This is a genomic window from Halomonas sp. ISL-56 (genome assembly GCF_018612805.1).
Lineage (GTDB): Bacteria > Pseudomonadota > Gammaproteobacteria > Pseudomonadales > Halomonadaceae > Vreelandella.
On the sequence record NZ_JAGGRO010000034.1, the window covers coordinates 1 to 43,674 of the forward strand.

At 48.8% G+C, this 43,674-nt stretch carries 33 protein-coding genes, 1 tRNA gene and 1 other RNA gene; 23 read left to right on the plus strand and 12 right to left on the minus strand.

The genetic code is table 11. From position 1 onward, the window contains the following. Window positions 1-217: 217 nt before the first annotated feature. From J7J49_RS22110 to betI, 11 genes are all read right to left on the minus strand, one after another. The gene (locus J7J49_RS22110; RefSeq protein ID WP_215095731.1) at window positions 218-1,858 is read right to left on the minus strand and encodes a glycerol-3-phosphate dehydrogenase/oxidase; all 1,641 of its coding nucleotides are present in this window, start codon (window positions 1,856-1,858) and stop codon (window positions 218-220) included. Window positions 1,859-1,985: 127 nt separating this feature from the next. Next, the gene (locus J7J49_RS22115) at window positions 1,986-3,764 is read right to left on the minus strand and encodes an ABC transporter substrate-binding protein (RefSeq protein ID WP_215095733.1); all 1,779 of its coding nucleotides are present in this window, start codon (window positions 3,762-3,764) and stop codon (window positions 1,986-1,988) included. A 134-nt stretch (window positions 3,765-3,898) separates the two neighbouring features. Further along, the gene (locus tag J7J49_RS22120; RefSeq protein WP_064233049.1) at window positions 3,899-4,171 is read right to left on the minus strand and encodes a DUF2160 domain-containing protein; all 273 of its coding nucleotides are present in this window, start codon (window positions 4,169-4,171) and stop codon (window positions 3,899-3,901) included. Window positions 4,172-4,183: 12 nt separating this feature from the next. After that, on the minus strand, window positions 4,184-5,080 hold the full coding sequence (locus J7J49_RS22125) for a carbohydrate ABC transporter permease (protein WP_215095735.1): 897 nt from the start codon (window positions 5,078-5,080) through the stop codon (window positions 4,184-4,186). Between the two features lies 1 nt (window position 5,081). Continuing rightward, complete coding sequence (locus tag J7J49_RS22130; protein WP_064233048.1) at window positions 5,082-5,969, minus strand: carbohydrate ABC transporter permease; 888 nt, start codon at window positions 5,967-5,969, stop codon at window positions 5,082-5,084. Then, window positions 5,962-7,062 (minus strand): ABC transporter ATP-binding protein, encoded by a 1,101-nt coding sequence (locus tag J7J49_RS22135; protein ID WP_215095737.1) that lies wholly within the window; start codon window positions 7,060-7,062, stop codon window positions 5,962-5,964. The genes J7J49_RS22130 and J7J49_RS22135 overlap by 8 nt, the downstream gene beginning before the upstream one ends. Continuing rightward, window positions 7,055-8,152: an ABC transporter ATP-binding protein gene (locus J7J49_RS22140; protein WP_215095739.1), complete on the minus strand. Its 1,098-nt coding sequence runs from the start codon at window positions 8,150-8,152 to the stop codon at window positions 7,055-7,057. Before J7J49_RS22140 ends, J7J49_RS22135 begins: the two co-directional genes overlap by 8 nt. A 222-nt stretch (window positions 8,153-8,374) precedes the next feature. Continuing rightward, window positions 8,375-10,855 carry an acyl-CoA dehydrogenase gene (locus J7J49_RS22145; RefSeq protein WP_215095741.1) on the minus strand — a complete coding sequence of 827 codons (2,481 nt, stop codon included), beginning with the start codon at window positions 10,853-10,855 and terminating at the stop codon, window positions 8,375-8,377. A 228-nt stretch (window positions 10,856-11,083) separates the two neighbouring features. Continuing rightward, window positions 11,084-12,757, minus strand: coding sequence for a choline dehydrogenase (betA, locus tag J7J49_RS22150; RefSeq protein ID WP_215095743.1), 1,674 nt, complete (start codon window positions 12,755-12,757; stop codon window positions 11,084-11,086). A 9-nt stretch (window positions 12,758-12,766) separates the two neighbouring features. Then, on the minus strand, window positions 12,767-14,236 hold the full coding sequence (betB, locus tag J7J49_RS22155) for a betaine-aldehyde dehydrogenase (RefSeq protein ID WP_215095745.1): 1,470 nt from the start codon (window positions 14,234-14,236) through the stop codon (window positions 12,767-12,769). A 51-nt stretch (window positions 14,237-14,287) separates the two neighbouring features. Then, window positions 14,288-14,884 carry a transcriptional regulator BetI gene (gene betI / locus J7J49_RS22160; protein WP_205634132.1) on the minus strand — a complete coding sequence of 199 codons (597 nt, stop codon included), beginning with the start codon at window positions 14,882-14,884 and terminating at the stop codon, window positions 14,288-14,290. A gap of 177 nt (window positions 14,885-15,061) precedes the next feature. Here betI and J7J49_RS22165 point away from each other — a divergent pair, with 177 nt between their 5' ends. The 23 genes from J7J49_RS22165 to J7J49_RS22270 all read left to right on the plus strand — a co-directional run bounded on the left by J7J49_RS22165 (window position 15,062) and on the right by J7J49_RS22270 (window position 43,452). Next, window positions 15,062-16,000: a choline ABC transporter substrate-binding protein gene (locus J7J49_RS22165; RefSeq protein WP_215095747.1), complete on the plus strand. Its 939-nt coding sequence runs from the start codon at window positions 15,062-15,064 to the stop codon at window positions 15,998-16,000. Between the two features lie 100 nt (window positions 16,001-16,100). Continuing rightward, window positions 16,101-16,177 (plus strand) — tRNA-Met (locus J7J49_RS22170). A gap of 73 nt (window positions 16,178-16,250) precedes the next feature. Then, window positions 16,251-16,347, plus strand: an RNA gene (ffs, locus tag J7J49_RS22175) — signal recognition particle sRNA small type. A gap of 621 nt (window positions 16,348-16,968) precedes the next feature. Next, window positions 16,969-17,529 carry a sugar transferase gene (locus tag J7J49_RS22180; RefSeq protein ID WP_064233184.1) on the plus strand — a complete coding sequence of 187 codons (561 nt, stop codon included), beginning with the start codon at window positions 16,969-16,971 and terminating at the stop codon, window positions 17,527-17,529. Window positions 17,530-17,628: 99 nt separating this feature from the next. Further along, window positions 17,629-18,963 (plus strand): O-antigen ligase family protein, encoded by a 1,335-nt coding sequence (locus tag J7J49_RS22635; RefSeq protein WP_251048455.1) that lies wholly within the window; start codon window positions 17,629-17,631, stop codon window positions 18,961-18,963. After that, window positions 18,908-19,546 carry an ElyC/SanA/YdcF family protein gene (locus J7J49_RS22185; protein WP_251048456.1) on the plus strand — a complete coding sequence of 213 codons (639 nt, stop codon included), beginning with the start codon at window positions 18,908-18,910 and terminating at the stop codon, window positions 19,544-19,546. The genes J7J49_RS22635 and J7J49_RS22185 overlap by 56 nt, the downstream gene beginning before the upstream one ends. A 53-nt stretch (window positions 19,547-19,599) precedes the next feature. After that, window positions 19,600-20,037, plus strand: coding sequence for a low molecular weight protein-tyrosine-phosphatase (locus J7J49_RS22190; RefSeq protein ID WP_215095750.1), 438 nt, complete (start codon window positions 19,600-19,602; stop codon window positions 20,035-20,037). A 360-nt stretch (window positions 20,038-20,397) separates the two neighbouring features. Then, the gene (locus J7J49_RS22195) at window positions 20,398-21,390 is read left to right on the plus strand and encodes a phosphoribosyltransferase (RefSeq protein ID WP_215095753.1); all 993 of its coding nucleotides are present in this window, start codon (window positions 20,398-20,400) and stop codon (window positions 21,388-21,390) included. Window positions 21,391-21,873: 483 nt separating this feature from the next. After that, window positions 21,874-23,028 carry a polysaccharide export protein gene (locus tag J7J49_RS22200; RefSeq protein ID WP_064233038.1) on the plus strand — a complete coding sequence of 385 codons (1,155 nt, stop codon included), beginning with the start codon at window positions 21,874-21,876 and terminating at the stop codon, window positions 23,026-23,028. 43 nt (window positions 23,029-23,071) lie between these two features. Continuing rightward, window positions 23,072-25,327 carry a polysaccharide biosynthesis tyrosine autokinase gene (locus tag J7J49_RS22205; protein WP_064233037.1) on the plus strand — a complete coding sequence of 752 codons (2,256 nt, stop codon included), beginning with the start codon at window positions 23,072-23,074 and terminating at the stop codon, window positions 25,325-25,327. Window positions 25,328-25,420: 93 nt separating this feature from the next. After that, window positions 25,421-27,148, plus strand: coding sequence for an ABC transporter ATP-binding protein (locus tag J7J49_RS22210; RefSeq protein WP_251048457.1), 1,728 nt, complete (start codon window positions 25,421-25,423; stop codon window positions 27,146-27,148). 24 nt (window positions 27,149-27,172) lie between these two features. Then, a complete protein-coding gene (locus J7J49_RS22215) occupies window positions 27,173-28,324 on the plus strand; it encodes an O-antigen ligase family protein (protein ID WP_215095757.1) in 1,152 nt (383 codons plus the stop codon). 48 nt (window positions 28,325-28,372) lie between these two features. Beyond that, complete coding sequence (locus J7J49_RS22220) at window positions 28,373-30,373, plus strand: polysaccharide biosynthesis protein (protein WP_215095759.1); 2,001 nt, start codon at window positions 28,373-28,375, stop codon at window positions 30,371-30,373. A 302-nt stretch (window positions 30,374-30,675) separates the two neighbouring features. Further along, a complete protein-coding gene (locus tag J7J49_RS22225; protein ID WP_064233033.1) occupies window positions 30,676-31,872 on the plus strand; it encodes a hypothetical protein in 1,197 nt (398 codons plus the stop codon). A gap of 66 nt (window positions 31,873-31,938) precedes the next feature. After that, a complete protein-coding gene (locus J7J49_RS22230; protein ID WP_215095761.1) occupies window positions 31,939-33,006 on the plus strand; it encodes an NAD-dependent epimerase in 1,068 nt (355 codons plus the stop codon). Between the two features lie 49 nt (window positions 33,007-33,055). Beyond that, window positions 33,056-34,426 (plus strand): UDP-glucose dehydrogenase family protein, encoded by a 1,371-nt coding sequence (locus J7J49_RS22235; protein WP_215095763.1) that lies wholly within the window; start codon window positions 33,056-33,058, stop codon window positions 34,424-34,426. Between the two features lie 96 nt (window positions 34,427-34,522). Beyond that, window positions 34,523-35,731 (plus strand): glycosyltransferase family 4 protein, encoded by a 1,209-nt coding sequence (locus tag J7J49_RS22240; RefSeq protein WP_215095765.1) that lies wholly within the window; start codon window positions 34,523-34,525, stop codon window positions 35,729-35,731. A 204-nt stretch (window positions 35,732-35,935) separates the two neighbouring features. Next, window positions 35,936-36,835, plus strand: coding sequence for a phosphoribosyltransferase family protein (locus tag J7J49_RS22245; protein WP_064233029.1), 900 nt, complete (start codon window positions 35,936-35,938; stop codon window positions 36,833-36,835). 139 nt (window positions 36,836-36,974) lie between these two features. Next, on the plus strand, window positions 36,975-37,787 hold the full coding sequence (locus tag J7J49_RS22250) for a glycosyltransferase family 2 protein (protein ID WP_215095766.1): 813 nt from the start codon (window positions 36,975-36,977) through the stop codon (window positions 37,785-37,787). A gap of 264 nt (window positions 37,788-38,051) precedes the next feature. Beyond that, window positions 38,052-39,011, plus strand: coding sequence for a glycosyltransferase family 2 protein (locus tag J7J49_RS22255; RefSeq protein ID WP_064233027.1), 960 nt, complete (start codon window positions 38,052-38,054; stop codon window positions 39,009-39,011). Window positions 39,012-39,054: 43 nt separating this feature from the next. Continuing rightward, on the plus strand, window positions 39,055-39,981 hold the full coding sequence (locus J7J49_RS22260; RefSeq protein WP_215095768.1) for a glycosyltransferase family A protein: 927 nt from the start codon (window positions 39,055-39,057) through the stop codon (window positions 39,979-39,981). Window positions 39,982-40,455: 474 nt separating this feature from the next. After that, window positions 40,456-42,504, plus strand: a complete 2,049-nt coding sequence (locus tag J7J49_RS22265; protein ID WP_215095771.1) for an acyltransferase family protein — start codon at window positions 40,456-40,458, stop codon at window positions 42,502-42,504. Next, window positions 42,505-43,452 carry a glycosyltransferase family 2 protein gene (locus J7J49_RS22270; protein WP_215095773.1) on the plus strand — a complete coding sequence of 316 codons (948 nt, stop codon included), beginning with the start codon at window positions 42,505-42,507 and terminating at the stop codon, window positions 43,450-43,452. Between the two features lie 14 nt (window positions 43,453-43,466). On the opposite strand, the gene J7J49_RS22275 is transcribed toward J7J49_RS22270, so the two are convergent. Then, the coding region (locus J7J49_RS22275; protein ID WP_215095775.1) for a hypothetical protein at window positions 43,467-43,674 on the minus strand (208 nt) is incomplete at its 5' end.

Genomic DNA, 43,674 nt, shown 5'->3' on the forward strand with positions numbered 1-43,674 from the left:
ACCGTACTGATTGGCCAGACTCCTATAACCCAGCTGTCCTTCTGTGTAACGCTGTACGACTAACAGTTTGAACTCTTCATTATGTTTCGTCATGAAAAACACCCCAATCGTTGGAGGAGTGTCCAACTTTTGGGGTGCAGTTCATGGTATGAGGGGGCTTTTTAAGTTTATTCACTGAATATGTTTAATCATTGAATATATTTAATCAATAAAGAGGTTAAACCACTGAAGAACTAGGCGGTAACGCAGTATCGCGATTTTGTTTAAAATATTGGTTAAAACGCTCGTCAGCGTCGTCGCCAAATAGTACGCGGCATGCCTCTTTTAAGCCTGTGGATTGGCGTAAGTGCTCGTGAGGTACCACCAGTGAGACTTTTGCGCGACGGCGCAGGAAGTCCTCAAGCTGGGTGATCATTTCGTGGTCGCGGGCATGCTCAATTTCGCAGCGGATGTACTCAGTGCCTTCGATTAAAATTTCTCCCTGAGCGGGATCCTGACGAATTTTTTCAAGCATCTGTATGGCTTGATCGGCGTAGCGGCGCCAAAGCCGAGTGGAGAGCAACTCTGACGAGGTAGAGGCCGTCATGGCATCCAGGTTCATGCGCTTGGCTTGATCCATAAATTGCTGCTTCACTGGCTTGGGGGGTTCTCCGTACCACATGAAATTGGGGTCTGACAGTGAAACGCCCAAGTGGCTAATTTCTTCGGCAATCTCATCGCCAACGTTCAAACAGTCGGTCAGCTTGCCGCCAAAGATGCTGATGTGGGCGCTTTCGGTGTTGGTATCGACCACATGCTTGCGGGAGAGTTGAAGAAAGTCGCGATCACTACCCTGGTCATCTTTGATGGCTAACGGTCGAACGCCGCAGCGGGTTGAGATAATGTCGTTCTGGGTAAGTGGTTTAGCTAAGGTTAGGCGCTTATTGATATTTTCCAGCACAAAGGCGATATCGTCAGCGGTAACGTCCACTTCTGGATGCTCCATATGGGTGTCGGTAGTGCCGATACAGGTGCGGTTACCCATGGGAATAACAAAAAATAGCCTGCCATCGTCGGCGAAAAATGCCAGCACTCGCTGAGAATCAGTTAGCTGCGGAACGATGAGGTGGATGCCCTTGGAGTAGAGGTGATGGTGGGTGGTCTTTTGGCCGGTGAGCTCGTTATGCTGATCGACCCAGGGGCCGGCGGCGTTGATCAACACCTTGGCACGTATATCGAAAGTGCTGCCATCCATTACGTTGCGGGCTTTAGTCACCCATAGGTCGCCCTCGCGCTCGGCGCCGAGTGATTCGACATAATTAGCAGCGATGGCGCCATAGTTAAGTGCATGGCGCACAAAGTTAAATACAAAACGGGCGTCATTGTCGTGGAGGTAAGCATCGGAGTACTCGAAGCCGCCAATGGAGTCCTCGATATCAATAATCGGCTCTTGCTGCTTAATTTTGCTCGGCGAGAGCAGGCGCGGCAGTTTCGTGAAGCCATTGCCCATTAACCAATACAGCCAGGTGCCCGCCCACAGGTAGCGAGGTGAGTGGCGGAAACCTTTGGAAATAGTGGTCAGGAAACGAATTTCCTGCACCGTGGAAGGGTAGCTCTTAATCAAGTGATTGCGGCTTTTGCACAGCTTGCGAACCAGCGCGAAATCCTTGCTTTCCATATATTTAATGCCTCCCCACACTAGGTTGGAGGAGTGCATGCTGGTACTGCCCGCGAAGTCGCCGCGGTCAATCAGCGCGACTTTTGCGCCTTTGCCAGCCAGCGCCGCCGCTGTGGCTGCGCCGTTAATACCGCCCCCGATAATCAGGGCATCAAAGGTCTCGTGAGGTAATTTTTCAATGTTTCTATTTCGCAGTTTCATAGCGGATCCAATTAACCAATAAATAGCCCTGTTGCTGTGGGTGTTTTCTGTTGTGCTATGGCCTGCCGCCAATGAAACCCTTGACAGGGCGGGCGGTTGCCCGCCCTGCAAGCGTTACGCGTGGTGATTATTGGCGCGTACCGGCTTCCATCCAGGCTTTCATCATTTCATCGTAAGGAACGGTGGTGCCCTGCGGCATTTCATTATCCAGCTTGGGTTTGGGCGAGCCCTCTTGATCCAGCCAATACTGTGGATCCTGTTCCTCGTTGAGCAATGGCGCGTAGCTGTCGAAGACATTGGCGCGGGCCAGGCGATTCATGGTGCTGTCCATATCCGCTGCCAGCTTATCTAGACCTTCCTGAGGCGTAACTTCACCACTCATGACCGGCGCCAGGTTTTGCCACCACAGCGGCGCCATGCGTGGATAGTCAGGTACGTTGGTACCGGTAGGTGTCCAGTTCGACTCGTTGGGGCTGCGGTAGAATTCCACCAGACCGCCCAGTTTGGGCGCCATTTTGGTCATCTGCTCGGAGAAGATGTCCGATTCACGAATCGGCGTTAAACCGTGCATGAGTTTTTCCAGCGACACCGTTTTAGACACGGTGAACTGGCCGAACAGCCATGCCGCGGTGCGACGGTCTTCCGGCGTTGAGTCGAAGAATGTCCAGGCGCCTACATCCTGATAGCCGACTTTCATGCCCTCTTCCCAGTAAGGCCCAGTAGGGGAAGGTGCCATGCGCCATAGCGGATTGCCCTCATCATCGGTCACAGCGACCGCAGGGTCGGTCATGTCCGCAGTAAAGGCGGTGTACCAGAAGATTTGTTGGGCGATATGGCCTTGAGCAGGCACGGGGCCGGCTTCACCAAAGGTCATACCTTGTGCCTCAGGCGGGGCAAAGTCACGCAGCCAATCGACCGCTTTTTGCATCGCAAATACTGAAGCAGGTGAGTTGGTAGCACCACCACGGCTGACGCTTGCGCCTACCGGCTGGCTGTCTTCGTTAACCCGGATACCCCAGTCATCCACCGGGTTACCGGAAGGGACGCCGGGGCTGCCCATACCTGCCATAGAGAGCCAGGAGTCGTGGAAGCGCCAGCCCAGCGACGGATCGCGGCGGCCGTAATCCATATGGCCATACACCTTGGTGCCGTCTATTTCACCCACATGTTCGGAAAAGAACTCTGCTATGTCCTCATAGGCTGTCCAGTTGGTAGGCACCCCTAAATCGTAGCCGTAAATCTCCCGGAACTGCTCCTGCAGGTCTTCGCGCTGGAACCAGTCATAGCGGAACCAGTAAAGGTTGGCGAACTGCTGAGTGGGCAATTGAAAGAGGCTGCCATCCGGCCCTGTGCCGTACTGCAGGCCAATAAAGTCATCTAAATCCAGCGTTGGCAGGGTGTAGTCGGCCCACTCGTTCTCCATCGCTTCCGACAGGTTGATGGTGGTGCCATAACGAATATGCGTGCCGATGGCGTCGGTGTCATTGACGAAGCCGTCGTAGATGCTGTTGCCCGACTGCATCTGGTTCTGCATGGTGTCCACCACATCACCTTCACCGATGATATTGTGGGTCAGATTGATGCCGGTGAGTTCGCTGAATACTTCTGCAAGCACCTCGCTCTCATAAACGTGAGTCGTGAGACCCTCTGCCACTGTTTGGATATCCATGCCGCGGAAAGGCTCGGCGGCGTTGGCAAACCACATCAGCTCTTCGATCTGCTCTTCGCGGCTCAGGGTTGAGTTTTGGAAGTGCTCGTCGACCAAGCGTTCAGCGATGGCTCGAGTATCCTGCTCCTGCGCTGACAGCGTACCCGATGCCAGCAGCAAGCTGGCAGCGAGGGTTGTCAGTTTGAACTTAGTCAGTGTGGATTTAGTCAGTTTGGATTTATTGTAGAGCTTTTGCATGTTGACCTCGTTTTGTTGTGTTCTTCCTTGATGGCTTGGCCGTCCTTGATACCGATTGAACGCTGGTGGCTGATCTCAAGGGCTATTCCCAAGGGCTGATCCCAAGGGCTATTCCCAAGAGCTGACCCCAAGGGCTAGCCCCAGCGCATTAAAACCAGCAGCCATATGGCTGATACTGCTAGTGCTATCCAAATGGACAGTGAGGTGAAGCCAATCACGCCCAGATGGATAAATGCGGCAGAGAGCAGGCCGATAAACAGCCTATCTCCGCGAGTGGTGGCAATGGGTAAGAAACCTTTGCGCTCGATAGTGGGCGACAAAATCTCCCATACCGTCATACCTGCCAGCATGGCCGCAATTGATGAAAAGAATATGGCGGTGGGCACTGTCCATACCATCCAAGACATAGTGGGATCTCCTCAGGTACGGCCCAGGGCGAAGCCCTTGGCGATATGGTTGCGAACGAAGTAGACCACCAGTATGCCGGGAATAATGGTGAGTACCCCCGCAGCGGCCAGGGTGCCCCAGTCAATCCCCGAGGCTGTGGACGTACGTGTCATGATCATGCCGATGGGTTGCGCATCAGTGGCGGTCAACGTTCGTGCCAGCAGTAGTTCCACCCAGGAGAACATAAACAGGAAGAACAACGTGACGCCGATACCGGAACGGATCATGGGGATAAAAATCTTGACGAAAAAACGCGGAAAGCTGTAGCCGTCGATATAGGCGGTTTCATCGATTTCTTTAGGTACGCTGCTCATAAAGCCTTCCAGAATCCAGATAGCCAGGGGGATATTGAATAGGCAGTGAGCCAACGCGACGGCAATGTGGGTATCAAACAAGCCCACCGAATAGTAGAGCTGGAAGTAGGGCAGCAAGAATACCGCCGGTGGCGCCATTAGGTTGGTCAGCAGCCAGAAAAACAGATGCTTATCGCCAATAAAGGTGTAGCGGCTAAAGGCATAGGCCGCCGGTAACGCGACGCAAATGGTGATGAGCATATTCATCGCCACGTAGATCATCGAGTTAACGTAGCCCATGTACCAGCTTGAGTTGGTGAAGATGCCGATATAGTTATCAAAGGTCAGGTTCTGGGGCCACAGGGTCATGGAGCCAAGAATTTCGCTATTGGTCTGTAGCGACATATTGATTAGCCAGTAAATGGGCAGAATCATCAGCGCCAGATACAGGCCAAGCAAGATGCGCGAGCGCCAGTGGGCACGGGCGGTGCGGTTACGCCGCTTGGCCGGTGACACCTTACTAAAAATCGTGTTGTACTTTTCACCGCGCTGGGTGTTTTCGAGTTGATAGCTCATGTTAAGCACCTCCATGCGGCGGTTTGTCTTTCTGCATATTCATAATGGTGGTGTAGAACACCCAGCTCACCAGCAGTATGACCAGGAAGTAGATCAGCGAGAACGCTGCAGAAGGGCCTAAATCCTGCTGGCCGACCGCCATGGTGGTCAGGGATTGGCTTAAGAAGGTGGTGGCGCTACCCGGCCCGCCACCCGTTAGTACAAAGGGCTCGGCATAGATCATAAAGGAGTGCATAAAGCGCAACAGTACGGCGATCACCAGTACGTTGGTCAGCTTAGGCAGCTGGATATAGCGGAACACCGCCCATTTCGAGGCCCGGTCGATACGCGCTGCCTGGTAGTAAGCTTCGGGAATTGAACGCAGGCCGCTGTAGCACAGCATGGCCACCAGCGGGGTCCAGTGCCATACGTCCATTAAAATGATCGTTACCCAGGCATCGCCCGCATTACGGGTAATATTGTATTCGACACCTAGCTGGCGCAGGCCCCAGCCCATTAAGCCGATATCGCCGCGGGTAAAGATTTGCCAAATACTGCCCACCACGTTCCAAGGGATTAGCAGCGGCAGGGTAATCAGGATCAGCACCGCCGAGGCCTGCCAACCGCGTTTGGGCATAATCAACGCGATGCCGATTCCTAGCGGAATCTGAATAGCGAGAATAATCAGAGAAAACGATATTTGGCGCAGAAATGCCGCCTGCAACGCATCGTCATTGAGCATGCTTTGAAACCACTCGGTGCCGGTAAAGAAGCGTGCGTTGGGGCCGAGCACGTCCTGCACCGAGTAGTTGACTACGGTCATTAGCGGAATGATGGCGGAGAATGCCACCAATACCAGCATGGGCAGCACCAGTAGCCAGGCTCTGTTATTGGGTACTTTGTTATTCATGGCCAGCCTCCACCAGGTATTCATCGATATACAGCGCCACATGGGCAGCGTCGAAGTGCGCAAACGCCGTTTCTCCTACCGGCGGATGGCCTTCGGGCAGACGGGCTTTAAAGGTTTGCTCGTTGAGCTTGAAGGTCAGCAGGGAGTAAGTGCCGAGATCCTGAACGCTGGTCACTAGAATGGGCACGTTATCAGCCGTCTGGCTTGAAGAAATCGCCGTAAACTCGGGACGGATACCCAACTTGATATTGGCCGAGCGAGCATTGGCGACTGCGTGCTTCATCTGTCCACTAACCGGCAGTGGCTGCGAGCCGAACATGACTTGATCGTCCCTAAATTCGACGGCCATAAAGTTCATCCCGGGGCTACCAATAAAGTAACCCACAAAGGTATGCGCCGGGCGCTCGAACAGCTCTCGGGGCGTGCCGAATTGCACCACCTGACCTTCATACATCACGGCAATTTTATCGGCGAAGGTGGAAGCTTCTAGCTGATCGTGGGTCACGTAGATCATGGTGATGTTAAAGCGCTCGTGAATCTCTTTGAGCTTGCGGCGTAGCTTCCACTTAAGCTGTGGGTCGATAACGGTGAGCGGTTCATCAAACAAAATGGCCGTGACGTCATCGCGAACCAAACCGCGGCCCATAGAGACTTTCTGCTTCTCATCGGCGGTCAGGTTTTTGGCTTTGCGATCCAATAGCGGGGTTAGCTCAAGAATATCGGCGACTTCGAGCACCTTGGGTTTCACCCGGTACTCGGGGGTATTCATATTGCGCAGGGGAAAGGCGAGATTGTCGAATACCGTCATGGTGTCGTAGATCACCGGGAACTGAAACACCTGGGCAATATTGCGCTCTTCAGGGGGCAGCTCATTGACTCGCTGACCATCAAACAGCACGTCACCTTCTGAGGGCTCAAGCAGCCCAGAAATAATGTTCAGCAGGGTCGATTTACCGCATCCAGAAGGGCCCAACAGGGCATAGGCGCCCCCTTGATGCCATACGTGATCCATCTGTCTGATGGCGTAATCCGCCGCACCCTTGGGCGTTTTTTCGTAGGAGTGGGCCAGGCCCTTTAGAGTAATCTCAGCCATGGGCAGCTCCTCCCTGACGTGCGGGAATATGTACCGTATGGCCCTGCTTGTCGAAGGCGTAAAGTTGGTGCGTAGGGAAGTACACTTTCAGGGGTTGATTAACACTAAACTGGTGAATGCCCGCTAAGTGCAGAACGAGAGGAAAGCGTTCGTGATGAACATGCAGGAAGGTTTCTGAACCACTGATTTCTGCCACATCTACATGCACATCCAGCGCCAGGTCATCGGTCTGCTGGGGCTGCAGCGTAAGGTGCGACGCCCGCACGCCAAAGTCGTAATCCCCGGGTTTAAGGCGCTTGAGGCCATCATCGCAGGGAAAATGCAGCGATTGGTCGAAGGTGATTTCGTTTTCGGTAAGCTGGCCGGGAACAATATTGATCGGCGGCTCGGAGAACATTTCAGCGCTAAAGCGGCCATTAGGTTCGCGATAGACCTGCTCGGTAGGGCCGTATTGAAGCAGTTTCCCTTCATGCAGTACCGCGGTGTTACCCCCCAGCGCTAGTGCTTCATTGGGCTCGGTGGTGGCGTATACGGCGATGCAGTTACGCGCTTTAAACAGCTCGCGCAGTTCATCGCGTAGCTCTTCACGCAGTTTATAATCCAGGTTGACCAGCGGCTCATCAAACAGAATCAAGTCGGCGTCTTTGACCAGCGCTCGGCCCATGGCAGTGCGCTGCTGCTGGCCGCCGGAAAGCTCCTGGGGGTAACGATTGAGCAGCTGCTCGATATGCAGCATTTCAGCGATTTCGCCAACCCGCTTATCAATTTCGCTTTTAGGCTGTTTGGCTAGTTTGAGTGGCGAAGCAATGTTGTCGTAAACGGTAAGACTGGGGTAGTTGATAAACTGTTGGTACACCATGGAGACATTGCGTTTACGTACTGAGACGTTCGTGACGTCCTTGCCATCCATCATCACTTTGCCGCGGGTGGGTGGCTCAAGCCCCACCATTAAGCGCATCAACGTGGTTTTTCCGGCCAGCGTTCGACCCAACAGTACGTTGAAAGAGCCTGGCTCAAGGGCCAAGTCTATTCCGCTGATATGCGGCACACCGTTAACGATGTGATCGATATTTTGCAAATGTAAGGACATGCCGATCTCGCTAGCGTCGTTGTTATTGGATTATCGAAGAGTCTAGATTGTTTTCGTTTACGAAAGGCTAGTTGATCGTTTGCGAACTTGCAACGCGTTTTTGGCCCATTGGACTACGCATTTAGGCGTAGAAAGTGAAAATTTAGATTGTGAACACAAAAAAGCCGACTCCTGGGCAAAAGAGTCGGCTTTCTTTACAGATAACGCCTTGAAAAATAAGTATTACTTAACGTTTTCTTGTTCCTGCTTAGGCGCTGGCGTCGCGTTGTGATTGATCAGTGTGGATTTGTTCTTGGCAAAGGCATCGTAGGCGAAATCGTCCACGGTGAGCATTTCTAGCACTTCAGCCTCGAAGGTGCGCATAAACTCGGCTTCCTCAGCACTGATCAAGCCTTTTTCCAAGCCAGCCTCAACGCGTGCTTCAGGGTGTAGCGCCGTCTGCGGTAGCTCGCCTTTGGCATAGGCCTTGTTGACGGTGCGATAGATTTTCTCGGCGCGGTCATAATCCACCAGCAGGGCGTTGTAGCGCGCCAGCGGGTTGCGCTGTTCACCGTCGTCCTTGTCCCAGGTGTTTTCCAACAGCTTGGTGCGTAGGGCGCTGTGCGTAGAAACACGCTGGGCGATATCGCGGGCCAGGTCGTCGTGGGGTTTGTTCCAGCGGCGGCCAGTAGGCATCACGACAGCGTTGAGCGTTTTGCCCAGCGCACGGTTGGGTAGATTATCGAAAATCTCCACAAACGCCTGCTCGGCACGCTGGAGCAGGAAACGACAACTGTAGTGCAGTAGCGCCTCTTCGCCTTCTACCTTGCTGCCTGCCTGCCACTGCTTGAGCACCATGGAAGTGAGGTAGAGGTTAGAGAGCACATCCCCCAGCCGCGCAGAGATCATTTCGCGTTTTTTCAGCGCTGAACCCAGGCTCGCCATTGCCGCATCGGCACACAGGCCAAAGCCGGCGGAGAGACGGGCAATATCTTGGGCATAGGCTGCTGCGGGGCCATCGAAGGGTACGCTGGCTTTGCCGATGCCAAACCCGAGGGTAAAGGCCCTCGCCGCGTTGCCAAAGATTAAGCCCGCGTGGCCGAAGAACGCTTTATCAAACGCCTGCATATCGTTAGCGTCTTTTGCCGCCAATTCGTCAAGCACGTAAGGGTGGCAGCGGATCGCGCCCTGGCCAAAGATCATCAGGTTGCGGGTCATGATATTGGCGCCTTCCACGGTAATCGCTACTGGGTTGGCGCTGTAGCCGATACCCAGGTAGTTACGCGGGCCGAGGGTCACCGCCTTGCCGCCGTGAACGTCCATGGCGTCGCTAAGGATGACGCGCTGAAACTCGGTCAACTGGCTTTTCAGAATCGCCGAAGGCACAGCGGGTTTTTCGCCGTGATCGATCATGTTGGCAGTTTGATACACGGTGGCCTGGGAGATATACGCAAGCGCCGCCATGCGAGCGAGGGGCTCTTGCACACCTTCCATTTCGGCCACCGGCACATTGAACTGACGACGAACGCGGGTGAAGCCGCCGCTCCAGCCTAGGGCATAGCGTGCGGTGCCGGTAGCGCCTGATGGCAGCGTGATGCAGCGGCCGATCGAGAGGCACTCCACCAGCATCCGCCAGCCTTGGCCGATCATGTCTGGGCCACCGATGATGGTATCCAGCGGTACAAAGACATCTTTACCAATGATCGGGCCGTTCATAAACGGGCTGCCGATGGGGTGGTGACGGCGGCCGATTTCCATGCCGTCGGTATCGCGGGGAATTAACGCCAGGGTAATACCGCGATCTTCTTCGTCACCGAGCAGTTTTTCCGGGTCAAACAGACGAAAGGCAAGGCCGACCACGGTGGCAATGGGCGCCAGAGTGATCCAGCGTTTTTCGAAGTTAAGGCGCAGGCCAAGTACTTCTTCGCCGTTAATGGTTTGCTTACACACCACGCCAGTGTCGGGCAGCGACGTGGCATCAGAACCTGCACGGGGCCCGGTGAGGCCAAAGCAGGGGATTTCACGACCGTCGGAGAGACGCGGCAGGTAGTGATCTTTTTGCTCTTGGGTGCCGTATTTAAGCAGTAGCTCACCAGGGCCGAGGGAATTGGGCACACCTACGGTGACCATCAGGGTTTCATTGGCGGAGAGCTTCTGCAGCACCATGGACTGCGCTTTGGCTGAGAAGCCAAGTCCGCCGTACTCCTTCGGAATAATCATGCCGAAGAAGCCTTCTGCTTTCAGGAAGTCCCACAGCTGCTGGGGCAGGTCGGCGCGCTCTTGGGCGATATCCCAGTCATTGCACATGCCAGCGGCTTTGGCGCACTGATTGGCCAAGAAGGCTTTTTCATCGTCGCGCAGGCCGTCGTCTTTAAAGGCGAGCAGCTTTTCCCACTGGGGCTTGCCTGAAAATAGCTCGCCGTCCCAAGAAACGCTGCCTGCTTCCAGAGCCGTTCGCTCGGTGGCGGAAACCTTGGGAGCAACTTTTTTAAAGGTGGCGAACAGGCGCGGCGTGAGCCACTTGCGACGAAATGCGGGCAGGCCAGCCACTGCCACGGCAGCTGCGCCAATCAGCAGCAGGACACCAATCACTTCCGCGTCAAACAGCAGGCCAACAAGGCCCAATACGCCAAGCACCGCTAGTGCCGCGGGGGCACCTGCTTCGCGACGCATTACGACGAGCAAGCCAGCAATGGCGAGCACGATAAGGAGTAGGGTGAGCATAGAGTCTCTCTCTGTTGTTGGCCTTTACTGCTGGCCAGCTGTTGTTAGATAAAGCTGATTCGGGAGCGGCAATAAAACCGTTAATCGAACACTTGTTTGAATATTGGCAGATGGAAGCCGCCTCGTGCAAGTATTTAGCCATGTTTAACGCTGCAAATGCGCTGTGCTCATAAAAAAAACGCCATGGCGGCAAGCCATGGCGTTTGGAGTGGTAAACGGAGTAAATGTTCAGGCGCGTTTGGCCGGTGCTCCGTTAGCTACATAGTAGTCAACGCTGGCGCGGGGCAGTGGTTCGTGACCTTTGATGCGGTCGGCGATTTTCTCGGCCAGCATAATGGTGGGGGCATTCAGGTTGCCGGTGGGAATTACCGGGAAGAGTGAGGCATCGACCACACGCAGGCCTTCAATCCCATGGACGCGGCCCTGGCCATCGGTGACGGCCATATCGTCGTTGCCCATCCGGCAGCTGCCGCAGGGGTGGTAGGCGGTTTCGGCGTGCTGTTTGACGAAGGCGTCGAGTTCGGCATCCGACTGCACGTCGGGGCCTGGCGCTATCTCGCGACCGCGGTATTTATCGAACGCTGGCTGGGCGATGATATCGCGGGTGAGGCGAATGGCGTCGCGGAACTCCTGCCAGTCTTTCTCTTTGGCCATGTAGTTGAACAGGATGCTTGGCGCGGCGTGTGGGTCTTTCGAGGTTACGCGAATACGGCCGCGGCTTTCCGAGCGCATAGAGCCAACATGGGCCTGGAAGCCGTGGGCTTGTACCGCGCTTTTGCCATTGTAGCTGATGGCGATGGGCAGAAAGTGGTACTGCAGATTGGGCCACTCTTCTTCATCGCGGCTGCGGATAAAACCACAGGATTCAAACTGGTTGCTGGCGCCCACGCCGGTGCCGTTGAACAGCCACTCGGCGCCAATTTTGGGCTGGTTGTACCACTTCAGCGCTGGGTAGAGCGAAATCGGCTCTTTGCACTCGTACTGGATGTACATCTCCAGGTGATCCTGGAGGTTTTCACCTACACCGGGAAGGGCGTAAACCGTTTCGATACCGAACTCTTTGAGCAGTTCCGGATTACCGATGCCTGAGCGCTGAAGAATCTGTGGGGAAGCAATAGCGCCACCGCACAGCAGCACTTCACGACGGGCGTAGGCCTGCTGTTTTTCGCCTTTCTGTTCATAGCGAACACCCACTGCACGCTTGCCTTCAAACTCAATAACATCGGTGACGGCATGGGTTTCAATAGTGAGGTTGTGGCGCTGTTTGGCAGTATCCAGGTAGCCCCGAGCTGTGGATGCGCGGCGGCCTTTGGGCGTGACGAAGCGGTCCATGGGGCCGAAGCCTTCTTGCTGGTAGCCGTTAACGTCTTCGGTTTCCGGGTAGCCCGCCTGTTTGCCCGCTTCAATAAAAATGCGATAAAGCGGGTTATTAGTGTCTTTAGGTGTGGTCACGCTGACCGGGCCGTCGCCACCGTGGTAGCTGTTGGCGCCGATGTCGCGGGTTTCGCACTTCTTGAAGTAGGGCAGGCAGCTTAGGTAGTCCCAATCTTCAAGGCCGGGCTGCTTGGCCCAGTTGTCGTAATCGAGTGCATTGCCGCGGATATAGCACATGCCGTTAATCAACGAGGAGCCACCCAGGCCTTTGCCACGGCCACACTCCATACGGCGGCCGTCCATATGCGGTTCGGGGTCGGTTTCAAATGCCCAGTTGTAGCGCTTGCCCTGCAATGGGAACGCTAAGGCGGCGGGCATTTGAGTCCGAAAATCAAGGCGATAGTCAGGGCCGCCCGCTTCTAACAGCAGTACGCTGACACTGCTGTCTTCGGTAAGGCGTGTCGCAAGCACATTGCCGGCCGAGCCTGCACCGATAATGATGTAATCAAATTCGCGTGGTTGGGACATAAAAACTCCTTAAAACACTGACTCAAACGGGCCCATTTCAATCTGTACGGACTTGGTTTGGGTATAGTGATTAAGCGTCTCGATGCCGTTTTCACGACCAATACCAGACTCTTTGTAGCCGCCTACCGGCATCTCAGAGGGTGATTCGCCCCAGGTGTTAATCCAGCAGATACCCGCTTCCAGCTGGTGAATCACGCGGTGAGCGCGGTTCAAACTCTCGCTGAAGACACCCGCGGCAAGGCCGTAGGTGGTGTCATTGGCGCGGCGAATAACTTCCGCTTCGTCATCAAAGGCGAGCACCGACATCACCGGGCCGAAGATCTCTTCGCGAACGATACGCATATCGTCGGTGCAGTCGGTGAATACAGTAGGAGCCGCCCAGGCGCCATTGGCAAAGCTGCCAGTGTTCCAGTCGTCGCCACCTACCAGCAAGCGAGCGCCTTGCTCTTTGCCCAGGGCAATATAAGAGAGCACTTTCTCTTGATGCTCGAAGCTGACCAGCGGGCCAAAGTTAACGCTTGGGTCTATGGGGTCGCCTGCTTTGATACGCTTAACGCGCTCTACCAGCTTGGCTTCAAAAGCCTCTTTAACGCTGCGCTCAACAAACACCCGCGTGCCGTTGGTGCAGATTTGGCCGCTGGAGTAGAAGTTGGCCATCATGGCGGCATCGGCCGCGCGATCCAGATCCGCATCTGCAAACACGATCAAAGGTGATTTGCCGCCCAGTTCCATGGTGACGTCTTTTAATGTGGAACTCGCAGCGGCAGCCATGACCTTTTTACCGGTGCCCGCTTCGCCGGTGAATGATACTTTGGCGATGCCGGGGTGCCCGGTTAGCATTGCGCCTACGTGGCCGTCGCCTTGCACCACGTTAAAGACGCCATTGGGAAGGCCTGCCTCGGTGAAGATTTCTGCTAATTTCATCACGGTTAGCGGGGTCACTTCGCTGGGCTTAAACACCACCGCGTTGCCTGCAGCCAGCGCTGGGGCAGCTTTCCAGCAGGCAATTTGAATCGGGTAGTTCCAGGCACCAATCGCGCCGATCACACCCAGCGGTTCGCGGCGGGTATACACAAAGGAGCTATCGCGCAGGGGAATTTGGCTGCCCTCAATAGCGGGGGCTAAACCAGCGTAGTACTCCAACGCATCCGCGCCGGTGACGATATCGACACTAGCGGTTTCGCTGATTGGCTTACCGGTATTGCGGGTTTCCAGTTCGGCAAGTTCGTCGTTGCGTTCTCTTAATAGCGCAACGGCGCGCAGCATAATGCGCGAACGCTCCATGCCGGTCATCGCGGCCCACTCGCGCTGGCCACGTTGGGCGGCGGCAACGGCTGAATCAACATCGGCTTGGCTGGCTTGGCCGATAGTAGCCAACAGGCTGCCATCAAAAGGGTTAGTAACGGTAAACGTGTCGCTTGAAGTGGCGTCTACCTGGCGACCATCAATATAGAGTGGCTGTACGTCTTGAGCGGCCATGTAGGACTCCTTTAATAAGATAAAAAATTTACGGTAAATGTTGGATGTGAGTTATTGGCATCCATAGTGAGCAAAAAGCTGGTCGAGATAGGCGTGGGCAAGAAAACGCGCTTCTTCAGCATCAAGGCCTTCTGGTGTCAGTGCACCGCGCAGCCACAGCCCATCAATCATGGCGGCCAAACCTCGGGCGGCGTTACGGGCCTCTAAGCGGGGCATTACACGCCGGAACTGGTGGCATAAATTGCTATAAAGACGGCGGTCGTTGACGTTTTGCAACCGCTGCAGCATCGGTTTGTGCATGCTGCTGGCCCAGAACGCTAACCAAGTCTTGGCGGCGGGGCCGGTGACCTGCGTGCGATCAAAGTTGCCTTCAATAATGGCACCGATATGGGCGCGGGGAGAGTTGTCTTCTAATGCATGGCGGCGCACCGCAACAGCCGTGGTTAGGTCGGTCAGGATTTGCCGCATGGTCGCTTCCAACAGGCCATCTTTACCGCCAAAGTAGTGGCTGATAATGCCTGCTGAAACGCCCGCATGACGCGCAATGCGCATCACAGTGGTCTCGGCTAGGCCGACTTCATCAATGGCTGCCATGGTCGCGTTAATTAGCTGCTGGCGGCGTATCGGTTCCATTCCCACCTTTGGCACGACGTTCTCCTAAAGAAATTCTCCTAATTCGTTGAATGCCTGACAGGGGTCGATGCTTGAAACCGATGCTTGAAACCCCGGCGTAGACATGATTACCTAACCATGATGGCATTTTTTTATTGAACGTTCAATCAATAAAAAGGCGCCGACAATATTTATTGTTTTAAGGGGACAACGATGATGAGCAGAATTTCTTCACGCTACGCGGGTGCTTTATTACTGGCGGCGGGTTTGCCAACGGCAGCTTACGCCAATGAATGCAGCAGCGTGCGTTTTGCCGAAGTGGGCTGGACAGATATTACCGCCACTACTGCGCTCGCCAGCGAAGTCCTTGAGGGGCTGGGGTATGAGCCGACAGTGGATACAGTTTCCGTACCGATTGCCTACGCTGGTATGCGTAACAATGATTTCGATGTATTCCTGGGTAATTGGATGCCCTCCATGGCCTCCATTAGCGATCCTTACATCGAGCGCGGTGAAGTCGAACGTCTGGCAACTAACTTGGAAGGGGCCAAGTACACACTGGCGGTTCCTCAATACGTTTATGATGCGGGCGTGACGTCGGTTAACGATTTAGCAGAGCACGCAGACCAGTTTGACAGCAGCGTGCACGGTATCGAAGCAGGGAACGACGGCAACGAGCTAATCGAGCAGATGATCGATGACGACGCCTATGGGTTAGGCGATTGGCAGGTGGTCGATTCCAGTGAAGCGGGAATGCTAGCAGAACTGCGCGCCCGGGTGCCCAACGAGCAGTGGATGGTGTTCCTGGGCTGGGAGCCGCACCCCATGAACTCTAACTTCGACATGGCCTATCTTTCTGATGCCGATGATTACTTTGGCCCAGATTTAGGCGGTGCAACGGTGCACACCAATACTCGTGCAGGTTTTGTGGATGAGTGCCCCAATGTAGGAGCGTTATTACGCAATATGACGTTTACCTTGGAAATGGAAAACCAATTGATGAGCGCGATAATGGACGATGGCGTAGACCCTCGTGATGCCGCGCGTGACTACTTGAAAGCCAATGATGGCGTGCTGGATGAGTGGTTAGACGGTGTGACAACCCGCGACGGCGAGCCTGGAGCAGAGGCCGTGCGCGCCGCTATCCAGTAAGGCGGTTTCGATACGCTTTATTGACGACCAAGGCAAGCCGGAATCCGGCTTGCCTTTCGCCATTAAGGTAGGCATAATCTACACCCGTTGATGAGGAAAAGGCTACGTAGCTCAGCTGGTTAGAGCACATCACTCATAATGATGGGGTCCCCTGTTCAAATCAGGGCGTAGCCACCACATCAACCTCAGCACACTCGCTATTGCTGTAAAGCAGTATGTTACATCACAGAGTGTGCCGTTATGGTGGCCCCTTAGGTCCTCCCGCAACGCTAAACTGCGAACCCCGCCAGGCCCGGAAGGGAGCAACGGTAGTGGTGGCTGCGTGTGCCGGGATGTGGCTTTTGGGGCCGCCTCCATTTCAGGCAACTTCTTCGGGCAACAACTTCTTCAGGCAACTTCCCCGCGTTACCCTTTGTACAATTACTACCTGCTCGTGACAGCGTTCGCTGACTTTTCGTATAAACCTTAGTCTGTAGCAAAAGTGTCTCCTTTTGAATCAGATCCTCTTTCGCAGCATAACCACCCGTTTTTTTACAATTACACCCATGCATATCTCGCAGCATAAAAAAATGCCGTTCAGGATTTTACACATTATCTCATCTGGACTGGTTTTTTCGACTGAAATAAACGTAGTGATTCGATGGGGTTTACTACGGATATCCATTAAAAATAGTATTCGTTGTATTGTTTTTTAAGTAAAACGACTAGCGAAAAATACTGCTGATTATTTTTATTTAATTTTTAGATATTACGGCTAGTAAAATAGTCTGATTGGTTATTTTAAAAATCATTAGATTAACCGTTATGGCTATATAAGCACGCAGTTTATATACTACTCACCGAGTGCGCTAATCTTTAATTACTTAAACTGGTTAAAAATAAAGCGCATGGTTGTTGTAGTATAAAATTTACCAAGTCCTTATTTTATAAGGTAATACTTGTGAATTAACCCTGCGAGCTTTGATATCATGACTAAAATACTACGTTTCTTAGATATCTTTTTTGCCGCCACGGGCCTAATGATTGGTCTGCCATTATTATTGATACTAACCATAATTGGCTACTGGGATACGGGGTCACCTCTGTTTTTGCAAGAGCGGGTGGGATATCGTGGTCAGCCCTTTGTACTGGTCAAGTTTCGTACTATGAAGCTTGATACGGCCTGGGTTGCTTCGCATCTTGCAGATTCTTCCTCAATTACCAAATTCGGTCTTTTCTTACGCCGCACCAAGCTGGATGAGTTACCCCAGCTATGGAATGTATTGAAGGGGGATATGAGCCTTGTGGGGCCTCGTCCATGCTTATTCACACAACATGAGTTGATCAAAGAGCGTTCCGAGCGTGGGGTATACAATGTTCGACCGGGTATTACCGGACTGGCGCAAATTAACGACATTGATATGTCTACGCCTCAGTTACTAGCAGAAACGGATCAAAAAATGTTGTCGGCTATGGCGGTGCCAACGTATTTCCGTTACCTGGTGCTAACGGTGATGGGCAGAGGAAGCGGAGATCGGGTGAGGCAATAAAAGCATAAGCACTTCCGTGACCTACAAGGCAAACATTGCATGCAAGCTTTAGCAATCACCGTGCTACCGCTATTGGCCCCCTTTGGCTATTGGTTAGGGTTGGGGGTTGCCATCATATGGGCGATTGTTGCCAGGAATAAACGACACGGTCATGGCTTGTTAAAAAAATCAATGGGGCGTGGTGATAGCCTTCTTTTGGCATTGCTATTAGGCGTAGGCATAGTCGAATTAGCGGTTGGCGTTTGGCATTCAAGCTTAAATAAAGCCATGCCGTTGGCGAGTGCCGCCTGGCTTGCGGCATTGGCCTTTGTGATAATTCGGCGTGTACCGCCAAGGGCTTCTGCGTGGTGGTTTGGTTTGGTGTTGAGTGGATTGAGTACAGGGGGGTGGGCAGCCTGGCAAAAATGGATAGTTGGTTTAACCCGCGCCACAGGGCATCCGCCGTTACATTCGATTTTTTTTGGCAATCTTGCGCTATTGGTGGCGTTGTTATGTTTGGCCGGGCTGGGCTGGGCCTGGCAACAGCGTTCAACACGTTTTATTTGGGTAATGCTTTTGCTGAGTGGCGCAATGGGAGGTGTGCTAGCCTCTGTGCTTTCTGGCACTCGGGGTGGATGGTTGGCATTGCCGCTAGTGATATGGGTATTTTATTGCGGTTATGCGCGTCGCTGGCGAGCGATATGGCGATGGCTGGCACTGATTGCTTTAATAGCGGTGATGATAGGGGCATATGCGACGCCCTATAGCGGTGTAGAAAAACGGGTGGATAAGGCGGTGGCCGAGGTGCATCGCTATACAGAAAGCACCGACTATGGCTCCGTCGGGGCTCGCCTGGAAATGTATCGTGGTGCAATCAGGCTAATTTATGAGCGTCCTTTTGTGGGTTACGGACATCAGGGTTATTTACCCGCCATGCAAAGACTTGAGGCGCAAGGCGTGCTAAGCCCTGAGTTAGGCAATTACTGGCATGCACATAACGACCTCCTGGACGCCTGGGTGCGAAGAGGTCTGCCAGGTTTGCTTATGGTCGTGAGTCTTTACCTCATTCCCCTGTGGCTTTTTTTTCCAGGTTTGCGCTCTGAAAGCTCCCTCCAGCGTTCTTATGCAGTAGCTGGCATGTTGCTGCCAATTGCTTTTATGAGTTTCGGTTTAAGCTATTCTTTCTTTGCATATCCGGCAGGCGTAGCAGTATATGCTAGCTGGCTGATTTTTCTTTGGATTCACGTTTCCGATCAAGTCCCGCAAAATGGTTGCCATGTACACACTAATGAAAAGCCTGACGGCGATACTGCTGATGCCAATGTCACTGATGGCAGTCACTTTTACAATTGGGTGGTCAATTCGAAAGCTGGGTCGGCATCGCCTTGGTGGCAGCATAATGACGTTGGCAATGCTCTTGCTACTGCTGGCGGCCTGGGCACCCGTGGCAGATAATTTGCTGAGGCCTTTTGAGTCGAAGTATGCCGCTTGGGAGCAATGGCCTGAGGTGCAGGACATAGAAGCAGTAGTAGTCCTCGGGGGTGGTTGGCAGCCTGATCGCCCTTGGTCAATAACCGGTAGATTCAGCGAAGGTTCGGGGTTGCGCCTTATGGAAGGTCTGCGCTTGTGGCATCAGCGCCCAGACCTGCTATTGGTAGTGTCAGGTGGAGGGAAAGACTCAAAAATGACGATGGCTCATGGCTATGCCGAAGCTGCAGAGGCATTGGGGGTGCCCTCAAAGAGTATTATTACGCTTGCGTCCCCCAACGATACGGCTGAAGAGGCCAAGGCGGTGCAGGCGCTGTTTGGCGAAGGTGCGCAAGTCTTGGTGGTGACATCAGCGTCGCATATGCCGCGCGCGATGCGTCATTTCGAGGCGGCAGGCCTAGCCCCAGTCGCTGCACCTACCCATTATTTGGCTGATCGAGCTGAGGGCTTAGGGCTAGCTTATTGGCTGCCCTCTGCGCGAGAGCTACGTAAGACCGAAAGGGCTATCTATGAAACCCTTGGGTTACTTGCCATTCAGTGGGAGCATTGAATGTGTCGAATTTGAAAACGTGTTTTTCTGCTTACCTAGGAGATAAGTAAGACATGTTCGAGCGTATTTTAGTGGTGTGTACCGGTAATATTTGTCGAAGTCCCGTCGCTGAGGCATTGCTTAGACAGCGGCTACCCGAGCGTCATATCAGTTCCGCAGGCTTAGGCGCCTTGGAAGGCGAGCCTGTATCGCCGTTTGCACGTCAATTGGCCGAGGCCGATGGCTTGGATGTTGCTAATCACAAGGCACGTCAGTTAACCGTGACAATGATACAGGAAGCCGATCTCATTCTGGTGATGTCAGAGGGCCAGCGTCGAGCTGTTGGGCAGCAGGTACCCCAAGCCTTAGGCAAGACGCTACTGCTAGGTCGTTGGCTGGACAGTAGCAAAGGACGCAATATTCCCGATCCGTACCGCAAATCCATGGAAGTTTTCGAGCATATACATACGTTACTCAAAGACGCTACCCTCACATGGGCTGAGAAACTCTAGAGACATCGTCTTCACTTCTTTTTCCTTCCTATTTTACCTTTTGGGTCTTTCTTTGACATGGCTGATGGGCATGTCAAAGAGGGGTTTATTTGTCGTTAAAAATATTTTAAGATAATTTTTCTAGTTTTTTAAATATAAATTATTAGTGATTAGTGTTTTTATTTTTTGTTTATACGATTTTTTCATGAATTTTTGTTGTTCTCTAGAGTAGTGTTTTATGAGGATTTTATTAAGCTATCATTTGGATGTCACTGTTTTGTCACTGAATGGGAGTTCTATTAAAGGATAGTTATATAAAGGCTATGCTAAATGACTTTCCATGTTGTGTTAGTCAAGCTTAATAAAGGGTGAGGTTAGGCAATGAATTATAAATCCTATGGTGATTTAAGTGATGACATCGCTGCGTCCTTGTTCAAAGTTCACGGAAAGGGTTACGACCTGGTGGTGGGTATTCCCCGTAGCGGGATAATCCCGGCCAGCATGATTGCGTTGGGCTTACATGTCGATGTGGTAGGGCTCCCAGAGTTCATTGCCAATCAACCGCTAAAAACCCGCTTGCGCAGAAAGGCTCAAAGTGAACTGACCTCTGCGTGGGAAGCGAAAAAAGTACTGCTAGTTGATGATAGTGTCATAACCGGGAGGACGGTGCAGGAAGCACAGGATGCTATCCCCGGCAGTTGCCCGTGTTTAATTGATACTTTGGCGATCTATGCAGATCCCGCTGGTGAGCAATATGTCGACATTCATTTTTACACTCTCGAATCACCCCAGGCTTTCCAGTGGAACCTTTTCACTCCCGCCATGCTTTCCCGAGCGTGTGTCGATATCGATGGTGTGCTGTGCGTCGACCCTACCGCCCATCAGAACGATGATGGAGAGGAGTACATTGCATTCTTGGATAACGCTGAGCTTCTTTACCTGCCTGCAGGTCGAATTGGCTGCTTGGTAACCAACCGGCTCGAGAAGTACCGAAGCCATACAGAGATGTGGCTTAAGCAGCAGGGCATTGAGTATGAGCGCTTGGTCATGCTGGATTTGCCTTCGAAGGAGGAACGCCAGCGCCAGGGCGTTCACTCTACGCATAAGGGCTTGTTCTACAAGAACTCCGATTACACACTCTTTATTGAAAGTAGTGCCAGCCAGGCTTCAAGTATTGCAAAAATAGCGGGAAAAGCCGTTTATTGCTGTGAAGGCAACCAAGTCTATACAGCGGCCAGCAACACTTCACCCAAAAAGGGACAACATCGCTACACTAAACGCCTTCTTCGCGCCGTCAAGAGAAGACTCCTATCTGGCCTTCCACGTCCCCTCAAGACGGCGCTGAAGGAGCGGTGGAAACCTAACAAGACGTGAACTAATTCAAAGACCGACTGGTGGCCGTCCCTTGAGGGCAGCCTTTTTCCTGTGTGTCCACTGTCACTAAGTCATCCCGTAAATCTGGGAATATTACAATTGTTCTGCGATTGTAACTTGCGATTGCTTCTTATGTTATTTTTTACAACTTCTTATTTTTTAAAAATAAAATTTTTATTGGTATTAAGAAATTAATGTTACTTACCCGCTAGGCATGATGTTGTTTCCTCCTTTCCATAACGCCAATCTCATTTCTGCACGTCTAAATAGCGTTAGCTATCTCACCCTCTGCAATGAAGTAAATCAACGTATCTGTTTTGTTTTTTTATGTAACCTTATATATGTCTGCCGTACTGGCATTCATGTCTTATGGCGGTTCGAAGTCAGAGCCGCTAAGACGAGTTTCCAAATAAGGCTCAGGGAAATGCCGTTAACAATCCCCGGGCGGTAGCGTGGTAAGACACAAAACAAAGGGAACAAAAAATGACTAATTTCAAAGCAATAGCAGGTATAAAAACCAGAAAAAAACCAGTGCGGTGGGTTCACTATCTGACGTTTATCCTGCTTCTAGTGGCCTTAAGTGGCTGCGCCATGGCCCCTGGTGGACATATTGATGATAGCAAGCTCGAACAATCGCTGGATGGTCGAGTGGACGTACAACCCATTACGCCTGAGTTTGTAGATACATTGTATGTTCCGCAAGCACCTACCACGCAAGCAACATCTCAGGCATTGAATCAAGAAGTACAAAGTTATGAATATCGGGTAGGGCCTGGGGATATTTTAAGCGTGATTGTCTACGACCATCCCGAATTGACTATTCCGGCAGGTGCAGAGCGCTCCGCTGCGGAAACCGGTAATCGGATACGACCCAATGGCACGATGTTCTACCCCTACGTGGGGCGTGTGAGGGTCGAGGGTATGACGCTTGACGAGGTGCGCGAGTTAATCGCACGGCGGCTGTCCGAAGTGATCAATGAGCCCCAAGTAGAGGTAGGTATTGCGGCGTTTAACTCTCAGAAAGTATATATCAGCGGCGCCGTGGAAACCCCCGGTACTCTGCCATTAACCATCGTGCCGATGACGGTACTTGATGCTATTAGTGCAGTAGGTGGCGCGCGTGATAATGCGGATTGGCGCAATGTCAAACTAAGCCGCAATGGTGGCGAAGAGGTGATATCGCTTTACGCCATGATGCGTCAAGGGGACATGACGCAGAATCGATTACTTCGCAATGGCGACCTACTGCACATACCCACTATGGAAAATCAAAACGTTATCGTTCTAGGGCAAGTCAGCCGTCCCGGTGCCATTGCCCTGGGTAATGAACGCATTACGTTGACGGATGCATTGGGAAGAGCCGGTGGTGTCAATGAAAACCGTGCTGAGCCGTCGGGCATTTTCGTAGTGCGAGGAAATCCCCCTGGAAGCGAGAAGATCGCTACCGTCTATCAGTTGGATATTCAGGATGCCACGCGCTTGTTGCTGGGAACACGTTTTCCTCTTCAACCGCAGGACGTGGTTTACGTGACGTCAGCGCCGCTGGCTCGCTGGAACTCTGTGATCTCACTACTACTGCCATCAGTCAGTTTGCCGGGTGATGTTGCGACGTCTGCTATTGATGCTGGCGAGCTGTAAGTATCAATTTTGCACTATATCTTCAGAGTGATGAGGCATCACCATGACTAATTTCCCTTCACCACCTTCGTCGCCAGCACCCCAAGAGAGCGATGACCTCAATCTGCGTAAGTTGGTAGATACGCTTTCCGATCATCGCTGGTTTATTGTGTCTGTGACGGGATTTTTTCTGCTGGCTGGCTACTTTAATGCCAGTTCTCAGCCGAGAATATATCAGGCTGATGCCTTGGTTCAGATAGAGACGAGAGGGTCGAACTTGGCGTTTATGGAGTCATTGGGAGAGCCCCAACAAGGTAATCCCACCTCTGCTGAGCTCGAAATTCTGCAGTCACGTATGGTGCTGGGGGAAACCGCACAGCGTCTTGACCTTGCTATCCAGGTTGAGCCGCGCCGGTTGCCGTTGGTAGGAGACTTTCTGGTTCATCATGGGGTGAACCAAGCGTGGTTCGAGAGCCTTACGCCGACATTCATTATTGAGTGGTTGGCAGACTCTTCGGAAGATGCTTGGAATAATCCTTATGTATGGGCCGGGGAGTCGCTTCGAGTCGCCCGTTTTGATGTTCCGGATGAAAATGTTGGGAGTGAGCATGTGTTGCGGCTTCTCGAAGGGGGGGCGTTCGAGTTGCTTCTGGAAGAACAAACACTGCTGACTGGTAACGTCGGGGAAACGGTACAGAATGATGAATTGGGGTATCGCCTTTTTGTCAGTCAGGCAGAAGCGCACCCCGGAGCTGAATTCACGCTAGTGCGCACGTCTGAGCTTAATGCTATAGGGGAGCTCAAAAAACGCTTTGAAATCATCCCGCGTGGATTAGAGTCGGGTGTTTATGAACTGACGTTGAACGGTTCGGATCAAGAGCAGATACAACCAACGTTAGATACATTGACCAGCGTCTTTTTGACCCAGAATGTTCAGCGTCATTCGGAAGAAGCAGAAAACCAGATCGCTTTTCTTGATGAGCAAATCCCCCAGGTTAGCAATCAATTGTCAGATGCCGAAGGGATGTTGAATGACTACCGAGCACAACGCGACTCTGTGGATCTGACGTTCGAGACACAGAATCTGCTTACCCGGGTAGTTGATGTGGAAAACCAGCTTGGTCAACTAGCAATGCGAGAAGCGGATCTGGCTGAAAGGTATCGTCCCACGCATCCCAACTACCAAACGCTATTGAGACAACGTGGTCAGCTAGAAGCCGAACGTGACCGACTCAATGCCCTGGTGGGTGAATTACCTGAGACCCAGCAGGAAGTGCTGCGCCTTACCCGGGATACTCAGGTCAATCAGCAAGTGTATGTGCAGTTGCTCAACCAGCTTCAAGAAATGCGTTTGGTGAAGGCCGGCACGGTGGGCAACGTACGTATCCTGGATGCGGCCATGCTCAGTCCTGGCACCATCGCACCGCGTATTGCGCTAATAACCGCTGTTAGTGGCTTGATTGGCGCATTGTTGGCAGTGCTATTACTGATTGTCCGTATGTTGCTCAGTCGAGCGATTAAGACTCCCGAACAGCTTGAAGAACTAGGTCTGCCTGTCTATGCCACGTTGCCGAATTCAGGTGAGCAGGCGGGGCTTACCGAGCGGATTCGACCGCGCCGTTCCAAAAAAGCCCAAGACGTCTTTCGCGGCTTGTTGGCTATCAAGAAACCCGCCGAAATCGCAGTGGAAGCATTACGTGGGCTGCGTACCAGTCTCTATTTTGCCATGCTTGAATCCGATAATAATCGGTTAATGATTACTGGTGCTAGCCCAGGAGTAGGTAAGAGCTTTATAGCCGCTAACTTAGCGGCGGTATGTGCCCAGGCCGGACAAAAAGTGTTGTTAATCGATGCCGACATGCGCCGTGGACATTTGCACCATGCTTTTCACGGCAAGGGCATAAAGGGGCTCTCAGAGTTATTGGCACGACGTATCAGCATGGAAGAAGCCATTCGCCATAGTGATCTAGATGGGCTTGATTATGTGGCAAGAGGAAGTATCCCGCCTAATCCATCCGAGCTTTTGATGCAGCAGAGTTTTCATGACTTTTTAGACACAGTGAGCAAACACTATGATCTGGTCATCGTGGATACGCCACCGATTCTGGCGGTAACTGATGCCTCGGTAATAGGCAAGTTAGTCGGCACCAGTTTAATGGTGGTGCGTTTTGACACTAACCCTCCTGGCGAAATCAAAGCCGCTAAGCGTCGTCTTGAGAGTGCTGGTGTGAGGCTCAAAGGAGGGATTCTAAATGGCGTGAAGAAACCGACCAGCAGCCGCCATGGATACTACGGCAGCTACCTTTACGCTTACCGGTGAACCAATATGCTTAATCAATTGCGCGAATTTTATTCATTGTTAACGCAACAACAGCGACGTCGATTACTAGGGCTCCAGGTATTGATCATCGTTATGGCGCTTGCGCAAATTGCCAGTGTAATCGCCATAGGGCCTTTCATGGCGGTGGTTGGTGACATGAGCAAGCTTCAAGGTGATGGCTGGTTAGCCTGGGCGTATGCCTATAGCGGGGCGCAAAGCCACAAGTCCTTTTTAAGTCTACTGGGCGGTTTGGTGCTTGGGGTTCTGCTAATGGCGGCACTTATTTCCATGTATACCACTTGGCGGCTGTCGCTCTATAGTGAGCAAGTGGGGGCTGAACTCTCTAGTCGCCTATATCGCTATTACCTGCATCAGCCTTGGTTATTTCATTCCAACCAAAACACCAGCAACCTGATCAGCAAGGTCTCGGTTGAAGTCCAGCGCGTGACCACTAAAGTGATCAATCCCGCGATGGAACTCAACGCTAAAACGGTAATGGTGACCTTGATGAGCCTGGCTATCTTTATTTACAACCCCGTTGTCGCGATATCCGGGTTGGTGATATTCCTCGCCACTTATTTGTTGCTTTATCAGACGGTGCGTCGCTTTCTTAGCATTAATGGCAAGCGTATATCTGAGGCTCAATCGAAACGCTTCAAACTGATGACCGAGGGATTCGGGGGAATTAAGGATCTCCTTTTATTGCATCGTCAAGCGAGTTTTACCTCGCGTTTTGAGAAGGCCAGCAATCGTATAGCGCGGGGCCAAGGCGTCACGCAAGGACTCAGTGAGGCCCCCCGGTACGCTATAGAGCTGGTGGCCTTCGGCTCGGTAATCCTGCTGGTTCTTTATCTGCTTAACCTTTACGAAGGCAACTTGGGTGCCATTCTGCCGGCACTTTCAATCTACGCCCTGGCCGGCTTCAAGATGTTACCGGGCTTCCAGAAAATCTATACCTCGATTACGAAAATACGCGGCAATCTAGCGGCTTATGATGCGATCCGAGCAGACTTAATGGCTAGCCGTGGTGAAACTAAAGAGTTAAAGACCGTCAGTGAACCTCAGCCAAATGCTCAGCCAATACCATGGGTGCCCCAGCGAGAGATAACAATACAGGAGGTTGCCTTCGACTATCCAGGAACACGGGCATTGGCTCTGGATGGGCTGACATTGACCATTCCGGCCAACAAAATGGTCGGTTTAGTCGGCGCTTCAGGCAGCGGAAAGAGCACCGCTGTGGACTTGTTGCTGGGTCTGATTGAGCCCCAGACAGGCCAAATACTTATTGATAGTGTGGCGCTAACGCAGGAAAACATGCGGAATTGGCATGCGGGGGTGGGGTTCGTGCCGCAACAGATATTCCTTTCCGATGCCACCATTCTTGAAAACGTTGCCTTTGCCATTGAACGCGAAAATATTGATGTTGAGAGGGTTAAGGAAGCTTTGCATATGGCGCAACTCGATGAGCTGCTTGAGCGATTTCCCGAAGGCCTTGAAACCCGGATCGGGGAGCGAGGAGTTCAGATATCAGGGGGACAGCGCCAACGTCTGGGTATCGCACGTGCCCTTTATCAACAAGCCAGAGTATTGGTCTTTGATGAAGCCACCAGCGCTCTGGATGGGATTACCGAGCGGCGTGTAATGGAGGATATCCAGCGCTTTGCAGGCCAGATGACAGTGGTGCTTATTGCCCACCGCCTGGCAACGGTTAAAGAGTGCGACATCATATATATGCTTGAAGACGGACGAGTGAGTGATGCTGGTACTTATGATGATTTAGCCAGCCGCAATCATACCTTTCAAATGATGGCTAACCTCTAGCCACAGAAGAAAAAAGGTATCGCCATGAACCTGATCGGTGCGTTGTTGCTGTTTGTGGGCCTTGCGTTAAGCAGCCTTTATTTGTTTCCCAGCGGTGGGCCACAGCTGGCTGATTTTGTGATGATCGTTTTTGCTGGCGTGATGCTTTTGATGTCACTAGGAGATAAACACCTGAAAGTTTCTTCCTTCGCAATGTGTTGGGGGTTAATGGTGCTATGGGTGGTTATGGTATGTCTTTGTTGGACGTTAGTGATGGAAACGACAGACTTTTTTATGCCTGCCCTGTTCTTTTTGTTCAATTTTTTAATTGGTATGGGATTGCTGCGTTTTCTGAGTGTTTATGGTGAACGTGCCACTAGTCTGATTCGCAATAGCGTGTCTATTGCGCTATTGGTCGCCGGTGGCTTTGTGTTAGTGCAACTGGCCTTGGGGATTAACCGCACCACTGGAAGTTTTAATAACCCCAACCAGCTGGCCTATTTTTCGCTATGCGGCGTGGTGGTGTTGTTAATGCTTGATGATTTTCACCCGAAAATGAGGCCTTTGGCATTAGCCGGGCTGGCTAGCGGCGTACTAGGGATTTTATCTGCGTCTTCATTAGCCGCTATGGGGGGAGGCGTCATGGTATTGGTCGGTTGGGCAATGGCAAATGCGAAGCAAGTAAAATACTTTGCTCGTCTGTTGTTGGTGGTGCCACTGTTATTGGGAGGCATTGTAATAGCCAACATTAGTTCGGAGGGGCAAGTATTGCGCAACCTCGAGGCGCGAATGGATCGAGCGCCAAGCAAAGTGGATAGTGTTTATGAGGAGCGCAAGTTTGACCGGCTAACGAACTTTCCCGCCTACGCGATATTGGGGGCGGGAGAAGCTAAACGAGAGCGCTTTGCTCCTTACGACGGAGCCGAAATTCATTCTTCCTACATTAATATGTTGTTTGCCTATGGCTTACCGGGGCTAGCACTTTTTCTATCGATGATAGTCATCGTATTGCGGCGAGCACCTTTATATATTTGGGCTGGAGTAGCCGGGCCATTGATCTATTCCACTACCCATAACGGCCTACGCTCGACGCTATTCTGGATACTACTTGTCATCTGTTGGCATCTCTACCGACAAGGCTCGATAGCCGCTTCCCGTCGACGCTTCGTTTTTAACTCCCCCTCTGAAATGACGTGATTGCTAGCGCTGCGATCTGATAACCCGCGAGAATGGATAGAGATAACTATGGCCAGTTTAATGAAGTCGCTATCGATGACGCCGCGTTGCATAAAGCGCAGGGTGCTTGTGGCCATTGATGGTTTTATTGTCGCGGGTAGTCTGCAGCTTGCAACAGTGATTCATCTGGAAAGCCTACAATCGCTAAGCAGTGTTGGTTTGTGGATGACCATCGGCCTGCTGGTTCCCATAAGTCTCTTATTTTTCCGCTGGCTAGGGCTTTATCGCGTTGTCATTCGCTACATGAGCCATGCCACTGTATCGACTATCGTTATTGCTGTGTTGGCATCGACTTTGTCAGTTGCACCGACCAGTTACATGGCGGCCTCACCCATTGGGCTATCGATAATTGTTATCTATGCGCTGTTCTTGTTATTGGGTATCGGTAGCCTACGTTTTGTGTTGCGCGAATTGTATCGCCATAGTCAGCTCCGTCAACGCAAGCCGGTGGTGATCTATGGGGCAGGGGCCGCGGGTTGCGAGCTGGTAGCCGCGCTGCGAAACGGAGAAGAGTACCAACCGGTGGCCTTCGTTGACGACTGGCGTGGGTTGGAAGGAGCCATGGTAGAGGGGCTGCGGGTACATCAGCCGGTCGCACTGGCGGCCCTAATTCAAGAACATCAGGCCGCTATGGTGCTGCTCGCCATTCCTAGTGCTCCACGTTGGCGGCGACGCGAGATATTGCATTGGCTTTCGGGACTTTCCGTACCTCTCAAGACAATTCCTGGAAGCGCCGATGTGATCGCTGGAAGGGCCAAAATCAGCGAACTTCGCGATGTGGCGCTTGAAGACTTATTAGGTAGGGAGTCGGTGCCTGCTTTCCCCGAACTACTGGAGGCCAATATCCGTGATAAAGCGGTCATGGTGACAGGGGCGGGAGGCTCGATAGGTAGCGAGCTGTGTCGTCAGATACTTAATCAAAATCCTGTCCGGCTACTTTTGGTAGACAACTGTGAATTCGCGCTGTACGCCATTGAGCAAGAGCTGAAGCAACATATTGAAAGTACGGCGTCCCGGTGCGAGCTAACACCCTTGCTTATCTCAGTGCAGCATTCGGGCAGTCTCAAGGCCGTATTCGAATGCTTCGAGGTGCATACCGTCTACCATGCTGCCGCATATAAGCATGTGCCGATGGTGGAGTTCAATCTCGTCCAAGGGGTAAGCAATAACGTCTTAGGCACCTTGAATCTGGCCAAGGCGGCAATGTCGGCGGATGTGGAAACCTTTGTTGTGGTATCCACCGATAAAGCGGTTCGCCCCACCAATGCCATGGGGGCATCCAAGCGTTTAACTGAGCTTATCTGCCAAGCCTTTGCCCATGCCCAGTCCAATACACGATTCTGCATGGTGCGTTTTGGCAATGTTTTAGGCTCAAGCGGCTCTGTTGTCCCTGTGTTTCGTCAGCAGATTGAGCAGGGCGGCCCCATTAAGGTGACACACCCAGATATCACCCGCTATTTCATGACGATTCCCGAAGCTGCGCAGTTGGTTATCCAGGCCGGGGCCATGGGTGAGGGTGGGGAGGTTTTCGTGCTCGATATGGGCGAGCCAGTGCGTATTCATGATCTGGCCATGAATATGATTCGCCTTTCGGGGCTGGAAGTAAAAGACGCTGCACATCCCGATGGAGATATCGAAATCATCTATTCCGGCTTGCGGCCTGGTGAAAAGCTGTACGAGGAACTGTTGATAGGTCATGACGTCAGCAAGACGCGGCATGATCGTATCATGACGTCAAAAGAGTTATTTTGGGAATGGCCGAGGCTAGAAGCCTTTCTACAGCAACTGGAGCAGGCGTTTATCGCTACTGATCATCTGCGTATCCGTCAGCTGCTGCAGTCGGCACCCTTGGACTACACCCCGTTGGACGAAATAGCTGATCTGGTATGGAAAGCACGTCAGGCAATGCCTTTAGATACGCAACGTCAATCCATTGATACAACAAGCTCCGCTTTAAGGTCAGTCGCCCGGCTAGGCCCTATATTAAGCCCGATATCCAAGGAAGGCTGAGCGGCCGAGCAACCCCCTGAAATTTATCTCTATCCAGCCATAACCTGCATTACGGTGCTTATGTCATAGGTGCTTATGTCATAGGTGCTTATGTCATAGGTGCTTATGTCATAGGTGCTTATGTCATAGGTGCTTATGTCATAGGTGCTTATGTCATAGGTGCTTATGCCATAGGGGCTGAGCTGTTCAATCCACGCCCTGATCACCATCTTTTCCTGCTTGAGTGATGCGAAAAGCATTATCGAGCATGTCACCAATGCTGATTCAAAAGAAGTGATCTCTTTAGCACAAGGAGGCAAGTCATGACGAACAAACAATCTAATGACGAACAACAAGAGTGGCTATCTGGGATTACCGTTTTTCTGATCAGAGATTGTGAGTTGGCATATTTGGATACCTTCCGCAATTTGCTTGATCACTATGGATTTAATGTGCTGTGTGGCGTGCCTATCGAAGGCGGGCAACAACAGGCGCTTGCTCAGTGGCTGATTGATGATGAACAGGAGCCAGGAAAATACTCCAGCAGCGGATCCCTGCCTGTTTTTCTCCTAGTGGTTCAGGATGTCCATCCAGTAACGGAGAAGCGGACTTCAAGTAACGTACCTGAACAGGCCAATAATCTACGGGTACTTATTGTCAAAGCAGCTTTCAAATCCACAGTTTATCGGGGGGAGGGCAAAGAGGAACCGCTAAGTCCAATACATTGTTCCTGCTATGCAAGCCAAGCGCTTGAGTATCTCAGCACGTTGATCCCTGAACTGATCGGTAAAATACGTGCAGCAGCCCTAAGCAATAATGCCGCCTTTCGCACACCTTACCCAGTTCTGGCTGACCTAAGTAAAGAGGTTTGCCGAGCCAAGGTAGAACTGGTTGATTTTCATGGCACTGAGGCGATTTGCAAGACATTTCGACCTGGGCGCGAGCGTTATCTTGAGCGTGAAGTAAAGGCGCGCGAACTTGGTGCGCCCTTACCAGAAGTATCTCATCTGCTAGAAATTGGGCCGCATTATCTAGTGTTTGAGCGCTATGCCAATTGCATGGAACATATTTTATCGCCTCGTGCGCCTTTTTCTCGTCATGGTTTGCTGCCTATCTGGACCATTGAGCGCGTGAGAGCAGTGATTTTGCACTATCGCAGTCTTGGCTACGAATGTATCGACCTTAATCCGCAAGACCTTATCTATGATCCTTGCCAAGGGTTAAAGATTATTGATTTCGAATTTCTCCAGCCCGGTCCCAATGAAATAAAAACGTTGAAAGGCAACTATGCCTGGTATGCGGTGCCTTCGCTTTTTAGCGGCGACTTGCCGCTCTCAGCCCGTCAAAGCTCTTATCGACATCGTTGGTTTCCCTATACCGGGTTGCCGCGAACCTTATGCCTGAGTGAACTTCCGCGTCCATTACTTGCCATGGTGCGTTCAGTGGCCTTGGTGCCCTTGACGTTGGATGGCTTAAGGCGAGTGAGCTGGCGCCATATTCAGCGCTTTGTACGCAACTGAGATTAGCGCTGTTATTTGTCCCACTCCCGTCTAATGCCCTCTACTCCCACGTCATGGAGTCATCACATGAAGATCCTTGTTACCGGCCATGCCGGATTCATCGGCTTTCACACTGCTAAGCGGTTGTTGGAGCGCGGTGATAGTGTCGTCGGCTTTGATAGTGTCAATGATTATTATGATCCCGCTATTAAGGAGGCGCGTCTGAAAATTCTTGATCAGACGGCATCAGAAGCGAGGGGCGATTATCTTTCAATTCGCGCTAATCTAGCCAACCAACAAGCAGTGGCAGAGTGCTTTAATGAACATCACTTTGACCGAGTCATTCATCTAGCTGCCCAAGCAGGGGTGCGTTACTCGCTAGAAAATCCACTTAGTTATGTGGAAAGCAACTTAATTGGCTTTACTAATGTGTTGGAGGCATGTCGCCACTCCAATATTGCGCACCTGACTTACGCCAGTACCAGTAGTGTTTATGGCGCTAATACGCTAATGCCATTTTCTGAGCATGAAGGCGCTAATCACCCACTTCAATTTTATGCCGCCACTAAGAAAGCCAACGAAATGATGGCTCACAGCTATAGTCATTTGTTTGGATTGCCGACCACTGGTCTGAGGTTTTTCACCGTCTATGGCCCCTGGGGCCGACCCGATATGGCACTTTTTAAGTTCACCAAAAATATTTTGGCCAATGAGCCTATTCAGGTTTTTAATTATGGCTGTCATACGCGTGACTTCACCTATGTGGATGACATTGTGGAAGGTGTTGTTCGCGCCAGTGATGATATAGCCGCTCCTGCTTTTGAGTGGAATAGTAATAACCCGGATCCTGCTACTAGCAATGCACCTTTTCGTATCTTCAATATCGGCAATAATGATCCTGTTACGGTCAACGTCTATATCGAAGCCATTGAAAAAGCGCTAGGTAGAAAAGCCATTAAGGACCTGTTGCCTTTACAGCCTGGCGATGTCCCAGACACCTATGCTGATTCAGGTGAGTTAGAAAAAATGGTTGGCTATAAGCCCACCACTCCAGTTGTTCAAGGTGTTTCAAACTTTGTCGAATGGTACCGCAATTACTACTCATTAAATGAACCAGACACCACTTTGAATGAAGTGCATAGCGCGTCTAGGTGAAAATATTTCTAGTTCTTCCATTTATTCTACTCTCCAGTTAGGAAATCTAATGAACGTTACAGTTTTTGGAACGGGTTACGTTGGCCTAGTTCAAGGCACTATTCTGGCTGAAGTTGGCCATCACGTTGTTTGTGTTGATCTGGATGATAATAAGGTCGAAAAACTTAAACAGGGCAACATCCCTATTTATGAACCTGGCCTAGAGTCTTTGGTAAAAGAAAACCATGCTGCTGGGCGGCTTGAATTTACCACTGATGCGATAGCGGGTGTCAAACATGGCCAAGTACAGTTTATTGCTGTGGGAACTCCTCCGGACGAAGATGGTAGCGCTGATCTCAAGTATGTTCTGACGGTGGCTGCCACCATTGCCGAACATATGGAGCAGAGCCAAATTATCATCAACAAGTCTACCGTACCTGTCGGGAGTGCTGACAGAGTACGAGCTGAGGTAGAAAAAGTTTTGGTAAGACGCGGCCGTGATGATATTGCATTTGACGTGGTATCTAATCCTGAGTTTCTAAAAGAAGGTAGTGCGGTCGCTGACTGCCAAAAACCTGATCGTATAATTATTGGTACCGAGTGCGATGCCACTATTGAAGTAATGCGCGAGTTATACGCTCCCTTCAATCGTAATCACGACAAGATCATCGTGATGGATGTAAAAAGTGCCGAATTAACCAAATACGCAGCTAACTGCATGTTGGCTACCAAAATAAGCTTTATGAACGAAATGGCAAACCTGGCTGAGCGCCTGGGTGCTGATATTGAAGCTGTGCGCAAAGGAATAGGCTCAGATCCACGCATAGGTTACGACTTCATTTATCCCGGCGTGGGGTATGGTGGTTCTTGCTTTCCTAAAGATCTCCAGGCACTTATTCATGTTTCGAATACAATTGACTTTGACGCCAAATTACTTAAAGCGGTGGAGTCACGTAATAAAGAGCAAAAAAACACGTTATTTAATAAAGTAAGTCAGCACTTTAATGCAGAACTTAAGGCAAAAACCTTCGCCATTTGGGGACTTTCATTTAAGCCCAATACTGATGATATGCGCGATGCCCCGAGCAGGGTGCTTATGGAAGCATTTTGGGCCGCCGGTGCCAAGGTGCAGGCGTATGACCCGGAAGCCATGGAAGAAGCTCAGCGAATCTATGGGAGCAATGATCACTTGGTTCTTTGTGGTACTAAAGAGGCTGCGCTGAAGAAAGCTGACGCCTTGATTATTGTCACTGAGTGGCAAAACTTTCGGGCCCCTGATTTTGATCTTATTAAATCGCAACTGACTGAACCCACTATCTTTGATGGGCGTAATATTTATGAGCCGCGTCGTATGGAGTCGAAAGGGTTTACTTATTACTCAGTAGGCAGACCAAGTCCTTTACTATCTTCATCCATCACCATTAAAAGCGCGAAAGTCTGACTTAATTTTAATGCTATTCAGTATAAGCATATTGCTTTGATACCAGTCTAAAGGGCAAGGCTATTATGCTGTCTGGTATCTTGTTGAGGAGTTACTATGAACGCTAAGGCTGCTAAACCGAATCGTCGCTTTTTGCTAGTGTCGGGCTCAAGTTATTCCTTGGTTAATTTTCGTGGGCCGCTAGTGCGCAGCCTGATTAAAGCAGGGTTAGAAGTTCACGCGGCATCTCCAGGGCTTAATGATGATCCTATAACATGTCGACAGCTTGAATCCTGGGGTGTGATTATTCATGACATCCCTATGCAACGAACAGGACTGAATCCTTGGCACGATTTTCTTACTCTGAAGTCGCTTTATCGCTTAATGAATGATATTCGTCCCGATGCTGTTCTGGGGTATACCATCAAGCCCGTGGTGTATGGGATGCTGGCTGCTTGGCTAGCGAAGGTTCCACGGCGCTACGCATTGATCACTGGCTTGGGGTATGCCTTTGCCGGAGAGGCCCGCGGTAAACGTGCGCTAGTTTTTCATTTGGTGCGCAGGCTCTATGCGGTAGCTTTGAATAAGGTAGATAGGGTGTTTTTTCAGAACCCTGATGATGAAACGTTATTTCGTGATTTGGAGATACTCCATACTCACGTTCCTTCACAGGTGCTCAATGGGTCAGGGGTAGATATGGCTCATTTTGCAGCAGCTCCTTTACCTGAAGGATCACCACGGTTTTTATTGGTTGCTCGTTTGTTGGCCGATAAGGGCGTGCGTCAGTACGCAGAAGCAGCTAGGAAAATCAAACAGCAGCATCCTGAAGTCGTGTTTCAACTAGCCGGTGATATCGATAGCAATCCCGATACAATTACGCAACAAGAATTGGCTACCTGGGTAGGGGAAGGTTTTCTTGAACATTTAGGTTGGCTGAGTGATGTGCGGCCGGCACTTACTGAGAGCAGCGTTTTTGTACTGCCTAGCTATTACCGGGAAGGCACACCGCGTTCAATCTTGGAAGCTATGTCTATGGGGCGAGCGGTGATCACCACCGATGCACCTGGCTGTCGAGAAACCGTAATTGATGGCGAAAACGGCTACTTGGTACCCGTAAAAGATGTTGACGCATTGGTTAATGCCATGCAGCACTTTATTGACCGACCCGCATTAATGCAAACCATGGGGCGACGCTCCTACGAAATTGCTAAAGATAAATACGATGTGCATAAAGTGAATGCCATTATGCTTGAAGCAATGGGTATAGGGAAACCTGAACTTCAGAATATGGCGGAAAAACCATTTGATACTATTGCTGCTAAATAAAAATTAATTAATCGTTGTTTATATTATATCCTCAGAAAGCATTAACAGCCTCGATGCTCATATCCTAAGTGTATCTTTTTAGAGTATCTGTTCTCTGATGCAATAGGTTTTTATCAGTGGTCTCCATGTTCCTATATGTATCAGTTAAATATGTGATAGATAGCTGTTGCTGAATATATTGAGCGAGTTATCGGAGAAAACTTAATGCAGATACAGTTCAAGTCATATGGTGATCTCGGTAGGGATATTACAAAGAATTTTGGAAAATTTTCCGGTGAGTGGGACTTAGTCGTTGGGGTTCCCAGAAGTGGTATGGTACCTGCTTATATGATTGCACTTGCTCTGAATGTGAACTGCACGGATATCTCATCTTGGGTGAACAACTATCCATTGAAAAGAGGGCTTACCCGTGGAGTAAGAAAAGAATTGAGTTCTCCTTGGGAGGCAAAAAAGGTTCTCATTGTGGATGACAGCATAATGAGTGGAAAGTCAATAAGAAGCGAAATTGAAGCGGTTCCTGAGTGGTTAGCTTCCCGTGCAACGACTCTGGCCGTTTATTCAGGGAAACCAATCAGGAGTGATGTAGATATTATTCTTGAATTCCTTCCTCATCCTAGGGCTTTCGAATGGAACATATTTCATCACAATGTCATGAATAGATCGTGTATTTGTCTCGAGGGTATGATTGCCGAAGGCGAGTCTGTCAGTGACAAGCCCACAGCTCGCTTTCGATATATACCATCAAGAGATATTAATACGATCGTATCTAGCCAGAAAGAATCAAGCCGCAATGAGGTAGAAATCTTACTAAAGAGCAACGGGATTACATATCGAAACCTCGTTTTGGCTAACAACGATACTGATGTTATGGCGATGGACTCTCTTGTTAGGTTCAAAGTAAAGACGTTCATCACGTCAGCGACAGATTTATTCGTTGAAGAAAACTCTGATCAAGCAAAACTTATTTGTCGGGAAGCAAGGAAGCCTGTTTTCTGTTCCAGTGATAACTGTATATATAATCCAGGAGATGAACTTGGAACCCGATTTGTTAAGAATAAGATAAAGTTGTTGATGTGGAAGATTGTAAATAGCAAGGCATGGTAGAAAATATATTTTAAGATGTCTTTTTTCAAAAGGGCATACAGGTTTATCAAAATAATGAATTGAGTCGCCAGAAGCTAATAATTAATTTTATTTGTATGCCTGGTGCTTATAAAAATTTTATCTGACGCCATGGAGATGAATGATGGATCAGATTAATATCTCTGTTATTATGACGGTTAAGAATGGTTCTAAATACTTGGAATCTTGTCTTTCTTCTGTTTTTTCTCAGACTTATCCGCCTAAAGAAATCGTTGTGGTCAATGATGGATCAGACGACGATACCTGGGAAGTGCTTAAGAGATTACGCCATACGGCTCCGATACAGGTTCAGTTAGTGAATACACAAGGTATTGGGCGTTCGCAGGCGCTTAATCTTGCTGTCTGCCATACGCGCTATCCGTGGCTGGCTAATATCGACGCTGACGACAAATGGCTACCCGAGAAATTGGCGCATCAGGTCGCTACTGTGGGTCTGTTTCCAGACGTAGAACTTGTCGTCACAGCTAGCCAAATCGTCTATGGAGATGGAGACGGGGAGTCGTTAGTCGGGGGTGGATTTTCAGTAACACCAATGGGCTGCGACAGTTTTTATGTTAATAATCCGATAAATCATAGCTCTATACTTTTCTCTCGACGATTTTTTGATCAGGTTGGCGGGTACGATGAAAAATTATTTAGGCAGGTCGATATTGATCTTTGGATACGCGCTCTTAGAAAAGGTTTTATGTTTTACCAAGTGAATTTGCCGCTAACAATTAAACGACTTCATGACGGTCAGAGCTTTGAGGTTGGAAATAGATTAGGTTATACATTTAATTCATTAAAAATTAGCTTAAAAAAATTATGGCAACTTAAAGCTCCGTTTTATTACTTTCCAATTGCTTTTTTAAAGTTTTTTTATAATAACATTCCAAGAGTAATCCGGCGCCGTTTGAAAAGAGTGAATCATTAGGTTGATAACTATTCTGCAAGTATTCATGTTTTATGGTTAGCGCTTCAAAAAAAGTATCTGTAATTATAATTGACATGATTGTTTTTATAAAACCTATCTTTTTTTAATAGTGATATTTTTGAATTTTCTTTATCGTCAACAACAACGTTTACCATTCCAAGATGGTAAGTAATGTCAGAAGCTGCCGTATTAAACGTATGAATGCGTTAGCTAATAATTAAACGCCGCATTGATTTCTAAGGGCATGATTTGGCAGGGGACACTATGAGCAAGGTGATCGCAGTGATACTCACCTACAATCGGCAGGATTTGCTGCAGCTATGCTTAGCTTCCATTTATTCACAAACACGCATTTGTGACCAGGTGATTGTAGTTGATAATGCTAGTAATGATAATACACAAAAAATACTAAGTGAATTGGACTATCCTAATCTAAAAATTTATTTACTCTCGCAGAATATAGGTGCTGCGGGTGGATTCAATGCTGGGTTTCGTCTTGCATATCAGGAGGGGGCTGATTTTATTTGGATGATGGATGATGATGTCATTCCAGAACCGTCTGCCTTGCAATGTTTGATTGAAGCTGATAATACACTCGATAAAAATGGAATTGATAGGGCGTATTTAATCTCTACTGCTTTTACTGAAAATGGTTACGTAACTAATTCACCCTCTATTAACAAAAAAATGAATCATATTGGTTATAAAGATTGGCCAAAGTTCGCTCAATATGGTGTTGTTTCCGTTGATAGGGCAACTTTTGTATCTATTCTAGTCCCTCGCAGTACCCTTGAGAGGTATGGTTTGCCAATTTCCTCAATGTTTATATGGGGTGAGGATACGGAATATACGTTAAGAATAACGAAAGATATCCCTGGGTTTGTAGTTGGTGCTAGCAAGGTTATGCATTTACGTCAGGAGAAAGGTGTTTTGAACATAATTTCTGAAAATAGTGAAGTCCGCCTAAAATATTATAAATACTTAATAAGAAATAGAATATTTGTCACTAAGAAATATCGCTCAATTCGTGTAGTAGTTAAAATTATGTGTTTAGATTTTTATATGATATTAAAATTATTGCGAAGATGGCAATTAAAAAAAGCTAAAATTGTAACAATCGGGTTGGTGGAAGGCTTTCTTTTTTCACCTGAAATTGAATACATTGATTCTCCGGTTAAGAGTCAATGTCTCCCTTTGAGAGTTCATAGATGTCAAAATTTATAAATTTTAATTAAAGTATGTTAATGTCTTGCAGTGAGGTGAGTTTATGTGTAAGTTTTCTGTCATAGTACCTGTGCATAACAAGGCTTCAACGCTATTGGACTCCCTTACTTGCCTTTATAATCAGACTTTTAAGAATTTTGAAATTATTGTCGTTGATGATGCATCTACAGATGGATCTCTCCAGATTTTAATACAAGAGGAGCGCAAGGGTAAGCTGCGATTGTTCCAGCGAGATGAGCCTGGACCAGGTGGATACGCAGCGCGCAATTATGGAGCACAGCAGGCAACATCTCAGTGGTTGGTTTTTTTTGATGCAGACGATCTGCTTGTGTATGACCATCTATCGATATTTGCTAATGCTATTTCGGAAAATCCATCTATTAATTTTTTCGTAAATGCTTTCCGGAAAATGGAAGGAAATATAGTAGTTCCTCGAAGTGAATCCTTGCAAAATGGAGTTTTGAGTCGGCAGGCGGCCTTAGCGGCGTTCTCACGTTCTGATTTCATTCACATGAACGGGGCTTGCATACGTAAAAGTACATTCATGGCCCTTGGTGGATTTCCTGTTGGTCGCTATCGGCGTGCTGGGGATGTTTATTTTTGGTTAAAAGTAATATGTAGCCTCAAAATGGTTCACTATGATCCCACCGTTACGAGCATGTGGTTGCTTCATAATAGCGGTGTGGTAAGCGATAAAAGTAATATGACTCAAACTCATCCCTGCTTAGATTTAAAGAGTGAACTTAAAGTTGGCCTCTCTTGGATTGAAAAGCATTATTTAAATGCCTCCATAAACCGTAAGATATTGTCTTGGGCAGTCGAGAAAAAGATAGCTGGAAGATCGGTTGAGACAGATATACGTTCACTAATATTATTTGGTATGCGTCCCCGACAGTGGATGACTTTAGCAACGCTTATAATACCTCAGCCTTATTATGGTAGATTGCGGGAGCGGGTGTTAAGTGAATAAAAATTATTCTTATTTTAATTCCAGCGTAAGTTTCTTAAATTAAAGTAACAAAGAAATTAAGTTGTCATGAATAATGAAAAACTTCTTGAATATTTTACAGCTATAATTTTACAACTATATCTAACCCACTAATGCACATAAGTTCAGTTTTATTAAATCGAAAATAAAAAAATATCAGTTTTTTAGAAATTTAGGAACGCCGTAGTTAATGCTTAGTGCTGAAGATGGTTGTCTGGCGATACACGAAATGTATTAGATTGATCAATAAAAAAATAAATAAATGATATTTATTTTGAATAGTTGATTAATTTCTTTTTGCATCAGACTTATCAGATATTATCCATCGACAAAGTAAGATTTTTAGCGATCTTTTTAATAATATCTTTGCTTGAAATTTTAGTTATTATTTAAGGTGTTAGAAGTCGCTGTGACTAGATATGTTGAATGTTTTACTATTTATCAAGGAGGATAGAAGTGAACAAAACTTTTGATGTTTATACTTCCGATAACAAATATCGTGAGGATATTCAAGGTGTTCGTGCCATAGGTGCGATGCTCGTACTTGTTTTTCATATCTGGTTTCAGAAGGTATCCGGAGGGGTCGATGTATTTTTCGTTGTATCTGGGTTCCTAATGACAGGCATGTTGATTCGCCAGTATGCAAAGGAAAGAAATATAAAGACTTTTCATTTTTGGGGAGGGATTATTAAGCGTGTAGCTCCATCTGCTTACGTTGTTCTATTAATTACTTTTATTCTCAGTTATTTTTTCGTACCACCTGTATATTGGGTGGCTACAATACATGAATTTATTTTCAGCGCAGGACATCTAGAAAACATTTTGCTGATAAGAAGAGAAGTTGACTACTTACAGGCTGGAGATCCGGCCAGTCCTTTTCAACAGTACTGGGCTCTCTCAATACAAGTGCAATTCTATGCTTTCTTTCCTTTCTTGATTGGGCCATTGTTATATCTATCGAATAGAATTAAGTCATTGATCCCTTTGATGTTGGGTGTTTCTGCAGTTGTTGTTTTTTCTTTTTTATATTCCCTCATTTCCACGCATTATAATCCGAATACTGCCTATTTTAACCCTATAGGAAGATTGTGGGAGTTTTTAATAGGGGCACTTGTTGCTATATTTATACCTTACATAAAACTCAGTAAACAAATGGCATCGATGCTCTCCTTTCTAGGAGTATTATTGCTTTTTAGTGTCGGTATTTTCTTTCCTAGAGAATGGAATTTTCCGGGGTATGCTTCGCTATTTCCTGTTATCGCGGCTGTTTTTCTTATCATTTCAGGAAAAGATGATAAACATAAAACATTTGTGAAAAGTATTTTGACAAATCGTTATCTTGTAATGATGGGAGCTATGTCATTTACTATCTATCTGTGGCATTGGCCTATACTTGTTTTTTTTCAGCATTATTATGAAACCACAAACCTAGGCATTATAAAGGGAATGATGATTGTTATATTAGGAATTTTGTCAGCTTTTATAACGACCTGGTTGGTTGAAAAGCCTTTTAGGAAAATGCCAAAGTCTAGAGTATGGATTTCTTATATAGCCGGATTTTTGTTTTTTTTTCCTTCCGTTACAATCGGTATTGGAGCGAAATACTACATTGAAAATCGAGATGATGTAAATGTTGTCTTTAAAACATCTTCTTTCGATGGTTCGAAGATTTCTATACAAAATAATGCTTCAGATTTAAACTATGGCTATGTTACTTCGATATCTAATGATTTAGGCGAAGCCATGGATTCTGACAACGGTTGTGCTACGAAAATTTCAGAGTCTGAGATTTCAGCCTGTGAGTTTGGAGATGCTTCATCTGGTAACGTTGTTGCATTAGTAGGTGGATCACATATTGGTCAATGGGAACCTTTTTTTTCAAAGTTAGCAGAAGAGTATGGTTATAAGGTGGTAAGTATAATAAAACATTCCTGTTCACTTGGTTATGAAATTGTGGAGGATAATGATACTTGTAAACTATGGAATGATAACATTATTGACTATTTGATTGAGCTTTCTCCCAATATAGTTATAACAAACTCGACAAGGTCTAATCGCCCTCGTGACAACAGGCTAGTAGTAGGCGACCCTGTTGAGTTTGTACCTGATGGTCATGTGGAAAAATGGAAGGAAATAACTGCCTTGGGTATTCCAGTATTGGGCATAAGGGATAATCCTTGGTTTGAAAGTGATCCTAGCTATTGCGTATGGAAAAATCGTGACGAGGCGAGTCTGTGTGCTCGGCCGATTGAAGAAGTACTGCTAAAAGACAACCCTGCAGATGAATATGCAGCTATAATTCCTCTGTTCACCTCTATAGATTTTACCCCATTGATATGTGTTGATGGATTATGTCCAGCATATTTTGATGAAAGGTTAATGTGGTCTGATACCCACCACCTTACACGAAATTATTTGGAATACATTACCCCAAGTCTGAAAGAATCACTTGAGCATCAGACGTCAATTTTTCAGACTTTAAATAACCACGGGGAGATAGATTAAATGTCTTTTTATAAACTTGAAATTGAGGTGGAATGTAAAAGTGCTCAAGAGAATGCAGGAGGGGTTATGAAGATTAGCAGCCCAAGAGCTTCCGTTATTGTGCCTACCTATTATGATTGGGCACGATTAAGGCTCTGTGTTATTGCCTTGCAAAATCAAACTTTTCCAAAGGATGATTTCGAAGTCATCATTGTAAATAATGCACCAGAAGATATACCTCCTATTGATTTTTATTTGCCGAATAATTTTACTATAATTACCGAGGGAAAGCCGGGGTCATATGCAGCAAGAAATGCTGCTTTAAAATTAGCTAAGGGTGAAATTATTGCTTTTACTGATTCTGATTGTATTCCTGATCCTTACTGGCTGGAAGCTGCTGTTAAACGTTTTGATAAAGGTGTTGAACGAATAGCTGGCAAGATAGAGCTTTTTTTTAAGTCTGACAATCTCACTCTTGTCGAAATTTATGAAAAAGCGTTTGCTTTCGATCAGGAGAAATATGCAAAGGCAGGAGGGGCAGCAACTGCCAATATGATTACACTAGCTAAAAATTTTAAAACAGTTGGTTTTTTTAACGATACATTAATGTCTGGAGGTGACAATGAGTGGGGCTGGAGAGCGATGGATAAAGGTATATCTATTGAATATGCTCCAGAAGTTATTGTCAACCACCCAGCTCGAGCTGATATTAAGGCTATGCTTAAAAAACGTAAAAGAGTGCTAGGAGGTGAAGTAAGTAAAGAAAATGAAAATATTAAAAAAAGTTTTATTTTGACGCTTCTTAAAGGCTACTTCCCACCGCGGAGGCAATTGAATCTTTTTTTTAAAAAAGGACTGCCTTTTTCTAAAAAGCTTTTAGCTTATTTGTTGTGTTATTATTTTAAAATCTATTCAACTACCTATAAATTAGCCTTGCTAGTAGGTATTGCTAAGCCTGAGAGATCCTGATTTTCAACAAGTGTTTATAAAGTTCCATTATTGTAAATTTGCAATTCGTATTGATTTAGAATCAGTAAACCCTCCTGAATTTTGTGGAGGGTTTTTTTTTGGTGAAAATATTTCTTATATTTCATGTGTCGATTAGAACAAATTTTACCCGCTGTTATCAACGCTCCAGGTGAACCCATAATGCCGTTGAAGCCTGTGCTTGCGACGTCACCCCCTGATTGA

Coding starts and splice junctions, on each gene's coding strand:
- J7J49_RS22110 (WP_215095731.1), bottom strand. CDS start 1,858: ATGAAACTGCGAAATAGAAACATTGAAAAATTACCTCACGAGACCTTT.
- J7J49_RS22115 (WP_215095733.1), bottom strand. CDS start 3,764: ATGCAAAAGCTCTACAATAAATCCAAACTGACTAAATCCACACTGACT.
- J7J49_RS22120 (WP_064233049.1), bottom strand. CDS start 4,171: ATGTCTTGGATGGTATGGACAGTGCCCACCGCCATATTCTTTTCATCA.
- J7J49_RS22125 (WP_215095735.1), bottom strand. CDS start 5,080: ATGAGCTATCAACTCGAAAACACCCAGCGCGGTGAAAAGTACAACACG.
- J7J49_RS22130 (WP_064233048.1), bottom strand. CDS start 5,969: ATGAATAACAAAGTACCCAATAACAGAGCCTGGCTACTGGTGCTGCCC.
- J7J49_RS22135 (WP_215095737.1), bottom strand. CDS start 7,062: ATGGCTGAGATTACTCTAAAGGGCCTGGCCCACTCCTACGAAAAAACG.
- J7J49_RS22140 (WP_215095739.1), bottom strand. CDS start 8,152: ATGTCCTTACATTTGCAAAATATCGATCACATCGTTAACGGTGTGCCG.
- J7J49_RS22145 (WP_215095741.1), bottom strand. CDS start 10,855: ATGCTCACCCTACTCCTTATCGTGCTCGCCATTGCTGGCTTGCTCGTC.
- betA (WP_215095743.1), bottom strand. CDS start 12,757: ATGTCCCAACCACGCGAATTTGATTACATCATTATCGGTGCAGGCTCG.
- betB (WP_215095745.1), bottom strand. CDS start 14,236: ATGGCCGCTCAAGACGTACAGCCACTCTATATTGATGGTCGCCAGGTA.
- J7J49_RS22165 (WP_215095747.1), top strand. CDS start 15,062: ATGATGAGCAGAATTTCTTCACGCTACGCGGGTGCTTTATTACTGGCG.
- J7J49_RS22180 (WP_064233184.1), top strand. CDS start 16,969: ATGACTAAAATACTACGTTTCTTAGATATCTTTTTTGCCGCCACGGGC.
- J7J49_RS22185 (WP_251048456.1), top strand. CDS start 18,908: ATGACGTTGGCAATGCTCTTGCTACTGCTGGCGGCCTGGGCACCCGTG.
- J7J49_RS22190 (WP_215095750.1), top strand. CDS start 19,600: ATGTTCGAGCGTATTTTAGTGGTGTGTACCGGTAATATTTGTCGAAGT.
- J7J49_RS22195 (WP_215095753.1), top strand. CDS start 20,398: ATGAATTATAAATCCTATGGTGATTTAAGTGATGACATCGCTGCGTCC.
- J7J49_RS22200 (WP_064233038.1), top strand. CDS start 21,874: ATGACTAATTTCAAAGCAATAGCAGGTATAAAAACCAGAAAAAAACCA.
- J7J49_RS22205 (WP_064233037.1), top strand. CDS start 23,072: ATGACTAATTTCCCTTCACCACCTTCGTCGCCAGCACCCCAAGAGAGC.
- J7J49_RS22210 (WP_251048457.1), top strand. CDS start 25,421: ATGGCGCTTGCGCAAATTGCCAGTGTAATCGCCATAGGGCCTTTCATG.
- J7J49_RS22215 (WP_215095757.1), top strand. CDS start 27,173: ATGAACCTGATCGGTGCGTTGTTGCTGTTTGTGGGCCTTGCGTTAAGC.
- J7J49_RS22220 (WP_215095759.1), top strand. CDS start 28,373: ATGGCCAGTTTAATGAAGTCGCTATCGATGACGCCGCGTTGCATAAAG.
- J7J49_RS22225 (WP_064233033.1), top strand. CDS start 30,676: ATGACGAACAAACAATCTAATGACGAACAACAAGAGTGGCTATCTGGG.
- J7J49_RS22230 (WP_215095761.1), top strand. CDS start 31,939: ATGAAGATCCTTGTTACCGGCCATGCCGGATTCATCGGCTTTCACACT.
- J7J49_RS22235 (WP_215095763.1), top strand. CDS start 33,056: ATGAACGTTACAGTTTTTGGAACGGGTTACGTTGGCCTAGTTCAAGGC.
- J7J49_RS22240 (WP_215095765.1), top strand. CDS start 34,523: ATGAACGCTAAGGCTGCTAAACCGAATCGTCGCTTTTTGCTAGTGTCG.
- J7J49_RS22245 (WP_064233029.1), top strand. CDS start 35,936: ATGCAGATACAGTTCAAGTCATATGGTGATCTCGGTAGGGATATTACA.
- J7J49_RS22250 (WP_215095766.1), top strand. CDS start 36,975: ATGATGGATCAGATTAATATCTCTGTTATTATGACGGTTAAGAATGGT.
- J7J49_RS22255 (WP_064233027.1), top strand. CDS start 38,052: ATGAGCAAGGTGATCGCAGTGATACTCACCTACAATCGGCAGGATTTG.
- J7J49_RS22260 (WP_215095768.1), top strand. CDS start 39,055: ATGTGTAAGTTTTCTGTCATAGTACCTGTGCATAACAAGGCTTCAACG.
- J7J49_RS22270 (WP_215095773.1), top strand. CDS start 42,505: ATGTCTTTTTATAAACTTGAAATTGAGGTGGAATGTAAAAGTGCTCAA.